This is a genomic window from Corynebacterium renale (assembly GCF_002563965.1).
In the GTDB taxonomy this organism is placed as follows: Bacteria; Actinomycetota; Actinomycetes; order Mycobacteriales; family Mycobacteriaceae; genus Corynebacterium; species Corynebacterium renale.
In genome coordinates this window covers 861,869-919,539 of the sequence record NZ_PDJF01000001.1, presented here as the reverse complement: position 1 = coordinate 919,539, position 57,671 = coordinate 861,869, and the positions used below count along the sequence as shown (strand labels likewise).

Here is a 57,671-nt window from a genome sequence, read left to right as displayed (position 1 = left end):
GGTGTATGCGGACTCAACGTTGCCGGTTGCTTCGAGGAGCTTCCCGGCCTGGCGGAGGGCATCTTCCCAGTCGGTTGCTGTGCCTGCGAGGTCTATCGATTCATCCGCAAGCAGACGGTTTAAAGCTGACATGTTTCTATCCTAAAACTGCGCCTCCCTCAACCAAAAGATGGTGTTCGAAAATCCACCACCTGAGATCCGAACACGTGTCTGGGGTATCTACTACAGTCCTAGGCATGTCGTCACCGATTCATGTCGTAGCTGCTGTTTTTACCCGGCTCGAACCCACCACGCAGGTCTTTGCCGCCCGGCGCGGACCTGGCCAGAGTATGGCTGGTTTGTGGGAATTTCCGGGTGGAAAAGTTGAGCCTGGGGAAACTGAGCCGCAGGCTTTGGTCCGGGAACTTACAGAAGAGCTTCTCATCACGGCGCGGGTGGGGTCGCATGTGGTGACTACTGAGCACGCCTATGACTTTGGGACGATACGCCTCTCTAGTTATTACTGCGCCATAGCGGAAGGTGCGCCCACTATGACGGAGCACGATGAAGTGCGGTGGGTGGACGTCGATAAGCTGCTCCAGCTGGAGTGGGCACCGGCTGATGTGCCGGCCGTGCGCGCGGTGATGGAGGAATTGGGGCGATGAGCATGGACGCTTCCCTGCCGTTCGGGGTGTATGAATCCGCGGTGACCCGCCGGTTGCGGGAGCGGATGGCGGCTACGAACGCACGGTTCGCCACAGTGTCCGGCGCGGAGGAACCCGCGCGCGACCGCTACATTGCGGCATTGTCGCGCACGATTGTGGAGCACCTGCGTACCGCGTTGGAGTCCACGAAGAATGAGGCCGACCGCCTGCACTTGATTAATGCGGTGGCCCACCTGATCGACCCTGACGACACGATCGAACAGGAATTACTCCTCCACGCGGTGTACGCGCCAACGCTAGGTGAAGAACCGCACCTGCCTCCAACGTCGCTCGCCGGCTCCGCCTTGCTGACGAATGCGGGCAGCGATCAGAATATGGCTTCGGAGATTCGCCGCGAGATTCACACTGCCGACCAGGTGGATCTGTTGTGTGCATTCGTGAAGAATTCGGGCATTTCCGTTATTCGCAACGAACTGGAATACCTGCGTGACAAGGGTGTTCCCCTGCGCGTCATCACGTCCACGTACTGCGGTGCATCGGACGCCACCGCGATCCGCAAACTCACCGAGGAATTCGGCGCGCAGGTGAAGGTGGGCTATGAGTCCACTACCACACGTCTACACGCAAAAGCGTGGCTTTTCCGCCGCAATTCCGGTTTTGATTCCGCCTATATTGGCAGTTCAAACCTGTCGCGTTCAGCGCTTATCGACGGCGTCGAGTGGAACATCCGCGCCACCCGAGCCAGCACGCCGGATATTGTGGACCGCTTCCAGAAGGTTTTTGATACGTACTGGAACAGCAAGCACTACACCACCTTCACGGCCGCGGACACGCTCCGCCTGCAAGCGGCGCTGAAGCAGGCGTCGCCGGAGTCTTCGTCCCGCAGTCTCACTCTGGCTGGCCTGCGAGTTGAGCCGTGGCCGTACCAGGAAGCAATGCTCGATGCTCTCACCGCCGAGCGGTCTGCGCACGGGCACCACCGGAACCTGCTGGTCGCAGCCACAGGTACCGGCAAAACTGTGGTCGCGGCCCTGGATTATCGAGGCCTGGCCGAAACCGCTGGCCGGCGGCCCACCCTCCTCTTCGTGGCGCACCGGACGCAATTGCTGCACCAGGCGCGTGCCGTATTCCGGGAAGTTCTCCAGGACCCCAGCTTCGGTGAAATCTTGGCCGGAAACCACACGGTCGAGGAAGGCCGGCACGTCTTCGCTACCATCCAGTCCGTGCATACCCGGCTGGACCGGTTCGCCCCCGACGCCTTCGACATGGTCATCGTCGACGAATTCCACCACGCCGAAGCCCGCACGTACCGCACTCTTCTCGACTACGTGCAGCCTCGCGAGCTTCTCGGTCTGACCGCAACTCCAGAGCGCGCCGACGGCACCAACGTGGCCGAATTCTTCGACCACCGCGTTGCCTATGAACTGCGCTTATGGGACGCGTTGGCGCTACAACTCGTCGCCCCTATGCATTATTACGGAATCTCCGACGGAACCGATCTCCGTGATGTGCGCTGGTCCCGAACGTCCTCGGCCTACGACGTCGAAGAACTCTCCGACTTTTATATCCGCATGGGCGACAAGCGCGTCCGCCTGATCCTCAGCGAGATCGAAAAACACATCTTCGACGTAGAAGATATGAAAGCCCTGGGCTTCTGCGTGTCCATCGCACACGCAGAATACATGGCGCATCGCTTCACCGCCCTGGGAGTCCCCGCACAAGCCGTGACCAGCGCTAACGATCCCGAATCCCGCGACCGGGCAATCAGCGCGCTCAAAGATGGCCGCCTCAAAGCCCTATTCACGGTGGACCTGTTCAACGAGGGCGTGGACATCCCCGAGGCGAACACCCTTCTCCTCCTGCGCCCCACAGCAAGCCCGACGGTATTCCTCCAGCAGTTGGGCCGTGGCCTGCGCCTCTACAAGGACAAGGTCTGTACCGTCCTAGATTTTATTGGACAGCAGCACGAAGAATTCGGGTTCGCACCCCGCTACGCAGCGCTCACCGGACGACGCGGAAAACGCCTCACCCAGGAGATTGAAAACGGCTTCCCGCACCTTCCCGGCGGCAGCAGCATCCACCTCGACGCCGTCACCCAAGCCCAGGTGCTGGGAAACATCAAGGCTGCCACCAAAAATTCACTACCGGCTCTGCGCCGCCTCGTAGCGGCCGAAGGCACCACCTCCCTAACCGCATTCCTGGCCAACACGCACCTAGAACTCGAGGACCTGTACCGCAGCAAAAATCACGACGGGTGGACCAGGTTACTGCGCTCTGCTTCGCTTATCGACGCCACCCCCACCCCACCCAACGAAGAGTTTTTCCTCAACCGCGTACGTGCATTCCTGCACGTCAATGATGCCGAACGTGCGGAAGCTTACCTACGCATCCTCGACCCAGCCGGCCTCTCTGTGTCGTCCATGAGCGACCAGGACCTACGGTTCCTACGCATGCTCGCGGTCAACGTGTGGGCATACCAGCCCGTCGCAACGCACCCGCAGGACTTAGACTCCGCGTTGCGTACTTTGCGTGAGCAGCACACTTTCCGGGACGAACTGGAACAAGTCTTTGCCTGGACTACCGCCCGCAGCCGGGTTGTTCCTGAGCAGATGGGCACCACTGTCCTGTCGATGCATGCCGACTATTCGCGAGCCGAATTAACGGCCGCTTTGCGCGAGGAATCCCTCAAGAATTTGCTCAACCTACCCCGAGAAGGCGTCTACTACCTGCAGGAACAGAACATTGATTTACTTTTCGTGACGCTTATTAAAAACGAGGACGACTTCTCCGAAACCACCCGCTACGAGGACGTCCCCCTTTCCCGCGAGCTCTTCCAGTGGGAATCACAATCCCAAACCACACTCGACTCCGCGACCGGCCAGCGTTACCTCCACCACCAAGAACTGGGCTCCCACGTGGTCTTGTGCGTGCGTGTGGAAAAATCCACCGCATTGGGCACAGCCGCGCCGTTTACTCTGCTCGGACCAGTGAACTACGTATCCCACAGAGGCGAAAAGCCCATCCGCATCGAATGGGCTTTGGAACGGCGTATGCCAGCCGAGATTTTCGAAGCCGGACGCGCCGCCGTCTAAGCCGGAAACTAGATACGGATCCCGAAACTACGGAGGACCTGCTTCAACGGACCCTGGAATGCAGCCAGCCCGACCAGGCCGAGCACGCTCACCAGCGCGGCAATGACACCCGCAATCACACCAGCGTTTGCCGAGCTTGTTGTGGCGCCATCCCCCTCAGGGGCCGGCTTCTTGCTCTCCGGCGCAGTCGTTGAGCCCGGTTTAGGGGCTGGCGTTACCACCGGTGGCTTCGGCGCAGGCTTCTTGCTCTCCGGCGCAGGGGAAGGCTTCGGCGCAGGTTTCTGAGGTTGAGCGTCCGGCCTCTTCCTCGGCGTTGGCTTCGGATTTTCCGGCTTCGGCTTCGTGCTCTCCGGGGTCGAAGGTTTCGGTGCAGGTTTCTGTGGTTGAACTTCCGGCTTCTTCCCCGGCTTGGGCTTTGGGCTTTCCGGCTTAGGTGCCGGCTTCGGAGCTGACGGCTTCACCACCGGTGGCTTCGGCGCATCATGGGTCGGCGAAGGCGCAGGTTTCTGGGGTTGCGCTTCCGGCTTCTTCTCCGGCTTGGGCTTCGGACTTTCCGGTTTCGGAGCTGACGGCTTCACCACCGGTGGCTTCGGCTTCGGCGCATCAGGTGCCGGCTTCTTTTCCGGCGAAGGCGCGGGTTTCGGAGCCGAAGGCTTCGTGCTCTCCGGCGAAGGCGCAGGTTTCGGCTCAGGTTTCTGTGGTTGCACTTCCGGCTTCTTCTCCGGTGCTGGCTTCGCTGCCGGCGGCTTCGGCGCAACTGGGGGCACCTCCGGTGCTGGGGGGACCTGCCTGCCGTAGTCAAGGCATTCGGTGAGCGTCAAATCCTCGAAGGACCCGTCAACATGCTCGGACACACGCCCGAAAAGCTTCTCGATCTTCTCAGCCTTCGCGTCTTCGTCGTCGGCGTTCCCCACGACAATCCGCACGATTAGGGACTTCAATTCCTGCAGCACCACGCCGTTGAGGTCAGCGACATCCTTGATCGACAATGCCGCCTTATCGCGCCCAGCGATGAGTTGTTCCACCTGCTCAGGGGTATGGAACGGCGATCCGTCCTTGTCCATGCCTCGCTCTACGCGGTAGAGCTTGGTCACCAGGTCGTAGGCTTCATCGCCGTAGCCGGCTGCGTCGAGCTTCTCGCGCGCAGCTTTCTCGCCGGCGCGCATCGCCTCCTCGCGTTCCTCGCCTGCCAGCCCCGGCAGGCTGGAGGCTTCGCCGTTGGCGCGGCCGAGTTCGAAGCGCAGGCCCTTGACGTCACCCTGGATTGCATACACCAGGCCGAATGCGGAACGCACAGCATCGGCTAGGAGCTCCCGGTCGTTTTCGTCGAAGGTGAAGTGGCAGCGGCCGTCTTTGAATTCGAAAGTAGCGGCGGTGGCGGCAGGGACGTTGAGAATACCGCCGGTCATCGCGGTAGCTAGTAGGGCGGCGACTAGAACTTTAGGGCGTCGCATAGCAATCTCCTCAGTTAGGGGAAAGAAATAACTTCGGAATACTATTCCGCGTCTAGTTTCTTCCAGAAATTGAGACGCCCTGTGGCGGGCCGAATGTGATGAAAACCATTCCCGATAACGGTTTTCGTCACACTCAGCCGTGTAAAACCCCTGGATAAAAGGTCTATTAGCGCTGTTTGCGCGCCTTCGCCGCCAACAGGAAGACCGCCACGATCACGATAATTCCACCGATAACCCACCAGAGCACCGGCGAGTTCTTGGACTCCTCGGAAGCGCGTGCGGAAGGCGCGCCCTCTTTCGCCATGGTGTCCGTGATCCACTCGCGGACCTCGCCGGTGGGCGCGAACAGGGCCTCCGGCGAGCTCGCGGCCTCCGGGTTGTCGGGGTTGAAGCTGGCGGTCAACACGCCGGCCACTTTTCCGTCGGCGAAGATCGGGCCGCCGGAGTCGCCGGCTTGAAACTCGGAGCCGTCGGTAAGGCGCACGTTCAGCGCATTCTTCCCCTCGAAGAGGGCGAAGTCGGTCACCTCCGCGACTTCCCCGCGCCCCACCGGCAGCTTCTCCGTCTTGCCGGAACCGTCCGGCGACCAGCCGTACGCCTCCACCGCGGTACCGGCCGCCAGGTCGCCGGCTACCTCCGGGTAGGAGCCCAGGCCAAGCGGTTCAGCCGTGCGGATCAGGGCGACGTCGCCGGCGGGCGCGGTGAACCACGTGTCGATCTTCACGCGGCTCTGGCCGTCACCCTGCCCGATGCGGATCGAACCGCCGGGGGTCGGGGCGTTCTCCACGCAGTGGCGCGCGGTGATCACCCAATAGTCGCCGATGGCAGTGCCTGTGCAATTGCCGTCGAGCGAACCGTCATCGCCGATCTGTTCAGCAACAACCGCGTCGCCGGCGCTGCCGGCCTCGGCGAAGTTGTCGGAGATCAGGGCGTGGGCGGGCGTCGATAAGCACAGTGCCGACGCCACGGCTAGAACTGGAACGAGCTTTTTCATAATTACACCTTTCGACAGATCGCGGACACCGCCGCCTCCAGCGGCCCACGGGCAAAGAATGAACGCCACAACGTCGCCCCAGCCAGGGCGGCAACGAGCGTGACGATCGTGAAAATCGGATACAACTGCTGCGTACTCGCTCCATTAAGCAACCCCACAGAAAGCACGTGAGCAGTATAAATAGTCAAAGTCATGGAACCCATCGCCTGCAACGGGAACAGCCACTCCCCCCGCTTCACGACGAGCACGCACACCCCAATCACCGCCAACGACCCAGCCATCGTGGCCACCAGGTCAATCAGCCCGCCCGAATGCGGCTTCGCGTCGACGAAACCCTGCACCACAATCCCCGCCTGATTCCGGGTGGCCACCGCGTACTGCGAATCGACCCACCCGCGCGCAGCGATACCCACCGCGGCGACCGGGAAACCCCACAACGCCATCTTCTGGCGCTGCGGATTGTGCAGCAGCAGACGCCCGGCGAGGACGCCGACCAGCATGTACGCCAACCACCCCGGCAAGGGGTACGGCTCCCGCAACATTGCCGGCAGCGTGGTCTGCAACGCGATCACCCGCGTGATCCCCGAGGCCACGACCAGGGCCACAAGCGTGATCGCCAGCGCCCGGTCCGACCAGCCGGTGACGCGCAGCAGCCCGAAGAGGATATAACCCACGCCAATCGCCGGCAGAACTACGGAGATCGGGCCGGCCCACGGCGCGATCGCCAGGCCGAGGACCGCGATAATCGCCCCGCGCAAGGCCACGCTCTGGCGGGAATGCTTGCGCATGAAATACAACGAAACACCCGAGAGCACCGCAAACAGCGCGGCCGGGAAGCCTTTGAAGAATTCACCCGCCAGCCCGGGAAACGGGTACAGGTGGGCGACGACCATTCCGATCAGCGCAATGGCGCGCGCAACGTCAATTGCGATGACGCGGTGGGATCCAGTTTTCTCTGACACAAGCACACACTGTAAATCCCACACAGTGGAATTGACAAAGATTTTCATGAAGCGGTGCGGGGAGTTTTCTGTCCATTACCTGAGCCGACTTCACCGCCGGCCCGCGCGCGCACGAAAAAACGGGCCCACGCGGGGGCCCGTTGATGCGAAAGTATCCTTGGTTTACGCTGCTGCGCCGAGGACGGATACCGAAAGTGGGTAGACGTCTGCGGAACCTACGGCAACCTCGCCGGCTGCCATGGATGCGAGCTGCTCGGTTGCGGCGCGCTCAATCAGAACCTTCTTGAAGAAGCTGGCGGCGCCTCCTTTGTCAGCGGCTGCGTCGTCAAGGACGGTGTCGACCGTCGCTGCGCCGAGAACGCCATCAAAGCGTTCGTGCAGGTCTTCGCGGATGCTCCAGAGTGTGTCAGTGTGCAGTGCGGTGCTCATCTTTTTCACCAATCCTTTCCTGTTCATCTTGGTGAACTGTTTGTTAACTTGCTGTTAACCATAACCGAATTAGTTGGTGGACGTCAAGTATTGGCGCGCGCCCACATCATATGCGCAGGCCACGGCCCCAGTTGTTTTATATTCACCAAAAATGTTACGCATGTGAATGCTGTTTATCTGGTCGGGTTAACGCAAAATTAACCCACGCGCCCCGGCGCGTGGCGTGGCACAATGAACCCATGAAAGCTTCGCAGTTAGCAGCCGTCGTTCTCGCCTCCCTGGCGGTGGGCGCAGGCACCGGCGCCGCCGCGTGGAATCTGAATGCGCCGCCGGAGCCTGCGGCGGTCGTCGTGGAGCAAGCGGCCACGTCGCCGCAGGTCACGGTGGATAACCCGCAGGGCGTGCTCAGTGCGGAGGACACGCAGCGGATCCAGGACAATACGCAGCGCATCCCCTTCGCGTCCAGCGTGCGCCACGTCTACTACGTGGTATTCGGGGAAAGTGACAGCAATGTGAACGACACCGTGGAGAACTTCTTCCGCGACAACCACCCGGAAGCTATCGGCGATAAGTACTTCGCCGACGGCGTCCTTATTATCGGCGCTGCCACGGACCAGCGCCAGGTTTTCGCCTTCGCCGGCGAGGACGTGGACGCGCAGGTAGACATCCGCGGCCGCGCCGACAGCATTATCGAGGCAATGCGCCCCGGCATGCGCGACGGCAACATCCCCGGCGCTTTCCACGCCGGCGCCACGGAAGCGGCGGACGCGCAGCGCCGAGAGGAACGCATCCTGGCGTCGGCGCAGAATGATCAAGCAGGCGTCACCGCCCTCGCAGGTGGTGGCGGGTTTGTGGCCACTGCCGCTGCGGGTAGTGCGCTGCTCTACCGGAGGAAGAAGCGTCGAGAAGCAATTGAGCAGGGCCGCCGCGACTACGCGCAGGTCACCGGCGAGTACGGGGAGCTGGCCGGCCGGCTGGACGGGCTGAACATCCGCGCGCACTCGCTGAGCAGCGGATTCGCCGACGCCACCTTGCGCAACCAGTGGTCTGAAGTGCAAGATCGCTTCCTCACACTGCACGACACCGTCTCCGGCGCAGGCGGCCTGAGCAGCATCGACATGAGTTCCGACGACGCCGTCTACGCCCACCGCGAGCAGCTGCGCAGCGCCGCCCTGACCGTTCAGCAGACCTCGAACGCGGAGTCCAACATCAACCGCCTCTTCGACCTGGAGCGCGGGGATGCGGCGGTGCGTCGTAAAGCGGTCGAGGACCTGCGCGCGGACGTGCTCGCCGCCGAGGCAGAGGTCAAGGACTCCTACCTGCGGGGACTGCTTCGCGACGTCCGTACCCGCCTCGAATCGCTGGCCACCGAACCCACGTCCGAGGATTTCCTCGACGGCTTCATCACCACGCTCGGCGACTACCGCACCGTGCTCGAGCAGGTACGCAAGGAGGAGATGAGCGACGTGAAAGAACGCGAAGAACTGCGCACCCCACGACTGTACGACGCCGACACCTGGTACCCCTCCTTCGTCCCGTACGTGGCGCTCAGTTCGTGGCACCAGTCGAACGTGCAGGCCGCGCAGGCGGCGCAGTCCTCGAGCACGAATTCCAGTTTCAGTTCCGGATTCTCCGGCGCGGGAGCCTCCGGCGGCTATTAAAACCGCAGGCCGGGCGCCAAAGTTGCACACTGTACCGTACGGTCTGTACAGTTTGGCGCTATGTCTAATACCGAAGTGTCTACCCCGGCCCAGAGATGGTCGTTTTTTGCCGTTATTTCCCTAGGTCTGCTCATGATCGGGCTCGACAACTCGATCCTGTACACCGCTCTCCCCGAGCTCAACGAGCAGCTCCACACCACCCCGACGCAGGGCCTGTGGATCATTAACGCATACCCGCTGGCACTCGCCGGCCTCCTCCTGGGCACCGGCACTTTGGGCGACAAGATCGGCCACCGCCTCATGTTCATCATCGGGCTGGTCCTCTTCGGCTTGGCGTCGCTGGCCGCCGCTTTCGCCCCCACGGCCTGGCTACTGGTTGGCGCGCGTGGCCTGCTGGGTGTGGGCGCGGCGTTCATGATGCCAGCCACCCTGGCACTTATCCGCCTGACCTTTAGCAATGAGCGCGAACGCAACACCGCGATCGGCATCTGGGGATCGGTGGCCGTCGTCGGCGCCGCGCTAGGCCCGGTGGTCGGCGGTGCGTTGCTGGAAGTCTTCTGGTGGGGATCCATCTTCCTGATCAACGTGCCGATCGTGATCATTGCGCTGGGTCTGACCCTGTGGCTCGCGCCGGAAAACATGCCGAACCCGCAGAAGCACTGGGACTTCATCTCCTCGATTTACGCCCTCTTCGCGCTATCCGGCCTGGTCATGGCAATCAAGGAAGCAGCGAACCCGAACTCCGGCTGGACGCTGTTCTCCGTCGCGGCGGCGCTGTGCGTCATCGGGGCAGTCCTGTTCGTGCGTCGCCAAAACAAGCTTGAGGACCCACTGCTCACCTTCGACATCTTCAAGTCCCGCATGTTTGCCGGCGGCGTCATCGCAGCCGGTGGCGGCATGTTCTTCATGGCCGGCTCGGAGATGATGACCACGCAAAAACTACAGCTTGTCGACGGCTTCACGCCCCTGCACGCCGGCGCAACAATCATCGCAATGGCGATCGCCGCCATCCCGGCGTCCACACTTGGTGGCGCGTACCTGCACAAGATTGGCTTCCTCCCGCTGATTGGCGGTGGCTTCCTGGGCGCGGTCGTGGGCGCGGGCCTGCTGATCTGGGGTTCCGAGGCCGGCAGCTACGGCATCGAAATCGTTGCCCTCGCGATCATGGGCTTCTCCGCCGGGTCGGTCATGAGCGTGTCCTCCATCGCAATCATCGGCGCTGCCCCACTCCACCGCTCCGGCATGGCCGCCGGTGTGGAGGAAGTGTCCTACGAATTCGGCACCCTGCTGACCGTCGCGATTACCGGCTCCCTCCTGCCGATGTGGCTGATCCAGCACCTGCCGGACAACCTCAAGGACCTGGGCCTGGACGCCGTCTACAACCCGGAGACCAACCCGATCGCCGCGCCTGCGTACGCGGACGCCTACCACCAGGTGCTCATGGTGCTCGCCGGCGCCGCCCTGCTGTTCGGTGTGGCAACGTGGTGGTGCTTCCGTGATAACCCCAAGTCAGGTGATATCCATGTCGCGCATGAGTAAGAAGGACCAGATCCTGGAGGCCTCGCTGGACATCATTGCTAGCGACGGCATCCCCGGCGTCACCTACGACCGGCTGGCAACCGTCACCGGGTTATCCAAATCCGGCCTGATTTACCACTTCCCATCCCGCCACGACCTCCTCGTGGGGCTCCACGAATTCACGGCCGCCCGGTGGGAGAAGAAAATCATCGACCACGCCGGCGGGAAAACGGCCGACGAGCTCACCGAACGGGAACGCTACCGGGCCATGCTCGTGACCATGAGCGAACACGAACCCGTCACCGAACTCCTGGTCACCCTCCACGCCCGCACCCACGAGGATTTCGCCCGGCCCTGGGTAGAGGTCGAAGACCGGTGGCTCCCCGACGTCCACACCCCCTCCACCGACAAGAACCTGGTCGCGGCCACGGTTCTAGCATCCGGGCTGTGGGCCCACGACCACATTTACGTCAAACCCCTGGCGCCGGAAAACCGGAAGGTGGTCGTCGAGAAGCTCTTAGAGCTACTCGAAATCTAGACGGAAGTGCTCCGGGCGCACCCACCCCAGGCGCGCAAACAGCCAGCTAAAGAACATGCCCAGCGCAATCGGAGCCACCACAAACAAGCCCACCACAATCGCAATATTGCCCGCTGACCAGCCCCAACCCTCATAGTTCAGGGCTGCCAGCGGGCCCACCAGGCCAGCGATACCAAAGCCCGCCGAAATTGGTGTACCCGCAATCCCAACCACGCCACCGAGCGCGCCCAGGACCGCCGCCGTGGACAAGACCGGCAAGAAATTCAGCGGACGACTCCACACCGTAGCCATATGCACCTTCGGCGACCCCAGCACCGGGAGCAACGACTTACCCGGCCCATTAACCTTCCACCCCGCAACACACAGGCTGAAGCTGGCGGCCACCACGCCCAAGTTCGCGGTACCGGACGCCACGCCCGTCATCATGATCGCCGTCGCGATACCCACCGTGGACACCGGCGACACAATCATCACCGCGAACAAGACCGCCAGCACAATACCCATCAGCACGGGCTGCAACGTCGTCGCACCGTTGACTAGGTCCCCGAGCCACACAGTAAAGATCTTCACAATCGGGAACGTGACCACCCATCCGATACCGCCGGCAATGACGACGGTGAGCGTCGATAAGAACAAAATAGTGTACGAACCCAACCTGTTCCCGATCAGCAACACCACGCCCACGGCAATCGCTGCCGTCAGCCCCGAGTTCAACACCAGGCCTGTGCCCTGCACGTGGAAACCGCCCTCAGCCTGCGCCGTTGCCACGCCCGAGCCCAGCACACTAGCCAAGCCTATCGACGCCGTCTGAATCGGCGTCATCTTAAACTGCAACCCCACCATCACACCGATGAGAATCGGCAGCATCGCCGAACTCAAACTCACCATGTGAATCAAGGTCTGCCCCTGCGGGAACACCGGCAGCAACGCCTTAAAGACCTCACCCAACAGCGCCTGCGGCACAAGCGCCACGATCACCGCGACAGAGATGCCATTCAACACCTTCGTGGTAAAAGACCCCGGCGTCAGTTTCTCCGGCGTCGCGGGCTCCGGGCCGGTGGGGCCGGTCGCGCGGATAGCTTCGGTGTCCTGTGCGTCTTTTTCAGAGGCTGCGTTTGTCATGGGGAAACCTTAGCGCGCGCTGTGCATTTTTATACAAAACCTGTCCCGCAGGGTGCCCCCGCGGTTTCGCGAGGTGGGATGGCTGGCGTCGGCGGGCGTTTCCGGCTGTGTTTACCAGCCAGGGTTAATATCGCAGGTCGGCGGTTAGCCGGCGGGGGCACGCGACCTGGGATATTAAGCCCAGCTGATAAATATGCGACTTCGCGCATGCGCTGCCCGCGTAGCCGGGACATCTTTAGCGTGAATATTTAGTGCGCATCTTGTATACGCCAGGTCGCGAAATCTTGAGCGTCGAGCGCGACCTGGCGTATCAGGTTTGTCAGTCAAGGATGCACACCAAGAGCGCGCACCAAAGATTCACTTGCATCTTTACAAGCGCCAGGCGCGCAAGCCGGACGGGAAAATCAGCCCGGCGCCCCTGCGCCGGTCCTTTCCTGCTCACGCCCACTCCGGAAAACACGCAAACCAGAACGTGGCGCGCAAGCGCGCCGCGGATTCTCCCATCCGGCTGGCACACCTGGAACTTCAGAGGCCGACCTTCCGGAACCGCCACCCCTGCAAACGCTAGCCTTATCAGCCAGGCTTAATATCCCAGGTCGGGCACGCCGGGCCGCGCGAGCCCGACCTGGGATATTAACGCTAGCTGATAAATATGCACGCCGCCGGCTACCGCAAACACCCCAGACCAGCGAAAACGCAGCCACGCCGCAACCCCGCCCCACGCACCCCCCCCGAAAACGCAACCCCAACCCCTACACCAGCCGGTACCCCACTCCGCGCACGGTTTCGATGCGTTCGGCGCCGATCTTTTTGCGCAGCGTGCGGACGTAGACGTCGACGACGTTGGAGTTGGGGTCGAAGTCCATGCCCCACACCATGCTCAGCAGTTGGACGCGTGAAAGTATTTGGCCGGGGTGGCGCAGGAATGCTTCGAGCAGGCCGACTTCGCGGCGCGATAGTTCTTTGGTTTTGTCGCCGGCTTCGACGCGGTGTGTGCGCAGGTCAAGGGCTAGGTCTTTGTGGCGGAGGAGGTATCCGCCGTCGACGATGACGTCGTGAGTTGGGGCCTTGTCCGCGAGGCGAAGGCGCACGCGGGCGAGGAGTTCGGCGAATTGGAAGGGTTTGGGCATGTAGTCGTCGGCGCCGCCTTCGAGGGCGCGGATGCGATCAGCGAGTTTGGTGCGCGCGGTGAGCACGATGATGGGCAGTTGCACGCGCAGGAGGCGTAGTTGTTCGAGGACTTCGGAGCCGTCGAGGTGCGGGAGCCCCAGGTCGAGGACCATGAGGTCGTAGTTTCCGGTGCGGGCTTCGGCAAACGCGACGGCCCCGGAGTCGACGACGTCGCAGGCGTAGCCGGCGGCGCGGAGTCCCCGTTGGATGAAGTCGGCGATGCCGCGGTCGTCTTCGGCAACTAAAATCCTGCTCATTGTTCCTCCTTGGTTGCGGCCGGCAACGCCAGCCCAAATGTTGACCCGAGCCCGGGGACGGATTCGACGTAGGCGCGCCCGCCGTGGGCCGTGGCGATGGCGTCGACGATGGATAAGCCCAGGCCAGCACCACCCCGGCGCGCAGTCCCGCCGCGGGAGAAGCGGCCGAACAAACTACTTTGCTTCTCGACGGCCACCCCCTGCCCCCGGTCGCGCACCCAGAAACGTAGCTCCCGGTCAGGGCCTGCGCCGGTGTACGTGCTGCCGATCTCGACGCGGTCGTCGCTGTAGCGCAGCGCGTTGTTGCACAGTTCTAGGACGGCTTCGGTGATGCGATGTTCGTCGAGAAGCATGGTGCCTTCGGCGACGTCCGTGAGTTCGATGCGTTCGCTTAGGGTGCGGGCCTTGTCTTCGATGTCGATGCTGAGTTCGGCGACGTCGACGGGTTGGGGGTCGACGAAATCACCGGAATCGGCGACGGCGAGCGTGAGTAGGTCGTTGACCATGCGTGCCATGCGGTCGAGTTCGGCGGTGGCCAGGGCGATGGAGCGGGCGCGGTCCTCGGCGGTTCCGGTTTCGAGCAGTTCCAGCTGGCCGCGGATCACGGTGATTGGGGTGCGAAGTTCGTGGCCGGCGTCGTCGACGAACTGGCGTTGCTGCACGTAGGCGTCCTCGACGCGGTCGAGCATCGCGTTGAACGTGCGGGCCAGTTGGGCGATTTCATCACTGCCGCGCACCGGCACGCGCTGCGTCAGATCCGAATTCGAAATCTGGGACGCCACCCGGCTGACTTGGCGCACCGGCGCGACGATTTGGCCGGCAATCAGCCAGGCGATCACTATCGACGCCACCAGGCCTCCAAGCGCAAGGATCACGATGGAACGCAACGTTTCCTTCGCGGCGGCAAGCGCGTCGCCGGTGAAGTAGGCGACCGCCAACTGCACCGGCCGTTCCCCCTCGATGAACACCTTTCCCCAGTACACGGGGCCGCGGGGATCGTTCTCGAATATTCCCGACACCTCGTCCTCGCCGAACATTTCCCGCACCACCGGCTCCGTGGCCGCCAGGGGTTCGGGGTACGTGCCGTCGAGGGCGGCCACGTTCATCTGGATGAGTTGGCCGCCGGCAGCCCCGAGGATCACCTCGGAGGCGTCAGGGATCTGCCGCGACAGGTAGACCTCAACCATGCGTTCTGCAGAGTCGAAAGGTTCGGCAGTGACGGGGTCGGTGGCGTCGGCGGCGAAGCGGCGGAACTCCTCAATCTCCTGCTCCACGGAGGCGTTCGCGGTGGCGGCGACCTCGTTGAAGAGGACGCTGCGGGTCATCAACACAACCCCGCCGAGAGCAAGCGCTACGACCAGGCTCATCCATACGACGATGCGCCAGCGCAGCGACGTGGTTTTAGTCGTCATCGTCTCCGTCGTCTGCGTCGTCCCAATCATCATCGTCGTCGTCATCGTCGTCATCGTCCCAGCCGTTGTACGTCTGGTAATTCAGGGGCGCCTGCGGGGCGGCCGGCTGGGCGGGCGCGACGGGCTGAGCCGGGGCGACCGGGGCCGCTGGTTCGGCAGGCTGAGCAGGCGCGGCCGGTGCTTCCGAGTACTCCGTCTCCTCCGGCGCGCTGGTCGCCGAAGTCGGCGTCGCGGTGCCACGGATTGTGGCGGTGACGCTCGACGGGTCGACTTGCGGCGGCCGGTCATTGTTCGCCAAAGCTCGGCCGGACAAGGCGACGAGGACTAAGAGGCCGAGGATCGCGACGAGCGGGGCGAAGCGACGCGCGGTCGAAGTGGTCTCCATGGGGTGTTCCTTTCCTGCGCCGGGACATTATCACGGCGCGGTTGCATGGGGGTGTCGTTAACGTTACGGGAGAATGAACTAGGCGATGTACCGGGCGCGGACGGCCTCGGCACGCCGCCCAGAGACCGCGGATCCTAAGAGCAGGAGGCGGATGGTGCGTTCGGCGGCGTCGGTAAGCAGGGCACGGCCGTCGCGGACAGCGTCCTCGAGTGCCATCGGGATCGTCATGATCGACGCAATCGCGCTGATGCCTACCTCGTGGACGCGCGGGGCGCCCTCGCCGAGGGAACCGGCCAACGCCAGGACTGGCGCGCCGGTGCGCTGCGCCCGGCGCGCGACCTCCGCCGGGACTTTACCGCGCGGGGTCTGGAAATCGATTGCGCCCTCGGCGGTAATTACCAGGTCAGCCTGCTCAATGAGCTCATCCAGGTCCTGCGGCGCCGGCAATTGTTCCAGGAGGACCTGGAACCGGTCGCGGGCCTGCGCGCCCACGGCCATCAGCCCGGCGCCCAGGCCACCGGAGGCGCCTGAGCCCGGCGCGTCGTGCAGGCCGGCCACGCCGAAGGTGCTGGTCAAAAGGTCCGCCCAGTGTTCCAGGCCGCGGGCAAGTTCCTCGACCTGCTCCGGGGTGGCGCCCTTCTGCGGGCCGAAGACGTGCGCCACGCCGCGCGGGCCGGTCAAAACGTTATGGATATTGCAGGCCAGGACGATATCCACCTCGGCGAGGCGGGGGTGCAGCCCGGAAACGTCGATGTGGGCGGCCTGGGTGAGGGAGGCGCCACCGTCGATAAGCTCCTGGCCGTTCGCGTCGAGAATCCGGGCGCCAAGTGCGCGCAGGGCGCCGGCCCCGCCGTCGGAGGTGCCGGAATCGCCGCAGCCGACGACAATCCGCTGCACCCCGTGGTCGAGAATCTCCGCGAGGAGCTGGCCCACACCATACGTGGTGGTGGCGGTCGGGTCGCGCAGCTCACGCGGCACCAAGCTCAGGCCCGCCGCGGACGCCATCTCCATGACGGCCACGCCCTGGTCCGGGAATTCCAGCCAAGTGGCCTGCACCTGCTGGCCGACGGGCCCGGTCACCTGCGCGGCGTGCGTGACGGCACCGGGGCGGTCCGCCAGAATCTCGACGGTCCCCTCCCCACCATCCGGGACCGGGTACAAGTCCACGCGCACGCCGGGGAGGACGCGGCGCACCCCGGCCGCGATAGATTCGGCGACCTCGACTGCAGACAGCGACTCCTTAAAACCAGACGGCGCAACAAGGATTCGAGCTGGAAGATACATAGTCATGGAAATACTCCTTTACATAAAGAGGGGAAGGCCAAGAACAGGCCAGATCAGAAAAGCGAATGCGGCGATGACCGCAACGTGCATCGGCGCCAAGAACGCGGCGATTTTCAGCAGGTCACGAGTGTTGTAGTTGGGGTCTTCCTCATCGCCGAGGAAGATTGCCAAAGGCTTCGCCGACGCCGGCAGCGTGTGACAGAACCCAGCCGCCGCCGTCGAAATGAACGCCGCCGCCACCGGGCTCACACCCGCGGCCGGGGCCATCGCCACAACCAGCGGCACCAGCACCGCCGAGCGCGCCGACCGCGACTGGATCACCAGATGCGCCGCCGTGGACACCACGATCACCAACAGCACGAACACCCAGCCCGGCACGCCCGCCGGGATCCACGCCGTGAGCAGGTTCGCCGCCCCCGACACGCTCAGCGCATGGGACAAAGCGATGGTGGCCGTCATGAACAGCAGCAACGACCACGGCACCTTCTTCACCGTCTTGCCCAAATCCTGAGTGCCCAGGTACGGGGAAGTGATCAGCAGGGCGCCCAACACCGCGACCATCGCAGGCGGGATGCCGTGCACCCCTTCGGTAAACCACAGCAGGACCGCCACCGCCAGCACGAAGACGGCGCGCGTCTCCTTCGGGCTGAGGCGGCCGGCTGCTGGGCCGGGGTTCGCGCCGCCCAGCGCCTCCCGCGTGATGCGCAGCGTTTCGCCGCGCTGGGCGCGAGTACTCAACACGCGGAGGATGATCTCCGCCGCCAAGTGCGAAGACACCAGCGCCAACGGCAAACCCAGCAGCATCCACTGCGTGAAGCTGAAACTGGCCAGGTCCGCGCCCTCCAGAATCTGGTTCGTAATCAGGTGCGCGCCCGCCCCAATGAGGCTGGCCACCGCCGAAAACAACACCACCGACGGCAACGCCAACGCCAGTACTCGCGACAGCCACGCCGGCACCACCGGCTGCAACGCCACGAACACCGGAAGGATCAAAGCCGCGCGCCCACTCGTCGCGGGTACCGCGAACGCCGTGCACACCGCAGCCAAAGTGAGCAGGTGCACGAGCACGCGCGGGCTGGTCACCCCGGCGGATAGGTACACCGCCACCCGGACCGCCAAACCTGACGACGTCACCGCCGCGGCAATGATGAACGCGCCGATAAGCAGCCAGACGGTGTCGTCGCCAAGCGGGGCAAAGAGCGCCTCCACATCAATGACCCCGATAAGCACCAGGGCGCTGGCGGCCAGGAGGGCCACGAACGTGTCCGAGATTTTCGAGAACACCCACAGCCACACCGCGACCGCGAACACGCCAAGCGTGGTGCGCGCATCGGCCGCCACGCCCTCCGGGTACGGCGCCAGCCACACGGCCGCCACCGCTACCGCGCCGAGGCCCCGCGCAATCAGACCAGGCAGGCTGCGCTGCGGTTCCTCAGGCGCGGGCGCGACCGTGGAGGTACGGTACGTTGTTCCAAGTTCCGTCACTGCTGGTCACCCACAACTTCCACGCCCGGCAAGTCGATGCCCACCGTCGTGCCCGCGCCCGGCGTCGACTCCGCCCAAGCAGTGCCACCGTGCGCGTCGGCGACGGGACGCAGGTCCTCGACCACCGCATCCACGGCCTTCGGCTCCGCCCCGACCGCCGACTCCTTCACCCACAACGCAACCCCCGCCCCACGAGCCTGCGCCCCAACCTGCACCGGAGCAGAAAGTTCAGCACAGAACTCCGCCGCCGCACCCAACGCGCGCGCCAACTCCGGCACATCGGCGCGCACGAGCACCGGCTCCGCAGCCGCCGCCTCGACAGGAAGGCCCAGCTCTTCACACTGCTTCACGACGCCACCAAGCACCACATCAGCGCCCACCACCGGAAGCTGCGCAGACCTTCGGCCCACCTGCGGCAAGATACGACGCACCAAAAACCAGGCCAGAAGGGTGCTCAACGCCAGGGCGACCACACTGATCGTCGTGATAGCACGCAGGTCATCCGCCACGCCGGCGCGCGCCGTATCCGTATAACGAGCCACCACCAAATGCCCGCCGGGGACGTCAACCCTGCCCCAGTGGACCGGGTCGCCGGAGTCGCCGTGCGCGATCCCGCTATGCTGCTCCCCCTTCAGGATCGCCTGCAGGTTCGGATTATCCGCCTTGAGCATCCGGGGACTGTTCTCCATCTGGACGAGCCGGTACCCCTCCGCGCGGCGGGGTTCCTCCAGCACGCCGACCAACGCCTCATCCTCGCCCGGGATCTGGCGGGACAAGTACACCGCAAGGAGGCGTTCCGCGCTCCCAAACGGCTGCGACGTTTCCGGGTCCACCCCCTGCTCAGCGAAGGTATGAAATTCTTCGGTCTCCTGGACGACATCATGATTCGCGTCATCCGCCACGCCCGCGAGCATGACCGTGCGCGTCGTCAGGATAACGGCCAGGAGCGTCAGGGCGGTGAGCCCGACGAACCAGCCGATGATGCGTTTACTATGTGCCATGCCTCCATGGTCGCGGGCCAATGTAAAACCACGATGAAACCACTATGAGAGTTCTTTCATGTGGGTGGCGGCTGAGCGCGTGGGCGTGGGCGGACGCGGGGCGTGCTTACGCGGGCCGGCTGGGGGCGCGATACAAAATCTACATTTTGCAGTGTTTACCTACATTACACCCGCTGGTCGCATTTTTCTGGAGACTGCAGAATGTCTTTTTCGTATCACGCGGGTGCCACCTATGCAGAAATATAGTGCCGTATCCGAAAAATCAGATACGGCACTATATTTCACAATATTAGGAACTAGGATCTTCAGTCCGGCGAATGTAATCCGCCATTCCAGGCACCGTAAACTGCACAAGTCCATGGTCAGGGGCAAAAATTAGCCCCTTTTCAATAAGGTGCTTCCGGTTGCTACTCAGCGAGCTAACACTTACCCCGAGATAGTCGGCGATTTCCTTCGTCGGCACAGGATCAGCCCCTACCTCTGCCATCGCCTGCAGGTAACGTTTTTCACCCGGCGTGGCTCGTTCCCAGCGGCTCGGAAAGAACCCAGAATCTAAAGCTTCAGTACCTTCGACGATCGCTAGCTGTGCATCATTTTCTGTAAAAGGCGAACTGGGTGCCAGGTTCCAAATTGCTTTTCCGTATTCCTGCAGGAAATAAGGGTAATTAAGGGCGGTACCTATCAGTTTTGTGAGCGCTGCATCGGTATAACCGACGCCTTCGCGTGCCGCTGGTTCCTCCAAAGCTGCAGCGGCAGCCATGTCATCTAACGCTCCGATTCGTCGGTACTCAAATAGGCGTTCGGAGTATGAATGCGATTCCGCCAACTTCTGTGGAAGCGTGGGAAGGCCCGCACCAAATACATAGAAGGGCAATCCCTTTTGGCCGGCTTGATGCTGCGCGGTGATGATTGCAGACATGAGCTCGGGGTCGAGGTCCTGCATCTCGTCAATGAAAAACGCGATTGCTTTCCCGTCTTTTTGCGCAGATTCTGCAACTCCCAAGACAAGTTCCTCTATATCCATACCGATGTCGCCGGAGTCCGAAATACCCTTTTGCGCAGGCGCCCCCAATGCCACATCCACGCCGCCGACATGTAAGGCAAACGATGTGATGACCGGAAGTGCTTCTTTAAAATGCTGCCATTTGCTGCGCAGTGAGACTTTCCTAGCGCTCAGCGCTAGTTCTTTAGCCAACCGCGCCCTAATCCTGTTCTTCCCCGCCTCGTCTGCCCGCGCTTCAAACTGAACTATGAGCCAATCGGCTTGCTCGGCGCGGGCGGACATCTCGTTAAGAAGAACCGTTTTCCCCACACCACGTAGACCACTAAGAATTACGCCACGATTGTGTAAGCCACGCCCCACACGCGCGATGATTGTATCTATGAGTTGTAGTTCAACTTCACGTCCCGTCAAAGCAGGCGGCCGCAGTCCGGCGCCAGGCGAGTAGGGATTAAGCGTTTGATCCATAGCCGACAGCATACCCCACCTATGCAGAAATATAGTGCCGTATCCGAAAAATCAGATACGGCACTATATTTCAGAATATTCCCCCTAACGGCGTGGCCCCGGCAGGTGCGCGCGCCACCCAAGTACCACGTTGACCAGGCAACATACGGCCAGGACAGTGCCCGCGAGGAAGAGGGCGGTGAATCCGACGTATGGCGCGAGTGCGCTGAACGCCATCGGAATGAAGAAGCCGGTGTAGGACACGGAGTAGAACACGGCTGTCAGGCCGGCGAGTTCTTCCTCACCGGCGATGCGCTGCACCTCAGACAGGCCAGCGACGAGTGCAAGTCCGTAGCCGGCACCCATCACAGCGGCGCTTGCGATACCGACCGGCAGCGATAAGGTGTGGGCGGCCACCGCCCCCAATGCCGTACCCACGGTGATGACGCCCATTGCTACAGCGGAGGCGCGGGCGGACCGGGAGGTGTCGATAAGCTTGCCCACCATCTGGATCGCCACACCGCAACCGAGCGTGATCACCGTCATGAGTCCAGAGAACGCGATGGGGACGCCGTGCGCGGAATCCGACAGCAACTGTGGCAGCAGGGCGTACGCCGCGCCCGCACAGCCGAAGACCCAGGGGGCGACCGGCACGACGATGCGCACGAAGCGACGGTGCGCCGCCGACGGGATGTGCAGCATCTCGAGCATGTCGCGAACGCGCAGTTCCAGGAACGTTTCCTTGACCGTACCCAGGCGCGGCGGGCGGGTCTCAGGCGTTTCCATGAGCCAGATCGCGGACCCGACGGTGAGCAGAATATGCAGGATGTATGCGGTGTGCGTGGGCCACGGACCCCACTGGGCAAGCACGGACGCTAGGGCCGCGCCGATGAGGAAGCCAATGGTCAGCGAGAGCGAAGCGCGTTGCGGCCCGGAAGCTGGGTCGCCGCCAGACTTGGTAATAAGTTCAGAGACCCACGTGGACCCGACGGCCATCACGATGCCCAGCGCCAACCCGCAGAGCACACGCCCCGCCGCGATGACTAGCGGCTCATTGGGGCCGATCGACAACAGGAACGAACCCAACAGCGACAGCGGCGCGGCCGGAAGCATGGTTGGCCTGCGGCCGATGTGGTCGGACAACGGGCCGGAGATCAGGAGTGCGGGAATGATTCCGAGCACGTACGCCGCCAACAGCCCATTGACGGTGACTTGCGAAAAGTGCGATTGTTCCCGGTACATCACCAGGAGCGGGGTGAACTCGTTGCCTCCCCAGGCGACGGCCACCATACTGCCAGCAACAGGAAACCACGAATGCTTGTGGATTGGTTTAGGCATGAATCTATAGTGCTCCTGTGTTTTAATCAGTCCAAATCTGCCCGTTTCCTGTGGGAATTTGCCCGGGTGAGCATGAATATAATCCCCGCTTTTATTGCTTCTCGACGTCCACCTCCCCCACCTTTCCCCGCACACCCGAAGCGTTCGTGGTGGTGGAAAGTCGTGATAAATCCGCAACGGGATGCTTGCAGAACCGCAACGGGTTGTTTGCAGAACCGCAACGGAGTGGTTGCAGAACCGCAGCATAAAAATACCCAAACGTCGACTACCAGGTATTTTGATTAAAATATGGGCACAGAGGCTAGAGACGGTAAATAGTAGGAAGCGGTGTTCATGACGAACACCGCTTCCTTCGTTAAATCGCGTCGGCTTTATGCCTTCCTGCGAGCCAGGAAGATACCGCCACCGATGATCAGCAAGCTGAGTGCAGCTTGCGTCCATACATCGATTCCACCAGTCTTGGGGAGTTCACACTTGCGGATGTTGGCCACAATGGCGTATTCACCAGCGTCCAGCTGTGCATTGCCTTTCAGCTTCCAGTTCGTAGGTTTTCTCGACGTTGCCGCGATTGCCCCAAGCACCTTTGGGCAATCCTATATTCAGCATCCCAGCGCAGAAGTAGCTTGAGACCACGCAATCACAGCCAGCGAACCACCCGCATTTCCCCAGGAAGTTGTTTCGAGCCCCATCTTCACACCCTAAAAACAACTCCGAAACAACTATTCAACAATTACCCCTCCAAAAAAACATCGTTTCTGCAGCTCACAATAGTTGTTTGGAGTTGTTCGGAGTTGTTTTTTATTTCGCGATCCACCTCGTACCAGGCCCCCGCGAAGGGCCACTAGGATCAATCTGGGCTTGACCTAAGGTACGCAGATGGCGGAGATAATCAGTTGCCTCTTTTCGGGCGATTCCGAGGCGTTCGCTTATCTCCGTAGACGATACAGATTCGCCACTGTCCAATTTTTCACGAATCCACTCCTGGGCAGACACAGCAGCTATCTCTCCATTGCCCAAAATCCCCATCACCTTCTGGGCTTTTCCGCTCAATACCCATTCCCTGCTCTGGCCCACCGCCTCAAGCAGGCCACATTCTTCTAGACCTGCCATGAGATCTTTACATTCCAGGGCACCGATCTGCGTCTGAGCACATACAGTTCGCTCCGTTATCATCGGCGAACTCCACAGGTGCCATAAAATGATGAGGACGTTGACGCTTTCTACAACTTCGGGGCCAAACACGCTGGACAAATCAGATAAAGCGCGCACAAATTCGAGGTCGGGTTCACCCGCAGCCAAGATAACTTCTACATGCGTTTCTGTTGCGTGGACTTCCGGCACGTCACGTCCGGTCCTAATCATCGACGCCCACATGCGGTCGAACCCGCGTGAGCTTTCCTCTGCTAACCCCAACATGCGCATCGTCGCCATGAGCCGTCCATTACGCGGGATAGAGCGGGTGGTCAGCAGGTTTTGTTCAGTCACTCCTATCGGGAGAGGCCCAGGCGACCATACTTTGAGCAAGCGAGCCGTTTGGTCGACGACCACCGCATCATTGATTCGCCAATCTCTATGCACTAGCGCATTGATGATTACTTCATCAATAGCCTGGGCAGGGAACCGAGGAATGGGAATTTCTTGCCCGTTCGCAAAACTCACACGGCCAATTTCGGTGTCAGCGTTTTCTTCCATCTTCCGTCGTAGGCGGGGAAGATCTACCAGTAGTGGGCCGGAGTATTCCTGTACTTGGGGGTCTGCTCCCGGGAAAGTTCTCCACAGATGCCGTACCGTAACCACTCCCGGGGGACGTTGGGCGAAAAGTATGTCGGCTGCGCGTTTAGGGGAACCGTTAGCGTCGAGGAGTCCAAGCTCACGCAAGAGGCCGGTGGTTGTTTCCGGAACATGGGCTGTTTCTCCAGGACCTTCTCGTCGTATGCGGAGAAGCCTTCGCGCTTCCGCGATGACATCTGGACTGTAATCTTCAACTGTGGAGGAACTTACCCGATTGGAAAAATCGGGATTCCTGCGCTCAAAAGCAAGCGCTTGACGTTCTTCATCACTAAGTGGCTCACACTTACTGCCAATTCTTTTACTTGCCGCGCCACTTTGGCGGCTGTACACGTCGAGCGCCTCTGGAACATACACCACAAGCACACGAACGTCGCCGAGCATCACCGGAGTAACATCAACACGCATATTTGGCTTAGTTCGATTAAAGATTTTTTTAGCCACGTCTTCTTCATCAAGATCAGTGCCTAAAAACGCCTCGGGCCCTGCCTTTTTATCCGCGATGCCAACGACGATGTAGCCACCAGACGCTGGCCCATTAGCCATACAAATTGATTCTTCGATGAGCTTCTCGATGATTTCTGCGCGCGCATTTCTGCCTCGCGACTTTTCATTCAACGCAGGATCCTCTTTAAATTCCAAGACCGTTGACTCTTGGCTATCGGCAGTTGCGCCTTCATAGATGCTGATGAGCGCATTGCGCACAAGATCCGGCAGGTGAGGGCTATCGAAGCTCAAATCCATAATGACAGCATACATTTCTGCAGGAAGTTGTTTTTGCACTCGATTCCGCACCGTAAAAACAACTCTGAAACAACTACCCAACAACTACCCGTCCGATAAACAGCGTTTCCACAGCTCACAATAGTTGTTTGGAGTTGTTTAGAGTTGTTTTTTATTACGCCATCCAACGCCTCCCAGGACTCGGACGCTCACCTCAAACCGCACCGACAAGCTCTGCATAATTACCGGATACCCTTAATATCCCAGGCCGCAAGCACGCCTCACTGCAATTCCGAACCTGGTAACTAAGTCTCACGTTGCCAGGATGTGGCGTTGGCCAGAAATTGGTGCCTGAACTCGCCGGAATCCCACCGGACGGGATAATCCGAGGCGCGCGTGCGCGCCTCGTTCCGGTTCACGTGTTCTCCGGAAGGGGCCTGGGCAGAAAAGGACCGGCGCAGGAGCGCCGGGCTGACTATTGCCATCCGGCTTGGTGGCGCCACGCTTGTAAAAGTGCAGGTCGCGTTCTTGAGTCGCATCCTTGACTGACATCCTTGACTCACGTCTTGTATACGCCAGGTCGCGCTCCACGGTCGAGCTTTCGTGACCTGGCGTATACAAGATGCACTACAAATATTCACACTAAAGACCCCGCTAACACCACCAGCCCCAAGGGTCACACACCAGCAACAACAGCAGCACCGCCAGCAACACAAAATGTGACCGCCAAGAAACATGCGTTCACCGGCCCAAACACGGCGCCAACCAAGTCAGCGAAGCATGCCTAGACCCGCATACTTACTAGCTGTGATTAATATCCCAGGTCGCACCCACCCGGAAACCCACCCGTGACCTGGGATATTAAGTCTGGCTGGTAAGGCCAGCCGGAAACGCCAGGAAAACGCCCAGCGCACCCACCAAAAAACCATCCCCATCCCCACACCGCACCCCCCTTTGCTATGCTCGCAGTCACGTGACACGGGGTGCCGCACACGTGGCTGAGATTACACCCGTCGAACCTGCTCTAGTTCGTACTAGCGAAGGGATAGTCCTTGCATACTTATACTTTTGTACCCAATTCCGGCCAGAATTCTGGTTCCATTCCGCGCGTTCTTTCCATCGCGGGCACTGACCCCACTGGGGGTGCGGGTATTCAGGCGGACATCAAGTCGATCACCGCGGCGGGCGGTTTCGCGTATAGCGTGACTACGGCGCTCGTCGCGCAGAACACTACGGGTGTGCAGGAGATTCATACTCCGCCCGTGGATTTCCTCAAAGCCCAGTTGCATTCGGTGGCTGATGATGTTGCCATCGACGCCGTCAAAATCGGCATGCTCGGCACCACCGAAATCACACAAGCGATCGCAGAGTTCATTGCCGCGATCCCGTGCCCGGTAGTCCTGGACCCTGTCATGATCGCGTCGTCTGGGGATAGGCTTCTCGACGCCCACGCCGAGGCAGCCGTCCTGGACCTAGCTAAGCATGCGGATCTGCTTACCCCGAACCTTCCTGAGCTGGCGGTTCTCGTGGGCGCGGAACCCGCAACCACCAAGAAGGATGGCATCGCGCAGGCCACGAAGCTGGCCCGGCAGTTGAATGCGCACGTCCTTATGAAGGGTGGCCATTTCACCGGTGAGGCCGCCGATAACGCCCTGGTTAGCCCGGATGGCGCGGTGACGGATGTGCCGGTCTACCGGGTGGATACGGAGAATACGCACGGTACGGGCTGTTCGCTGTCGTCGGCGATCGCTACGCGTTTGGCTGCGGGTCACACGCCGGCAGACGCGGTGCGGTGGGCGTCGCGGTGGCTGCATGAGGCCATTTTGCACGCCGATGACCTGCACATTGGTACCGGTCACGGTCCGGTTGATCACTCGCATACGGCGCGTCGGATGGTCAGGCAGGCGTCGCCAAGCACCTGGGCGCCGAGCACGTCCGCACCGACCGAGCCGATCCTGCCGGCGGCGGGCCCGTACACACAGCAACTGTGGGAACGCACCGCAGGTTACCTGACCGATACCCTGAACCTGCCGTTTATTCAGCAGTTGGGCGCGGGCACGTTGCGCACGGAGGATTTCCTGTTCTACCTGCACCAGGATTCCCTGTACCTGGGCAAATACGCTATCGCGTTGACGCAGCTGGGTGGCCAGTGGGCGCAGGACGCGAACAATGCGATTGCCGCTGAGCATGAGATGCAGGCAACCTGGCTGAAGGGTCGCCAGCCTGCGACGATGTCGCGCGTGACGCAGGGCTATACGGACTTCCTGCTGGCGTCGGTGTTTTCCCGGGAGGCCGCGGTGGGGCAGGCGGCGGTGCTGCCGTGTTACTGGCTGTATTACGAGGTCGGGGCGCATTTGGAGGCGCAGAACCACCCCGAGCACCCGTACCATAACTGGCTGGCCACGTACGGTGGCGAGGAGTTCAAGGCGTCCGTGACGGGTGCGATTGCGCGCGTCGAGGAAGCGATAGCAGCTTCTCCGGAACTCTTCGAGGACGCGCTGCACGCCTTTGACCTGGCATCGCGCTTCGAGGTGGAGTTCTTCGCCCAGGCTGACACGGCGTGGGTGGTGCGCTAATGCATGACCTGGATCTGCGCTGTTACTTCGTTACCGGACGCCTGCCGGACACTAGCGGCGAATTCGAACAGATCGCCCGCATCGCGGCGCAGGCGGCGGCCGGCGGGGCGGGCGTGGTACAAGTTCGCAGCAAACCGATCACGGTGCGCGAGCTCACTGACCTGGCTATTCGCGTCGCCGCCGCAGTCCACGAGGCAAACCCCGGCACCAGGGTGCTTATCGACGACCGCGTCGACCTCGCAGCCGCCCTCATGGGAGAACACCACATCCACGGGGTCCACATCGGCCAGGATGACCTGCGCCCTGACCTCGCCCGGAAAGTCCTAGAACCGGAAGCCATCATTGGCCTGACCACCGGCACCCTGGACCTGGTGCGCGGGGCGGCCGAATTCGCAGACTGCCTGGATTATGTGGGGGCCGGCCCCTTCCGGCCCACGCCAACGAAGGATTCCGGGCGCCCACCCATCGGCCTGGAGGGCTACCCCGAATTGGTAGCAGCATCTCCGGTTCCGGTTGTGGCGATCGGTGACGTGCACGCCGCCGACGCTTTAGACCTCGCGAAAACCGGCGTGGCCGGTGTAGCAATCGTGCGTGAATTCATGCACTCCCCCGATCCGCAAGCAATGGCAAGGAATATTGTCGCATGCTTTTAGAACGCAGCTTTCCACACGTGATCGTCGGCGCCGGGATCATCGGCCTGAGCACCGCCTTTGAGCTTTTCAGCCGGGGCGTACCGGCCACGGACATCGCCATCATAGACCCCGCCCCGCGCAGCGGCGCCACGTTTGCTGCCGGCGGTATGCTCGCCCCCTGCGCGGAGGTGCAGTACAAGCAGGAACCCCTCTACCCACTCATGGTGGAATCGGCGCGCCTCTACCCCGACCTAATCACCCGCCTGCAGGAATACACTGACCAAGACCTGGGGTATCGCACCGAATCCACGTTCGTGGTAGCAGCCGACCGCGCCGACGCCACACACCTCAAAGAACTAACCACGCACCAGCAAGGCCACCTCTTCGAGGTCGAACGCCTGACGCTACGCCAGGCGCGGGCAAAAGAACCGGCGCTGCACCCCCAGCTGGCGGGCGTTGTGGAAATCCCGGGCGACCACCAGATCAATCCGCGCATGTATTCGGCCGCCCTCCTCGCGGTTCTCCAAGAGCGGGGGGTGGCGTTCGTCGAGAAGCAAGCAACAGCACTGAACCGCGAGGACGGGCGCGTGACCAGCGTTGAGTGCGGGGATCTGCGCGTGGACGTCAGCGATACCGCCTACCTGTGCAACGGGCTGGGCGCGGCGCAGGTCACCGGCTGGTACCCCGGCGAGAAGAACCCGCTGCAGCTGCGTCCGGTGCGCGGCGACATGCTGCGCCTGCGCGTGCCGGAAGGCCAGGAGCCGCCGGTGGGGCGCGTGATTCGCGGTTTCGTGGAGGACCGCCCCATTTACATCATCCCGCGCACGGACGGCACCATCGCCGTGGGCGCAACCAGTCGCGAGGACGCGCGCCGCGGACCGGCAGTCGACGGGGTGTTCACGCTGCTTCGCGACGCCATCCGCATCGTCCCCGGCCTGGAAGACTGCGAATTTATCGAAGCAATTACCGGCGACCGCCCCGGCACCCCCGACGACATGCCCTACCTGGCGTTATGGGGCGAAAACCTGGTGATTTCTACCGGCTATTTCCGGCACGGAATCCTACTGTCCGCGCTCGGGGCGCACGTGGGCGCGGACCTGGGCTTGAACCGCACGACCGAATATACGGAGGCATTATGGACATCACAGTAAATGGGCAGGCGCGCAGCGTCGCTGAAGGCCTGAGCGTAGCTGAGCTCGTGGCGGACGTAACCGGCGCCGGGCAGCCGCAAGGCGTCGCGGTTGCCGTGGATGGCGCCGTGGTACCCGCCAGCAAGTGGGAGCAGGTGCTCTCAGATGGGGCGGTAGTTGATATTCTCACCGCGGTTCAAGGAGGCTAAAGTGCTCAGCATTGCAGGCAAAGAATTCGAATCCCACCTGGTCATGGGCACCGGCGGGGCCACCAGCTTCGATATCCTCGAGCAATCGCTCAAAGCCAGCGGCACGCAGCTGACCACGGTAGCGATGCGCCGCCACAGCGCCCACACCCAGGGCGGGGAATCCATTTTCCAGATGCTCACCCGCCTGGGCATCGACCTGCTGCCCAACACGGCCGGCTGCCGCACCGCCCGCGACGCCGTCCTCACCGCCCAACTCGCCCGCGAGGCCCTGGGCACAAACTGGGTAAAGGTCGAGGTCATCGCCGACGAGCACACCCTGCTCCCCGACACCACAGAGCTTCTCGACGCCTGCGAAACCCTCGTGGCCGAAGACTTTGTAGTCTTGGCGTACACGTCGGACGACCCGGTCGTCGCGAAGCGCCTGGAGCAGGTGGGCGTGGCTGCGGTCATGCCACTCGGCGCGCCGATCGGCACAGGCCTGGGCATTTTGAACCCGCACAACATCGAATTGATCTGCGCCCGGGCGGAGGTTCCCGTGCTTCTCGACGCCGGCATCGGCACCGCCTCCGACGCAGCCCTTGCCATGGAATTGGGGTGCAGTGGTGTGCTGCTAGCCAGCGCGATCAACCGCTGCCAGGATCCCGTCGCAATGGCCCACGCCATACGCCACGCTGTCGAAGCCGGGCGCCTGGCTCGTGCGGCGCAGCCGATCCCGAAGCGCACCCACGCCGAAGGGGCGCTGGCGTCCTCCTCCTTCGAAGGGCTGGCAAGCTGGGCGGACCAGGTCCTATGAGCCTCCCCGACAACGAACTACGCCGCGTCGCCCGCCAAACGCTCCTGCCCGGCTTCGGACTCCCACAACAGGAGGCCCTCCACAACGCGCACGTGCTCATCATCGGCGCAGGTGGCCTGGGGTGCCCGGTGGCGCAAGCCCTCGCCGCAACCGGAGTGGGAACTATCAGTATCATCGACGACGACACCGTCGACCTAACCAACATCCACCGCCAAATCCTGTTCACCGCCGCCGACGTCGGCCGCCCCAAAGTCGACGCCGCCGCCGAGCGCCTCCGCGGGCACCAACCCGGCATCACCGTCAACCCACTCCGCGAACGCCTCACCGCGGAGAATGCCGTCGAGAAAGTCGCCGGGGTCGACCTGCTTATCGACGGCTCCGATACCTTCGCAACCAAATACCTCGCAGCAGACGCTGCAGAACTGACCGGCACCCCACTGATCTGGGGTTCCGTGCTGCGCTTCCGCGGCGACGTCGCGCTGTGGTGGTCCGGCGGTCAGGCCGGCCGGGGCGTGGGCCTTCGCGACCTCTACCCCACCCAACCCGATCCCGCATCCGCGCCCGACTGCGCAACCGCCGGTGTGCTGGGCGTCACCACGAGTGTGGTCGGCGGACTCATGGCCACCGAGGCCGTGAAATTTCTCGCCGGCATGGACTCCGTGGTGCCGGGGCACTTGCTCATGTACGACGCCCTCAGCGCCAGCATCCGCCAGTTCCACGTTGCCGCCGACCCGGCGCGCGAGCTTGTGACCTCCTTGGATGCGCACTTCGGGGCTGGCCCGGCGTGTGGTGTGAGCTCCGGCGTGTTATCGCTTTTGGACAGCGGTGCCGCGTGTGTACTGGACGTCCGCGAACCCGCCGAGCGTCTCATCGACCCCATCCGTATTGATGCACCAGTCTTGGCGCTACCCACCTCTATCTGGGAGCGTGACCCCTTCGCCGTCGAATCACTGCTGGCCTCCGTGCCGAAGCACGACGTTGTAGTGGTGTGCGCCTCTGGAGTGCGGTCGCAGCGCTTCGTCGACGCGTTCGCCGACGACGCCACCGCGCGCGGCCTCCGCCTGTTCAGCCTGCCCGGCGGTGTACAGTGCCTGAAGTGAGGTTCACCCCGCGGCGGCCCTGCGGCGGCAACTGCGGCGGCCCTGCGGCGGCCCGGCAACTGTGGCCCTTTACACTTGGAAAACTGCTGGTCAGAAAAGTGTGAAATAGTGAAGTTTTCGCAGTGTGACTGCAACAGTCTTCAAAACTCCTGGCCGCCGGTTGGACTCTCACAATCCTCGAACGCACAAATCTACAAATTTTGTAACTTTAAAGCGTAAAACTAGAACTCTTCGACACATAACTTGTAAAACAGCTGGTCAGAAAATTGCACTGGTCCAACGTAACACTCAAATGCAGTATTAGACTCTGCGCTTTGACAAGATTTTTCTATCGGCACGCACCATACGAATGACGGGTTACTACCAAAGTTTCCTCGGATCCGCTTGCGCTACTCTGCGCACGTTTCTGCCGTAGCTAACCCAAGAAGGATACGCAGTATCGATTGCACTTAGAACGGAGATCACGTCGTTTAATCGGCTACGAACGTTGACGTCGAGGAGATTTTCTTGATGTGATACTCGGTTGCGCAATTGAGTTATCCGCTCAAACTTCTTACCAATGTTCTCACGTGACTGGTCGCTCGGTGCAACATTAGGAAAAGCATTGCACAGGCCTTTTTCCCACAAGTCCCTCGCGTTGTCACGTAAATCTGGATGCGCTTCACCCAAAAGGGTTGACCAATTGCCTAACGAGAACTGGGCAATGACATCATCATGCGTGATGGGCGCGCCTTTTCGATCATGGCCTCGAGGTCGGCGGATAGAGGCTTTACGCGCATGCCCTCTCGCAATCATCATCGGACGGTGAAAAATCGAGTATAGAAGGTCTCCAGATTGGTGCTCAAGTGCCCATTCGCTATGGCCACAGTCAGAGAGATTCCATTCTCGGAGTGCTCTATCCATAGAGTTACGTGTCAAAACCTCGAAGTCTGAGAGTACAACATAGAACGCGCCCCCTAAATTTGTATTCCATCTATAAAGGCAGGAAGCTCGATCCATGTCTCCACCAGCCTCTAAATAGTACCTCTCGAAACGCGCAGTCCCGAGCATGTTTTCTAGCTTTCCTTTGGCTTCCATCTGCTTTGACGCTATCCTTGCGTCGTGAGCGTCAATGTAGGTTGGCGCACCATACCCCACGACCCCGAGCCTATGCTCGGGGTCGTTGTTTATTCCCCTGCAGGGCCACTGGCTCGACTACTCATCTTTCAAAGCCGTGTCACTACGAGCTCCACCCGCCATGAGAGTAGTTCTAATTTCATCAACATCGAGGTGACCTCTGCTACCTCGCACACTTACCTCTCTCCAAATAGGTTTGAAGGTAGCCAGCATCCGGCGGTAAGTCGGCAGCATTTCGCAATGGGAATTCCCATCCGTTTTTTCCACGAAACCACGCTGCTCTTCCCAGCGACCCGAGGCAATAAGAAACCGCACATAGCTTCCCAATTTGGATTCTAGGTTGTTATTGCCGTCGAAGCCCCGAAATTTGCCATAATATTCGGCGTCAGCCAATCCCAGTCCCTGCCAGCCCGTATCGCCGAGTGATTCAACACTGCTCTCAAGCACTCGGAACATATCCAATATGTCCCACACAAGTTCACAATCAGCGACGCTCAGTTCCGCCTCAGCTTCGGGAAGGATACTGGAGTATTCGCCAGAAAATCCTTTATCAAGAACCTGAGCAGCCATCTTCAATCGTTCCTCATCATAGAACTCTGCTGGAAGCTTTCCATTTACAGCAAGGATCGTCTGTACTTGCAAGCGAAGCATCCCTCTTTCAAATGGGCTCAGTGATAATTCCGCTTCAGCCATAGTTCGATCGTTGGACGAACTTACCTGACCAATACTGCTTTCAATTATTTGGCGCAAAAAGTCGCTTTGTGTTGTACCCAGCGCTCTCGCCTCATCGATGATGACCTTCTTCAAATCGCTTGGGATGCGAATCGTTATAGAATCAAGCATTAAATACCTTCCTATATTACTGTCTTACATATATAGCATACGCGCTTACACTGACATCAATACTGAAATTTTTGGTTGGCGATTCACCGCATAAACAAGCCACCTGAGGCTACATAGATGAGTACTCCCCAAATGGAATCGAGACTCTGAAGTAGACTGTTTTGCTCGCACACGATTCGAGCAATCACAGCAAGGCATCCTCGAATCCTCGACAAAACAGAAGGTCTCCGGACCCCTTAACCCAAGCCAAGGCACCTGTCAGCCCAAACCGGCACGGTCGTGCCGAATAGCTACTTTTTGTTCGCGAAAAGTGTTAGTCTGCGGGAAACCGGCACGTTCGTGCCGAATATATATTTCAGTGGCCGGAAGGTAAGCGTGAAACAACATTCAGGCATCGGTGCACAAGCTCGCGAACAGCGGCGCGCCATGAACCTCACCCAGGAGGACGTCGCGGAGCTGGCGCTGGTATCCGAACGCTTCATTCGCGACTTCGAACAGGGGAAAACTACAGTCCGCATGGATAAAGTCGAGGCTGTGCTCAACGTGCTCGGCCTTGACCTTGCTGCCGTGCAGCACATCCCGGAGGCCCTGCGCCGATCGCCTTAGCGACTTGAACTTAACACCTAACTTCACACATGTGTTGAGTAAGTGGGAAGCTGAGTGGGAAGCTCGCCCTCGAAAATTACATTTTGCCAGCTAAACACACCCTTTCGAACTTAACACCCAACTTCACACATGTGTTGAGTAAGTGGGAAGCTGACGTCTCTCGAACCATACGGAAACGTCAAAATCATCACACCTGGCCGATAGGCCACTACGGCAAGACCTGTGCACTTATCTTTAGCCTCAGCCACTGCCGGTACAGAAACCATCGATGTCTAACGTTTAAACAACATAGCTGGTTATTTTGGCCATCAAAACAGCTGAATCGGTGACCGCGCCTATCAAAGATGCTAGTCAAACACTCATACTAAGAGCGACGTCCCAACGCTGTGGAAAGTGAATACGCGGTAGGAAAGTTCCGAGGGCCACACCCTAAAAAGGCAACCAGCTAGGGCGACGAGATTGGATACAAATTTAATAGTTTTTCGGCGATAACATGTCACTGGTATTTCTTTTACTACGTGCTGTAACAGCACGGAAAGCAGGCCTAAAAACCGGTGAAGAAAGTGCCCTTATACACGCCGTCTACGAGGTATGAGCCGTTATGAATACCGACGAACCCACCACCATTCTCAAGCCAGACAGGTCCGCCCGAATCGCCGGTGACCGACCACCGACCGCCGCTTTCTGTGGTACGGACGGTACGAACGAATGCGTCATCGTGAAGATGGCTGATCGTGCCACAGCGGGTCGCCTTAGCGACGCGCCCATACGTGCACACGCGCGTGCCAGGGGAAAGGTAGCTGTAGTCAACTATTGAATCACCGGAGTAGACGTTAGCGCCAGCGATAACATCATCGTCAAGGGCAATGGCTACAAGGTCCGACTCTTTAGCGGTGTAGGACAGATACGGGGTGCGCCCCTGATACTTCTGCGGGTGGACAGTCTCGCCGATACGACGCCCGTCCGACGTACGGATTTCTACACCGATGTAGTTGGTGTCTGTGGGATCGCCCTCCTGCGCACAATGGCGCGCAGTGTAAGCAACTTTTCGGGGCCCATCCACATATCCGATGGTACATTCGATATTCTTTTGCCAGAGAAAGCTCATTCCCTGGGGGCTGGTAATACCCATTCCTTGAGAGACAGTGACGGGTCCCGCAGCAGATGACGAAGAGCCTGTAACTGGCCCGCTAGAACCCTCTCCGGACCCAAAAACAATTCCCAGAACGGCTACGATGATGGAAATAAGGATTCCGATGATTGATGTCACGCCGTCAAGTTTCATATGTAAGGTGTCTTTCAGCCAAAGAAAATGAAAAGTAGGTCTTAGGATATATCAAATCATATGGTAAAGCAGCATTAGCTACGCCATACTATTGAATAACTTCGGTTGCCCAAAAGTGGACAAAAGGCCCTCTACGTGTCGAAATTCGACACATCCGATAATCAGAAACTCTCCAGTTAACACCAAACCGAAGCCTTCAACGACCCTCGCGATACGAAATCCGCCCCCACAACCGCATAACCAGCCGGCACACCACATACGCAACTACCGCGCCCAAGATCCAGCCGGCCACGACGTCGCTAAGCCAGTGCACGCCTACGTAGAGGCGTGTCCACCCGATCACCACCGCATGCACCACAGCGAGCGCGATCAGCCAGGGCCGGCGCGTGACCAGCGCGATCCCTACTAAAGCGCCGGCGGCGGTTGCGTGCCCGGAGGGGAAGGAGGCGTTCGTTTCGATAATCAGCGCTAACTCTTCGGGTGGCCGCTCGCGTCCGAAAACGCGCTTGAGCACAGTGCAGCTCAGCGAAGCGGCAGCCACCCCGACCAGCGCGCCGACTCGAAAGCCGCCGGGAGCCCGGCGCGCCAACCCGACGGCAACAAGTACCCACAGCAGGTTGAGCTCGGGGGAAAACAGGCCGGTCCATAATATGACGGCCTGGTCAAAGACGGGCACTTAGTGGCCACGCTCCTGGGAAAGCGCCACGCCGTCTTCGAAGTATGGGACCAGCTTGTTGTCGAACATGGTCAGTGCGGATGCGATGGCCATGTGCATGTCCAAGTACTGGTAGGTGCCTAGGCGTCCGCCGAAGAGTACCTTGTTGTCGGCTGCTTCGGTGGCGGCGAGGCGTCGATAAGCTTCTAGCTTGGCGCGGTCTTCTGGGGTGTTGATCGGGTAGTAGGGTTCGTCGCCCTGCTCAGCGAAGCGGGAGTATTCCTTCATGATGACGGTCTTGTCCTTGGGGTACTCGCTGCGCTCCGGGTGGAAGTGGCGGAACTCGTGGATGCGGGTGTAGGGGACGTCGGCGTCGTTGTAGTTCATGACCGGTGTGCCCTGGAAGTCGCCGGTGTTCAGAACTTCCTGTTCGAAGTCGAGGGTGCGCCAGCCCAGGTGGCCTTCGGTGTAGTCGAAGTAGCGGTCGAGAGGGCCGGTGTAGACCACGGGGGCGTCGGGGTTATCGGCGCGGATGGCGTCGCGGACCTCGAACCAGTCGGTGTCCAGGCGGACCTCGATGTTTTCGTGCGCGGCCATGTTTTCCAGCCACGCGGTGTAGCCCTCGACGGGGAGGCCTTCGTAAGTGTCGGTGAAGTAGCGGTTGTCGAAGGTGTAGCGCACCGGCAGGCGGGAGATGATGGAGGCGGGCAGGTCGGTGGGGTCGGTTTGCCACTGCTTGGCGGTGTAGTGCTTGATAAACGCCTCGTAGAGCGGCTTGCCGATCAGTGCGATGCCGCGTTCTTCCAGGTTAGTGGCGTCTTTCGGGTCCATGCCTGCGGTCTGTTCTTTGATCAGTTCGCGGGCTTCGTCGGGGCTGTAGTAGCGGCCGAAGAACTGGTTGATTAGGCCAAGCCCCATGGGGAATTGGTAGGCGGTGCCGTCATGCATCGCGAAGACGCGGTGCTGGTAGCCGGTGAAATCGGTGAACTTGTTCACGTATTCCCACACCCGCTCATTGGAGGTGTGGAAGAGGTGAGCGCCGTATTTGTGCACTTCGATGCCGGTTTCTGGTTCGGCTTCGGAGTAGGCGTTGCCGCCGATGTGGTTGCGGCGCTCCACGACGAGCACCTTCTTATCCAGTTGGCTAGCTGCGCGTTCTGCGACGGTCAGGCCAAAGAAGCCGGACCCTACGACGATCAAATCATATGAGCTCATGGCAGTAAGTGTAGCGGTCCACTTCCCATGACACACGGTGCCACTCTCCTACCATTAACCACACGAATGCACTACACTTGCCAGCGGTTAACTATTTTCACATTAGTCACACCTGCATCATGGACGGGGTGACAGATTCAGGAGTACGCACCGTGCAGCAGAAACGCCGCCTCACAGCAGCCCGGCCGAAGCCGGTCGCGGCCACCGTGCTTGCCGCAGCACTGGCCGTCACCGCAGCATTCGGGGGCAACAAAATCCTTAACACCGACGGCCCCGACGCCGGCAACATCGAAGTCCTCAACGAATCGGTCTCATTCGATTCCGGTAACAATGTGCTTGTCGACGACCCCGCCATCGCTACCCAAGGCGACGGCTCAGAAGGAACCGCCCGCACTGTCAAGGAATTCACCCGCGAGGAAGAGTTCAGCCAATTCGCCCTCACCTGGTACGGCGAGCGCGACATCGCAGCCTTCGTCCGCGCCGAAATGCCCGACGGCTCCTGGAGCCCCTGGTACGACATGGACCCCCAGGACTCCGGGTACATTAACCCGAATGGGATCAACGGCACCGAGCTGATTTACCACGAGCCCACCCACAAGGTGCAGGTCTCTACCGCCAACATCGACTATGCCGGCGCCGAAGAAGGAACCGACGTAGACCTGCCCGACACAGAGCAGCCAGCCGAGGAAGCTCCTGTTCCGGCCGAGGCCCCTGCTCCGGTGAACTACGACGACATCAAACCCGTCGCGGATTCCGACACCGGCATCAGTGCCGTATTCATCGACGGCAACGCCGAAGAAGGTGGCATCGCACCCGTCCAATACTCCGACGCCTACGGCATGCCCAAGGTGGTCTCCCGTTCCGGCTGGGGCGCAGGCGCAAAGAACTGCAGCGTCGATTACGCGGAACCAGTCAGCGCGATCACGATTCACCACACCGCCGGGTCCAATAACTACACGCCAGCTCAATCCGCTGCGCAGATGCGCGGCTACTGGAACTACCATGCGAACACTTTGGGCTGGTGCGATATTGGGTACCACGCGCTCGTCGATAAGTATGGAACCATCTACGAAGGCCGCGCCGGCGGCATGAACAAGGGCGTCATCGGCGCGCACGCAGGCGGCTTCAACTCGAATACCTGGGCAATCTCGATGATGGGCAACTACACCACCACGGCCCCATCCCAGGCGATGCTGAAGTCGGTGGGCGAACTCGCCGGCTGGCGCGCCTCGGTGGCCGGGTTCCACCCGCAAGGCAGTGGCACCCACTACTCCGAAGGCTCCAGCTACACCTTCGTACCTTATGGTCAGGCAAAGACGCTTCCGAACATCTTCGCGCACCGCGACGTCGGCTACACGACGTGCCCCGGCGACGCAGCGTACGCGCAGATGGGCACGATCCGCTCCATCGCAACGCAGAAGTACAACGCCATCAACGCTGGCACCGCCGGCACCACGACTACAACCGCAACGACGACGACCACCCCACCGGCCGTCTCCAACCAGGTCACGACGACGACCACCCCGCCGCCAGCCCCGAGTGGGACGCCGAACGTGGCGCAAAGCTCCGCGCCCGGTGGCCTGAGCCTGTCGGGCATCGTCAACGCCATCCAGAGTGGCGACGTCGCTGCCATCGCCGGCGTCGTGGGAACCATCGCTGTCGTCGCGTTGACCTGGGCCGTCAAGAACGGCCACCTGGACCTAAGCAAGCTTGGGCTCAACGGAAACACCGAAGTTCTGGGCGGGGTCTCGCTCAAGGACATCCCGCCGGTTGTGGATAAGGTGGCGGCGTTCTCCAGCGACTCGCAGCTCTCCCAACTGTGGTCCCACAACCGCGGCACGCTCGGTCACGTCCTCGGCGCAGCCCGCGGCCCCGTCGGAGAAACCAGCCAAGGCGTGGCCTACCAGGCTTTCGATAACGGCATCATGGTCGGCAACGAAGCAACCGGACCACGAGCACTCTGGGGAGCCATCGGCGACGCCTGGGCACAACAAGGCTTCGACCTCGGACCCCTTGGCCTTCCACTCAACGAAGAACACCAGTGGAACGGCCTGATCAAAGTGGACTTCCAAGGCGGCAACATCACCTGGAACCCCGAAACCAACGAGGTCAAAATTAACCGCTAGCTAACCCAGCACGGTGCAAGCCCCGGCGTGAACATTCACGCCGGGGCCTCCTGTTTCTAGAACCACCATTCCAAGACTTCGGCCACCCCGTTTTCATCATTCGTCGGGCCCACGAAATCCGCGACGGCCTTCACCTCCGGGTTCGCGTTGCCCATTGCCACGCCAAAGTTCACCCACTCCAGCATCTCAATATCGTTGGCCATGTCCCCGAACGCCACAGTGCGCTCACGCGGGACGTCATGTAATTCGCACAACGCACGCACGCCGAGCGCCTTATTCACGCCCGGCACCGCCACCTCCAAGAGGCCCTCATTCATCGAATACGTGACATGCGCCTGCGCCGGATCAATCCACGGCGCGATAATCCGGTGCATCTCCGGGGCCGTCATATCCGGATTGCGCAAAAGGAGCTTCACCGCAGGCTGCGACGTAATCTCTTCATCCGTCTCCACCGCAAAACCGCCGGCAGCCCACGTGTGCACGTACTCCTTGGTCACGGCGAAGCATTCCTCATCGGAGGCAAACGCATCCGCCCCGACCCTTTCCACCGCCAGGGCGAGGGAGCCGGAGGTGGCGTCGTATAGCGCCTTCCGAGCTTGCTTAACGACGTCCCGCATCGTCTGAGGGGCCAGCTCATGGCGCGTCACGATCTCCTCCGTCGCCGAATCGAACATGACCGCCCCATTCGCCGTGATGCACACGGGTCGGAACGGCAGCTGATCCAACACCGGGTACAACCACCGGTGCGGACGGCCCGTGACCAGCGCAATCTCAGCGCCCTCGCGACGCGCACGCATCACCACGTCCCGCAGCCGCGGAGTGACGCGGTCCGCCGACGTAATGAAAGTGCCGTCGATGTCCGAAGCGATGAGCAGCGGTTTCTCGGCGGGGCGCTGCGCAGGGGTCGGGGCCGTAACAGGTTCCATGCCCCCACCCTAGCGCTTTGGTTGCTCCGGCGGGCGCCACCAGTGCACACGCGATGGTTCGGGGGTTGGGGCGGCTCGCGTTTGCTGCATAATTATGAGCTGGCCTTAATATCCCAGGTCACGCTTGGGCAGCAGGATGCGTGCGACCTGGGATATTAAGCCTGGCTGCTAAGGCTAGCGTTTTTGGGGTGGCAGATGTGCGGAAGATCGGCCACTGAAGCAGCCGGCAGCTGACCGGATGGGATAATCCGTGGCGCGCGTGCGCGCCTCCTTCCGGTTCGCGTGCTTTTCGGGGGAGGCGTGGGCAGAAAAGGACCGGCGCACGGGCGCCGGGCTGACTGTTGTCTGGCGGCTGGGGGCGTTGCGTTTAAAAGTGCAGGTCGGGTTCTTGAGTCGCGTTCTTGACCGACATCCTTGACCCACGTCTTGTATACGCCAGGTCGCGCTCAACGCCCGAGCTTTCGCGACCTGGCGTATACAAGATGCGCTACAAATATTCACGTCAAAGATAAGTCCAGCCCCACCGGCAACACTAAATACGCTCTGTCCGCATGCGCAAATCCGCATATTTATGAGCTGGCCTTAATATCCCAGGTCACGCACTCCCGGCTAGCAGCCCGCGACCTGGCATATTAACTCTGGCCGATAAATATGCACGCGCACACCCCACGACGCTCTACAGCAAGTCAAAACCCCTGGTCACGAAGCCTCGCAACCAGGGGAAACGCACGCCAGCGCACAAACGCCAGCAAGCAAAAGCGCTAGCCCTTCCGCTGTTCCCGCGCGGCGGCGTCGATGGCTTTCGCTTCGTCGATAGTGGGCGCGCCGCCTCCCATGGCGGCGGGAACCCACCCAGCCAACTCTGGGTGCGGGCCGTATTCTTTCTCGTACTCTGCGCGCACGAGGCCGAGTTCGTAGTCCATCGCTTCTTTGAGCAGCGCGGTGTCTTCGGCGGGGTCGCCGCTGAGTGGGATCGGCGCGCCGACGCGGATCATGACTGGCTTAAAGGAGCGGCCCAGGTTTTTCTTCAGGCCTTTGGTCCAGATGCGCTGCGAACCCCAGATCACCACGGGTACTAGGGGTACGCCGGCTTCGTGGGCGATGCGGGCGGCGCCGGTCTTGAAGTCTTGTAGTTCGAAGGAGCGTGAGATCGTGCCCTCTGGGAAGATGCCCACGAGTTCGCCGCCGCGCAGGCGGGCGATAGCCTCCTCGACTGAGGATGCGCCGGCGGAGCGGTCGACGGGGAGGTGGCCCATCTTGCGCATCATCGCGCCGACCACGGGTACGTCGAAGATCGATTTCTTCGCCATGAAGCGTACTAGGCGCCGTCCGCGCAGGTAGGCGGGGATTCCGCCGAGGATGAAGTCGTAGTAGCCGGTGTGATTGACGGCCAAGAGGGCCCCACCTTCGGCGGGGATGAACTCGGCTCCGGTGACGGTGACTTCAATGTTTTGCGCGCGCATGAGGCGCTTGGCCAACGGCAGGATACGCCGGCCGTAGAACGGTTCGCGTGCTTCCGCGTGGTCGGCTATTTCCTTGTAGTAGGTGGGGGTGCGGAAGCCGTCGATAAGCTTGTAGTTCATCGCAGGACGTCCTTGCCCACGTAGGGGCGCAGAGCCTCGGGCACGACCACGGAACCGTCCTCTTGCTGGTGGTTTTCCAGGATGGCGACGAGCCAGCGGGTGGTTGCGAGCGTGCCGTTCAGGGTTGCGGCGACCTGCGTTTTGCCGTTTTCGTCGCGGTAGCGAGTGGACAGGCGGCGGGCCTGGAAGGTGGTGCAGTTGGAGGTGGAGGTCAGCTCGCGGTAGGTCTGCTGGGACGGGATCCAGGCCTCGGTGTCGAACTTGCGGGCGGCCGAGGAGCCGAGGTCGCCGCCGGCGGTGTCGATGACGCGGTATGGCACCTCGATCGCAGCGAGCATTTCCTTTTCCATAGCCAGGAGTTCCTGGTGGATGCGGGTGGCGTCCTCGGGCTTGGCGTAGACGAACATCTCCAGCTTGTCGAACTGGTGCACGCGCAGGATGCCGCGGGTGTCCTTGCCGTAGGAGCCCGCTTCTCGACGGAAGCAGCTCGACCAGCCTGCGTATTTAATGGGGCCGGCGCTCAAATCGATGATTTCATCGCGGTGGTAGCCAGCTAACGCCACCTCGGAGGTGCCTACCAGGTAGAGGTCGTCGCGCTCTAGGTAGTAGATCTCGTCGGAGTGCTCGCCGAGGAATCCGGTGCCGGCCATAATTTCAGGACGCACCAGTACTGGTGGGATCATGAGCTGGAAGCCGCGCTCGCGGGCGATTTTCGCAGCGTGCATGAGCATCCCGAGTTGCAGCATGGCGCCGTCGCCAGTCAAGTAGTAGAAGCGGGCGCCGGATACCTTGGTGCCGCGCTTCATGTCGATAAGCCCTAAGGATTCGCCCAGGTCCAGGTGGTCCTTGGGCTCGAAGTCGAACTCGCGTGGGGTTCCTACGTGTTCCAGGACAACGTAATCGTCCTCGCCGCCGGCGGGTGCGCCTTCGACGATGTTGGAGAGTTTGAACTGGATTTCGGTGACCTTGTCCTCGGCGCGCTTCTGCGCTTCCTCGGCGTCCTTCACGCGGGCCTTGAGCTTGTCCGCACCTTCGAGGAGGGCGGGGCGCTCTTCTGGGGCGGCCTGGCCAATCTTCTTGCCGAAGGCCTTCTGCTCACCGCGGAGCTCGTCGGCCACCTTGATTGCTTCGCGGCGGTCTTCGTCGGCGGCGAGCAGCAGGTCTACCAGTTCTGGGTCTTCACCGCGGGTGCGTTGGCTTTCGCGCACTACCTCGGGGTTGTCACGTAGGAACTTTAAATCAATCACGTCCCACAGCCTACCGCCTAGGCACGCACGTATGTGCACTAGATAGGCCTTAGTGGCAGACTGTATGTATTATGACAAGCCCTTCGGAAGGTCCAGCCGGCTTCGACGGCCCACTCAGCAACGAGCTCCCCGCACGCTCGACAACGTGGCGGAGTGCCCAAGGCGTGCGCGCCCTGTTTGTCGGCGCTGCTGTCGCGGCCGTGTTCGGTATTTCTTTCGGGGCGTTCAGTGGGGGCGAAACCACCACGGCTAGCTCGACGGAAACCACCACGACCACGCAGACTCTCGACGTCGCACCGTTCACCACCGCCGACCAGGGCGCCTGCCTGACCTGGGACATCACCGAGACCGGGGACGTGACCAATTTCCAGCAGGCCGCCTGCGAGCAGCCGCACCGCTTCGAAGTATCCACCCGCGAAAACTTGGGCACGTACCCTTCCTCCGAGTTCGGCGCCAATGCGCCCATGCCGGACGTGACGCGCCAGGCCCAGCTCCGCGAGGAACTCTGCCGCACCGCCACCATCAATTACCTGGATGGCCACTTCGACCCCGTGGGCAAGTACTCCATTGCGTCGATTCTGCCGCCGGCTGAGTGGTGGGCGCAGGGCGACCGCACCATGCTGTGCGGCGTGCAGTCCACGAACGATACGGGGAATCCGCAGCTTACCCGCGGGGAAGCCGGGAAGCAGGATCAGTCCCGGGTTGCCGAGGCCGGGCAATGCGTGGCCGTCGATAAGGCACAGGCGATGCACATCGTCGACTGCGGGCAGGACCACCAACTCGAAGTCACCGCCCTGGTCAACCTGGCGCCCGTCTTCCCCGACCACACCCCCAGCATCGAAGAGCAGGACAATCACCTGCGCGGCGTGTGCACCCAAGCCGCCATCGACTACCTCGGTTCCGAGGAAGCGCTCTACCGCTCCACCCTGCAACCCTTCTGGACCACGCAAGGCGCCGACTCCTGGGACGCCGGCTCCCGATCCGCCAACTGCGCCCTCGTCTTCGCAGGTCAAGGTGGGTTCGCAACGCTCACCGGGTCCGCCCCGCAGATGCTTATCGACGGCCAACCTCCGGCCCCACAACCCGACCGCCGACCTTTACGCGAAGGTTAGGTGACCGAGTTGGTGCAGGTCAGCCAGGAACGTTTCGAGGAGATGATCGACGATGCCCTCGACAACATCACCGACGAATTCGCCCAGCACATGCGCAACGTGGTCATCCTGGCCCACGACCGCAACCCCGACGACCCCACGCTCCTAGGCCTCTACGAAGGCGTCCCGCTGCCCGAGCGCACCTTCGACCACACCGGCTTCCTCCCCGACGCCATCTTCATATATAAGGAAGCCCTCGAAGACATCTGCACCTCCGAAGAACAACTGGCCCACGAAGTGTACGTGACCGTCATGCACGAAGTCGGCCACTTCTTCGGCCTCGACGAAGACGACCTGCACCGGTTGGGGTACGAGTAGGTTGGGGTTTTCCTGGTGGTGTTCGCGGAGTCAGCTGCCTGGCGTTTTCCTGGTGTTTCCGGCCAGCCTTACCAGCCAGACTTAATATCCCAGGTCACGCTTGGCTTGCCGGGTGGGTGCGACCTGGGATATTAAGGGCAGCCGGTAATTATGCGGATTGATGCATGCTTCGCGGACCTGGTTGGCGCCGTGTTTGGGCCGGTGAACGCTTGTTTCTTGACGGTCACAATTTATGTTGCTGATGGTGCTGATGTTGTTGCTGGTGTGTGACACCCGGTGCTGGCGGTGCTAGCGGGATCTTTAGTGTGAATATTTGTAGCACATCTTGTATACGCCAGGTCGCGAAAGCTCGGCCGTTGAGCGCGACCTGGCGTATACAAGACGTGAGTCAAGAATGTCAGTCAAGGATGCCGATCAAGGACGCGACCTGCACTTTTAAACGCAACGCCCCCTCCGGAGAACACGCGAACCGGAAGGAGGCGCGCACGCGCGCCACCGATCGTCCCATCCTGTGGGATTCCGGCTGTTTCAGAGACCGATCTCCCGCGCACCCGCCACTCCAAAAAACGCTAGCCTTAGCAGCCAGGCTTAATATGCACAGTCCGGCATACCTCGGACGCATCAGACCTGCACATTTGCACTGCCGCGCGCCCGCCAGCCCACGCCCCCGCAAAACCCTAAGCCCCACCCCGCGCGGCGTCGACCCAGGCGTCTGCTTCTTCGAACCCGGCGCGCACGGAGGTGTCGGCGGCGGGCCAGGAGCCAAGGAATTGGAGATGTTCGGTGCGGAGGTAGACGGCGCGTAGTGCTTCGGCGACCGGGGTGTCGTCGATGTGGCCGACAAGGTCGACGTAGAAGAGGTATTCGCCGAAGCGTTCGCGGGTGGGTCGGGATTCGATGCGCGAAAGGTCCACGCCACGCGCGGCGAATTCGCTGAGCGCGCCGACTAATGTGCCGGGTGCGTCGGGGAGCGTGAAGGTGACGGACGTGCGGTCGTGGCCGGTGCGGGCGGGTGGCGCGCACACCGGGGAGACGGCGACGAAGCGTGTGGTTGCGCCGGTGTGGTCGGCAACTCCGTCGGCGATGATGGAGAGCCCGTAGATGTCGGCGGCGCGTGCGGGGGCGGCGGCGGCGTCGATAAGCCCTTCAGAGACTTGGCGCGCTGCTTCCGCGTTAGAGCTGGCTGGGTGGAAGACGGCCTCGGGCATGTTGTCCGCGACCCACCCTTTGACCTGCTGGTATCCGACGGGGTGGGTGGCGAAGGTGCGCACGGGCCCGGTGAATCCGGGGCGGGTCATGATGGCGAATTCGATGGCGATGTCGTGTTCGCCGATGATCTGGACGCCGCCGCGGGCGAGGGCGTCGAAGGCGGGGGTGACGGCACCGTCGACGGAATTTTCGATGGCCAATACTGCGCGGTCGGCTTCGCCGGAGCGTACGGCTTCGACGGCCGCGAGTGGGCTGGAAACGGGTAATTGCTGGCAGTCGCCGAAGAAGTGGATGAGTGCGGCTTCGGTGAACGTGCCTTGTGGGCCCAGGTATGCGACGGTGCTCATGGGCTTTAAGCATAATGGTCGCATGGGAAGAGTGCGTCAGGAGCTGCTCATCGTATTGACGGTGACCTTTGGCATGAGCGGGGTCCGTGCCCTTTTGCGGCTTATCGACGCCCTCGCCTCCCCCACCGCCCTCAGCGAACAGACCGTGGCGCTCAACCCGACGCAGTCTGCATTCCCGTGGCTGGACCTAGCGTTGCAGCTGTGCTCGGCGGCCACGTTGTTCGCTTGGGGTGGCCTGGCTCTTTTCCTGCTCGCTGGCGACCGCATCCGCCTGCCGCGCAGTCCCCGTGATCTTGTGTGGGGCGCGGGCCTGGCGGCGCTGATTGGGATTCCGGGCCTGGGTTTTTATGTGGCGGCGGTGCAGCTGGGCCTGTCGAAGCAGGTGATTCCGGCGGCGCTGACGCACCCGAGTTGGGAGATCCCAATCCTTCTGGTGTGGTCGGCGGCGAATGCGTTCGGGGAGGAGATCGTGGTTGTCGCCTGGCTCATGACCCGCCTGCGTCAGCTTCGCTGGGGTCCGTGGGCGGCGATTGTGGCGTCGGCAGTGTTGCGCGGTTCGTACCACCTGTACCAGGGTGTTTCTGCCGGTGTGGGCAATATCATCATGGGTGTGATTTTCGGGTACGTCTTCCACCGGACGGGCCGGGTATGGCCGCTGATTCTGGGCCACTTCCTCATTGATGCGGTGGCGTTTGTGGGGTATGCCGCTGTGGGCGGGGACCTGTCATGGTTGGGGCTGTAGTTAAATAGGGGCATGACTTCCCAGGGCGATGTTCTGCGCGACCGCGACGGCAATCCCATCCTTGACAGGTACGGGCGCCCGATTAAGTTGCGCCGCCCTGGTCAGACCCCGGCCCCGGAGCGTCCTACCCGGTCTGAGCGCCCTGGCCAACCGGAACCGCGCCAGCAGTCGCGTCAGTACATCCCGCCGCGCCAGGACCGGCGTGAGCAGCAGCCCCGGCGCGTGCCGCCGCAGTCTGCGTATCAGCGTCCTCCGCGGCCTACTTATTCCCAGCACCCGCAGCGTCCACAGCGCCCGCCTCGCCGGCCGGCGCCCCAGGAGTTTGCTCCCCAGCCGCAGGCCCAGCCACGCCAACCCCGGTTCAGCGCGCCCCGGGTGCGCCGCCGCCCACCCCTGAAGAAGATTTTCGCCGCTGTCTTGGTGGCGCTGCTGGTTATCGTCGCTGGGCTGACGGTATGGACTGATGCGCGCCTCAACCGGGTGGAGGCGCTTCCTGAAACCCAGGTGAAGAACACTGCGGGCACAAATTGGTTGCTCGTGGGTTCCGATTCCCGCCTCGGCATGACGGAGGAGGACGCCCAGCGTTTGGGCACTGGCGGCGATATTGGTTCCGCGCGCGCCGACACCATGATGTTGCTGCATATCCCCCTCTTTGGCCAGGCAACGTTGGTGTCGCTGCCGCGGGACTCTTATGTGGCCGTGCCGGGCTACGGGATGGATAAGTTGAACGCCGCGTTCACGTATGGCGGCCCGCAGTTGCTGGTCCAGACGGTGGAGGGGGCGACGGGTCTGCGCGTGGACCACTACGCCGAGATCGGTATGGGTGGCCTGGCCGGGGTCGTGGATGCAGTAGGTGGCGTGGAGGTGTGCCCGCCGGAGCCCATCGAGGATCCCCTGGCGAACCTGTCGATCAGCGCCGGGTGTCAGGAGGTCGACGGCCCGACGGCGCTCGGATACGTGCGCACGCGTGCGACCCCGATGGGCGACCTCGACCGCGTGGCCCGTCAGCGCGAGTTTTTCGCCGCCTTGTTGTCGCAGATTACGTCGGCGTCTACGTTCTTGAACCCGTTCCGTGCACTGTCGCTGATTGGTTCGGTGAGTGCGGCGTTTACCGTCGATAAGGGCGATCACGTGTGGAATCTTGCTCGCGTGGCGCTGGCCATGCGCTCTGGCGTGACCACGGAGACGGTGCCGGTGGGTGGTTTCGCGGACTACGACGTGGGCAATGTGGTGCTGTGGGATGAGGCCGTCGCGACCGCGCTTTTCGACGAATTACGCTAAACCCCCTGCACGTGTGCGAAATCTAACACGTACCAGTACGCCCGTCCCGCTTTGGGTTTGCGCTGGTAATTGGCGCGCAATATAGCACGTCGGCGTGCCCTTTTTTAAATTTTCCTAATGCGGCCCTGAGCGCCGCATTAGACGAACATTCATTTAACTCACCAAAACTACAGCTCACATTCGATTTTCCCAGTTCAAACCCCTACAATAGTTATGTTCATTTGGCTTAGTCTCTGGTTTAAAGCCTGGTCCAACCAAGCCACATATCATCAGGAGTTTGACACAAGATGGTTAAAAAATTCCGGAAGCACTCACGTACCGGCGTGACCTTCATTTCCGCGATCGCGATCGCACTCGGCGGCACCGCCGTCGTATCCACGCCTGCTACAGCGCAGGATGCTAGCGGTGAAAACACCGAAAACGTCACCCTGGATTCGGGCATCGGCAAGAATAGTAAATACAACGGCACTGTCGGCCTGGTGAGCGAAGCGCAGAATAACCTGCCGGCGGGAAGCTGTTCTTTTAGTTACGGGGCCGGTGATGGCGATAATGGCATAGCGAATACCGCAGGTTTGCGGTACTGGACGACAAACCCATCTCCTACTAGCTCTGATAAGCGGACCTTCGGCATCGACTTACACTTCGATAACTCGCAAGGCCGCACCTTTGTGGAGTGGAGCGTTACTGACAGTGCGAAAAGCTTGCCCGCATCTAGGGCTAATCTTCCTGCTTTGGAGAAGGGCAGCAAGGCCGTCAAAGAAGGCACGTTTATTACCCACACTGCGGACGAAATAGCCAAGGTCAGTGGTAAACGACAAAATGAATTTGACGTTTCAAGCGAACTGACAGGCGAGAAAATCGCCGAGATGGCCTCCGATAAAGGTGTGACTATTGGTTGGCGTGGCCAATACTCTGAAGATCTTCCCAACGAAAAGTTTTTAAATGGGGAAAACTTCGGTGTCTACGGAACCGTGAACCCATGGCCGGGTGAGTACAACAACTGCTCCCCTATCAAGGTCACGTGGGAAAGCATCGAAAAGAAGGTTATTACTCCTGGTGAGCCACAGCGTATCGGCAAGGTCGATTTAGGTACGGACGGGGCCGAGTTAAAGAACCGCCTTGTGGTTGAAGCATACGACAGCCAAGGCAAGTTCCTGGGCACGTCTGATCCAGCCGAGTCAGGTGGGGAAAAACTCCTCGAAATCGGTGCTGACGGAACCATGACGCTGACCTGGCCGAAGTATGTGGGCACTGAGCTGAATGCGCAGCAGGGTATCCGTTTCGCTGTGTTCGCAAAACCACGCTCCGTGGACGAGCTCAAGGCAATCGCTGCTGCTGATGATGCCACGTACAACCCCGTCGTGGCTGACGAGTCCGTGAACACCCTAGAACGCTACAACAAGCCCAACCTGCTCAGCACGTGGCAAGGCAGCTTAGACGATACCCAGTTCCACGACCCGTTCTATGAGGAACCTCAGCGCACCATTATCTCCGGCGTGGAGAGCAAGAACGGGCCGGTAGCTACCGAACCCCAGAGGGTAACTTTCAAGCAGAACCCGAAGAAGCCGGAGTTCGACCTGCGGAAGCTGAAGGAAAATAACAACGCAACCATCGAGCTGGATACCGAGCACGTGTACTCCGGTTGGAAAGCTGAGATGGACCCGAATACCTACGAGGTTACGGTCACGGCTCCAAAGAACCCTCTTGTGGGTACGTTCGCAATGCCAAAGGTTATCGTGACGTACTCCAACGGCTCACAAGATATCCTGCCCCTGCTGGTTACAGTCGCGCCAAACGATACCCAGAAGACAGACCTAACATCTGGCGGGTTGGTCAAGGGCGCACCAGGCTCCACGATGACGTCGAACCTGACGCGCACGCCCGTCTACAATAAGCGGCCTGCAAGCACTCCGAAGGAATGGAAGGTTGAAGGCGTCCCAGAGGGTTGGACGGTCAAGGTAGAAAATGACACCGTTACCGCAGTTGCTCCTGCCGACGCACCCCACGGCACAAAGATCACTCCGACGGTCACGGCCGTCTACCCAGACGGCACGACTGACACCGTGACGGTTCAGTTCGCTGTTGAGCAAAACGTGAAGGTCCCACGCTACGCGTCGGAATCTGGCAAGCCTGGTGACCCTCTGACCCTTACCCCAACCCAGCCACCTACTGGACTGGGCGGCAACGAAGCTGACGAGGAACCAAACCGGTACACCTTCCCTGACGATTCGCTGGAATACACAGTCGGAGACTGGAAGGTCACCATCGATCCGAAAACTGGTGCGCTTACCACCACCGTTCCTGAAAGCGCTCTTCCTGGTGCATTCATCACGGTTCCTGTTAAGACGCACTACGCTTCCGGCTCGCCTGCACAGCAAACGTCGGGCACCTATGTGGTCATCGGTGATGGCACCGGCACGGACGTCGCCCACTACCCGCCGCGCGTGACCCGCGCGGGTCAGCCCGTTACCTCGAAGCTGAATACAAAGCTGGAGGACCCCGAAAGCGCGACCTACACGCTTCCTCCGAGGAGTGAATGGCCGGCTGGCTGGGAGTTCACGATTGATAAGGCCGGCAACGTTACTTCCACCCCGCCAGCTGATGCCGCGCCGAACACCCTTATAACCATCCCGGTCAAGGTCAACTACCCGGACGGATCCGAAGGCGAAGTCCCGGCAGAGGTCAAGGTTGTTGGAACTGACGCTGAGGTCAACGATCCTCAGTATCCTACCGAGCGTGGCAAGCCTGACGATGAGGTCACCAGCACCGTCGATACTTCACGCATGCACGAAGGCAAAGCAAAGAAGTACAGCATCATCACGGACCCGAAAGCTCCTGGCTACATCGCGCCACCAGCACGCCTAGGTTCTTGGGACGAAGTGAAGATTGACCCCAACACAGGTAAAATCACTACCAAAATCCCAGTCAACGCCCTGCCTGGATCCTCCGCTGATATTCCTGTGCTTGTCACGTACAAAGACGGTACGAAGGACATTACTAAAGCCACCGTCGTGGTCGAGAGCAAGCGCTCCCAGGTCTACTCACCTGAGTACAAGCAGCAGGTAACCAAGCCAGGTAAAGAGATCGGCTCGCCAGTTCTGGGCGGCGCAAAGAAGGAAGACCTGGCTGCGGAGAACCCGTACTCCGTACCTAAAAAGGTTGGTGAGTGGGAAGTTCGCGTCGATGAAAACGGGCAGGTTTTCGCAAAACCTCCTGCTGATGCAAAGTCTGGCGACAGCATCGACGTGCCTGTGAAGGTCACCTACGAGGACGGTTCCTCTAAGGAAGTCTTCGCAGCCTTCGTCGTGAAGACCCTGGATAAGGACGTTCACGAGCCGGTCTACCCGGTAGAGTCGACCACCCCTGGGAAACCAGTGAAGCGTAACGTCGCACCACCTGCGCTGCCCAAGGGAAGCACGTTCAAGATCAACCAGCCAAACAACGGCTGGAAGTACGAACTCAACCCACAGACCGGCGAGATCACCGTCACCCCACCAGCTGACGCGAAGCCGGGCGACAAGGACGTCCAGAACGTCACCGTCACCTACCCGGATGGTTCGACGGAAGAAATTCCGGTCACCACCGTGGTCAACCTCACGAACAACTACGAGGCCGAGCCTGTCTACCCTGCGGAAAATGTGTACCCCGGCGAGGATGCTAAGTCCCCGCTGAACGTCGAGAAGCCAGACGGCCTCGCGTTTGCTGCGGAAAACCCGTACGCGATTACTCCGCAAGGAGATGACGCGACGAACTGGAAACCAACCGGCAAAAACAATGAATTCGGCAACCCGATCTACGAGTTCATTACTAACAACGGTGTTTGGACCGTCAGCCTCGATAATCTCGGCAACGTCCTGTCCAAGGCACCGAAAGATGCGAAACCAGGCGATCAGATCAACGTGCCGGTGACCGTGACGTACTCCGATGGCTCCACGGACCTCGCGAACGCACCGATCGTTGTTGTCGACCGCCCCACCCGCAAGGTTCCATTCGACGTCGAGTACAAGTACGACAACACCGTTCCTGCCGGCGAATACAGGGTTGAAAAGGAAGGCAAGCCAGGCACCGAACACCAGCTCAAGGACGGCACCTGGAAACAAACCGAAGCACCGGTCAACGAGGTCGTCGTCGTCGGCACCAAGCACGCCGTGAATGAAGGCAAGGCCGAATGGACCGCGCCGGTCCCGTACGACACCATCCTGCGTGAAAACACAGAACTCAAGCCTGGCGAGGTCAAGGAAGTCCAGGCCGGTGAACTCGGTGAGAAGCGCTACACTGCCACCTTCAGGGGCCAAAACGGCAATACCACCGGTACCAACAAGGTAGAAACCGTTAAGCAGTCCAAGGCACGCATCATCGAATACGGCCCAGGTCTTGACCCGCAACAGCTGGTCACCACCACCAAGAAGCCAGTCCCGTTCGAGGTCAAGGTCATCGAAGATCCGAATCTGCCGGCAGGCGAGTTCAAGGTTGAGCAGAAGGGCGCAGCCGGCGAAGAGACCGAGACTTCAACGCAGATACTTGTCGACGGTAAACCATTCGGTGAGCCCGCCGTTAAGTCTGAGCAGACCAAGGCGCCAAAGGAAGAGATCATCCGTGTGGGCACCAAGCCTGCGGAATCCACCAAGAGCGAGTCTTGGAAGGAACCGGTACCGTTCGATACCGAGTTCAAGCCAAACCCTGCCCTGAAGCCAGGCGAAGTGAAGGTAACGGTGGACGGCACCCCTGGTGAAAAGACCGTGACGGTCAACACCAAGACCGTAGGCACCGAAACCACGATTGAGCGCACCCAGAACGTGGATACGCCTGCCGTCAATCGCGTCGTCGAATACGGCCCGACCCCGGCCGACACCGAGGTCACGGACACTGTCGAGCGCGACGTCCCATTTGAGACCGAAGTTGTGGAAGACCCAACCCTGCCAGCAGGCACCATCGTCCGCGAGGCCGAAGGCAAGCCGGGTAAGGAAACCGTCACTACGACGCAGAAGATCGTCGCAGGTAAGCCCGAGGGCAAGCCAACCCAGACGGTCAACCGTACCCAGGAGCCGGTCAACGGTAAGGTGCGCGTGGGCACCGGCGAGGTGAGCGCGGACTACGATCCACAAACCACCGAACCTGGCAGCACCGTCACTGTTGCAAACAAGAAGACGGACAACCCAGCCGGCACCACCTACAAGGTGCAAGACGGCTGGAAGGCACCTGCTGGCTGGACCGTCAACGTAGACGAAAAGACCGGCCACGTGACCGTCGAAGCGCCGAAGACTGCGCGCGCTGGTGACTCGATCACCGTGCCCGTCGTGACGCAAAACGGCAAGGTCACGTCCACCACGGATGCGACCGTCGTGGTCCGCGGCAAAGTCGTCACCGACGCGCCGTACAACATCAAGTACGAGACCGACCCCAACCTGGAGGCCGGCAAGTACGAAGTCGTCACCCCAGGCAAGCCCGGCAAGCAGGAGTACCAAAACGACGGCACCTGGAAGGTCACCGAGGCACCAACCGACGAGGTTGTAAAGATCGGCACCAAGCAGCCGACCGGTGCCAAGGACGTTACCTGGACCGTGCCAACCATGTTTGAGACCGAACTGCGCCCGAACCCTGAGCTCGCCGCCGGTGAAATCAATGAAGTACAGCCAGGCATCGAGGGTGAAACCACCCACACCGCCAAGTTCGCATTCGACGGCACCCAGGCCACCGTCACCGAATCCACGGAGACCAAGGCACCGCAGAAGCGCATCGTCGAATATGGCCCAAGCCTCGGCGAGAACACGCTGGTGACCACCACGAAGAAGCCAGTCCCGTTCGAGGTTGAGGTCATCGAAGACCCGAACCTGCCAGCGGGCACCGTCCAGACTGAACAGAACGGCGAAGCCGGCGAAGAGACCGAGACGTCCACTCAGAAGCTTGTCGACGGCAAGCCGTCCGGTGATGCCGTCGTGAAGTCTGAGCGCACGAAGGAACCTGTCAAGCACATCATCCGTGTGGGCACCAAGCCAGCAGAAACCCCGGCGCCGAAGACCTTGACCGAAAAGGTCCCATTCGAGACGGAATTCCGCATCAACCGCGACCTCGAACCAGGCACCACCCGAGTACTCACCCAGGGCGTCCCAGGTGAGAAGACCATCACGGTCACCACGACCAATGTGAACGGCAAGATCGAGGTGAAGACGGAAGAAAACGTCACCACCGCACCTGTCACCCACGTCGTCGAATACAACCCGGACGCAACGACCGGCGAAGTAACCAACACCGTCGAACGTGACATCCCATTCCAGACCGAGGTCATCGAAGACCCAACCCTGGAAGCCGGCAAGGTCATCCGCGAAAAGGAAGGCGTCCTCGGCAAGGAAAAGGTCACCACGACGCAGAAGGTTGAAGGCTCCCAGCCTGTCGGCGACCCGGTCGTGACCACCGAAACAATCACGCCAGCCGTTGACGCTGTAATCCGTGTGGGCACCAAGCCTGCTGACCCAAGCGTCACCCCAGGCGACGACAATCCGGGCACCAAGCCGGGCGAGCAGCCTGGTGGCAAACCGGGTGGACAGCCTGGTGGAGAACCAGGTACGAAGCCTGGTGGCGAACCAGGTACCAAGCCGGGTGAGAAACCAGGTACCAAGCCTGGTGAGCAGCCGGGCGATAAGCCAGGTACCAAGCCAGGCGACAAGCCAGGCGATAACCCAGACGATAAGCCTGCTGATCCGAATAAGAGCAGCAACACCTGGGACCGTTGCGTAGCCAACTTCTCCTCGGCAAACAACCCGCTGCTGTGGCTGATCCCAATCGGCATCATGGCCGCAATCGGCGTGCCCGTGGCACGTCACCTGCAGCCACAGATTAACCAGGCGATCGGCAACATCAACGCCCAGTTCAACGCTCTCACCGAGCAGCACCGTCGCAACCAGCCAAACTTCGGCAACGGCGGCCACGGCATCGAGCAGCCCGAGTGGATGCGCCAGGCCCAAGCAGAACTGCAAGGCCACATCAACCGTGCCAACGAAGCATTCGCGCCGTACCAGAAGTACGCCGAACCAGTAGGCATCGGACTGGGCATCGTGGCCGCAGGCCTCGTAGCCCTCGGACTGATGTACCAGGCATGTACCCCAGAAGGCTTCAATAACTGGGGCTCCAGCAACACCGGCGACGCTGACAACTCCGGTTCCAGCGCAACCGACGGCGGTTCCAGCGAAGCTGGCGCAGCCGGCAGCGAATCGTCCAACGGCGGCTCCAGCACCAAGTAAAACTGGTACCCGCTAACTAAAAGGAGGGCTTCCCCACCACGGGGAAGCCCTCCTTTTACGTGTCCGTGTCGCAAAGCCTCCATTCTGCACAGCCTGCTCCGACAAACCCGCAGGCCAGTTTTTTAGACAACGCGCAGTATGGAGGGTAAGCGACACCCACCTACCTCGGGCAGCAAAAATCCCGCGGCCCAACACCGCGGGATACTAGCAAGCTGGAGTTAGATAGTCACCTGGCGGGACTTAATGTTCTGCAGCTGCTTGCGCTCGTCGGCGGTCAACTGGGCGTCGTTGCCCAGCTCAGCGTCGATCTTCGCAGCCAGTTCCTCCAGGTCCGCGGCGTAGGACGCGACCTCGCGGGCCGGGTCCAAGTCCCACACGGGAACGACTACGCCGTGGGTGCGGAAAGCGCCGGCAAACTTCGAGCCTTCACCCAGCACTAGTTCACCGCGTGCCGCGATGCGCGCGAGGGCGTTGAGAAGCTGGTTCTCGTTATCGTCGGTGCGGACCCAACGGATGTGCGCCTTGCCGTTACCAGGGTTGACCCACCATGCCACGCCCGGGATATTCGCCTCGACAGGGTAGGACGGGATGATGCGTTCGTTGGCCTCGCGGATAGCTTGCGCGTACATGGGGCTGACGGTTTCGCCTTCGCCGACCCACCAGGTGAATTCGTCGCGGGCGGTGACGATGAGGGGCGCGGAGGCGTCGATAAGCTCAGTGAGCGCCGGCTGGGTGCCATCAGCGGCGGCGGAAGCCAAGCTCTCGCCGGCGGCCGCATCTTTTGCCCAGTTCAGCGCGTACGCGAGGTCGCGGCCTGGGTTCTGGGAGTGGGACTGCGTCTGCAGCGCAACGAGGGCTTCGTCCTCGCGGGCCACAGCTGCGACGGCGCCCGGCAGGACGGTCACGATCTTGATGGGGCGGGTTGCGCCCTTGACGTCGACGGTCGCCTCCGCGGCTGGCACAAATTCCTGCAACGCGATCAGGTCGGCCTCGGCGACGAGGCCGCCGAATGGGCGGGGGTCCTTCTCCAGGGCGGCGCGTTCAGCGGCTCGAGCGGCGAGCTTCGCTTGACGACGGCTCATACCCTCCGGCAGATTTTCGTTCTTTTTCTTCTTAGCCATGCGCACTAGCGTACGGCATCAAGGGCAAGGTCGGGGCGGTTGGTAGCCAAAATGTCTGCCCCATGTTCCTGCACCCACACCATGTCCTCCGGATTGTCCACAGTCCACAGGTACGTGGGCAACTTGCGCACGCCAATAAGCTTCGGGTGCAGGCGCGCACGCAGCAAAGATAGGCCCATTCCCGTCGGTTTCCCCCACCGCGGGTCGGCGAACAAGAAGCGGTACCAGTCGCGCCGCAACGCAAACCGGTCGATGCCGGGCAAAAGTTTACGGATGCGCGCCACCGACAACAGTGAGAAAGAAATGACGTGGACCCAGTCCGCGTTCTCCAAGCCGTGGTAGCGCAAACGCAAAGCCACCTGTTCATCGAGGATACGTCCCCGCGAACCGGGGTGCTTCGTTTCGATGTACAGGTGCTTTCCGGTGCCTTCGACGAGGTCCAGCAGGTCGTCGAGAAGCATGATCTCTTCCCGCTTGGTGCTGGTGCCGAAGTTGAGTTCCTTCAGTTGTGCCAACGTCAAATCCTTGACGCGACCGTGACCGTCAGAGGTGCGGTCCACGGTGAGGTCGTGGTGGCACACGACGTGCCCATCGCGGGTTAAACGCACATCGCATTCGACGCCATGGATTGGCAGTTCGAGTGCCCGCTCGAAAGCGGTGCGCGTCATCTCCGGGTAGAGTCCGGCGAACCCGCGATGGGCAACAATCTTCAATTTAGAAGAACTCCTTCTGAATCTCCTTCAGCGTCTCGACGGACTGATCAAAACGCTCCTGCTCGTGAGCAGAGATTTCCAGCTCAACTACGCGCTGGATACCGCCACGGTTAATAACCGCTGGAGTACCAATATAGATGTCCTCGTGGCCGTATTCACCATGCAGCAGGGCAGACACTGGCAGTGCAACGTCCTGGTTCTGGAAAATAGCCTTGGTGATGCGGGCCAGGCCCATGCCGATGCCGTAGGAAGTGGAGCCCTTGGCGTCGATGATGTGGTACGCGGCGTCGCGGGTGTCCTCGAAGATCTTCTCCAGGCGGCCCTCAAGCTCTGGGTCCTTTTCCAGCATCTTGCGCATGGACACACCAGCGATGGTTGCCGACGACAGCACCGGAAGCTCCGTGTCGCCGTGCTCACCGATGATGTACGCGTGTACCGAGCTTGGGGAGGTGTTGTACAGCTCGCCGAGCATGTAACGGAAACGAGCCGAGTCCAGGACGGTGCCGGAACCGATGACGCGCTGCCATGGCAGGCCGGAAACCTTCCAGGTGGTGTAGGTCAGGATGTCCACCGGGTTAGCTGCGACGAGGAAGATGCCATCGAAGCCATGATCCATGACGTCCTTGACGATGCCCGACGTGATCTTGACATTCTTATCGACGAGCTGCAGACGGGATTCGCCCGGCTTCTGAGCTGCACCTGCACACAGGACAACCAGGGAAGCGTCGCGGCAGTCCTCGTAGGTACCAACGGTGACGCGAGTCTGCGAGGAAGCCCACACGGTGCCATGGTTCAGGTCCATGAC

The 57,671-nt window shown here is 61.2% G+C and carries 46 protein-coding genes and 1 riboswitch (2 of these 47 running past the window's edge); of the genes, 18 read left to right on the top strand and 28 right to left on the bottom strand.

Annotated elements, in window-relative coordinates; all coding sequences use genetic code 11:
- Positions 1 to 132, bottom strand: partial view of a PTS sugar transporter subunit IIAB gene (locus ATK06_RS04350; RefSeq protein ID WP_048381213.1) — the 5' portion only. 630 nt of this gene lie to the left of the window's left edge; only the first 132 of its 762 coding nucleotides appear in the window; the start codon lies at positions 130 to 132; its stop codon lies beyond the left edge, outside the window.
- Between the two features lie 104 nt (positions 133 to 236).
- Between ATK06_RS04350 and ATK06_RS04345 the strand changes: the two genes are divergently transcribed.
- Both ATK06_RS04345 and ATK06_RS04340 read left to right on the top strand, forming a co-directional pair.
- Positions 237 to 644, top strand: coding sequence for a (deoxy)nucleoside triphosphate pyrophosphohydrolase (locus ATK06_RS04345; RefSeq protein WP_048381211.1), 408 nt, complete (start codon positions 237 to 239; stop codon positions 642 to 644).
- Positions 641 to 3,736, top strand: coding sequence for a DUF3427 domain-containing protein (locus ATK06_RS04340; RefSeq protein ID WP_098388902.1), 3,096 nt, complete (start codon positions 641 to 643; stop codon positions 3,734 to 3,736). The genes ATK06_RS04345 and ATK06_RS04340 overlap by 4 nt, the downstream gene beginning before the upstream one ends.
- Positions 3,737 to 3,744: 8 nt before the next feature.
- Here ATK06_RS04340 and ATK06_RS04335 read toward each other — a convergent pair whose 3' ends face one another.
- The 4 genes from ATK06_RS04335 to ATK06_RS04320 all read right to left on the bottom strand — a co-directional run bounded on the left by ATK06_RS04335 (position 3,745) and on the right by ATK06_RS04320 (position 7,575).
- Positions 3,745 to 5,190: a hypothetical protein gene (locus ATK06_RS04335; RefSeq protein WP_098388901.1), complete on the bottom strand. Its 1,446-nt coding sequence runs from the start codon at positions 5,188 to 5,190 to the stop codon at positions 3,745 to 3,747.
- A 166-nt stretch (positions 5,191 to 5,356) separates the two neighbouring features.
- Positions 5,357 to 6,184, bottom strand: coding sequence for a S1 family peptidase (locus ATK06_RS04330; protein ID WP_048381207.1), 828 nt, complete (start codon positions 6,182 to 6,184; stop codon positions 5,357 to 5,359).
- A gap of 2 nt (positions 6,185 to 6,186) precedes the next feature.
- On the bottom strand, positions 6,187 to 7,146 hold the full coding sequence (locus ATK06_RS04325) for an acyltransferase family protein (RefSeq protein WP_161796011.1): 960 nt from the start codon (positions 7,144 to 7,146) through the stop codon (positions 6,187 to 6,189).
- Between the two features lie 162 nt (positions 7,147 to 7,308).
- Positions 7,309 to 7,575, bottom strand: a complete 267-nt coding sequence (locus ATK06_RS04320) for a three-helix bundle dimerization domain-containing protein (protein WP_083986158.1) — start codon at positions 7,573 to 7,575, stop codon at positions 7,309 to 7,311.
- Positions 7,576 to 7,814: 239 nt separating this feature from the next.
- On the opposite strand from ATK06_RS04320, the gene ATK06_RS04315 reads away from it, so the two are divergent.
- From ATK06_RS04315 to ATK06_RS04305, 3 genes are read left to right on the top strand one after another with little or no spacing between them, the layout of a single operon-like run.
- Positions 7,815 to 9,236, top strand: a complete 1,422-nt coding sequence (locus ATK06_RS04315; protein WP_048381201.1) for a DUF5129 domain-containing protein — start codon at positions 7,815 to 7,817, stop codon at positions 9,234 to 9,236.
- 60 nt (positions 9,237 to 9,296) lie between these two features.
- Positions 9,297 to 10,775 carry an MFS transporter gene (locus tag ATK06_RS04310; RefSeq protein WP_048381199.1) on the top strand — a complete coding sequence of 493 codons (1,479 nt, stop codon included), beginning with the start codon at positions 9,297 to 9,299 and terminating at the stop codon, positions 10,773 to 10,775.
- Positions 10,768 to 11,292 (top strand): TetR/AcrR family transcriptional regulator, encoded by a 525-nt coding sequence (locus ATK06_RS04305; protein ID WP_169916247.1) that lies wholly within the window; start codon positions 10,768 to 10,770, stop codon positions 11,290 to 11,292. The genes ATK06_RS04310 and ATK06_RS04305 overlap by 8 nt, the downstream gene beginning before the upstream one ends.
- Here ATK06_RS04305 and ATK06_RS04300 read toward each other — a convergent pair.
- From ATK06_RS04300 to ATK06_RS04245, 11 genes are all read right to left on the bottom strand, one after another.
- A complete protein-coding gene (locus tag ATK06_RS04300) occupies positions 11,278 to 12,414 on the bottom strand; it encodes a PTS sugar transporter subunit IIC (RefSeq protein WP_083986156.1) in 1,137 nt (378 codons plus the stop codon). The genes ATK06_RS04305 and ATK06_RS04300 overlap by 15 nt on opposite strands.
- Positions 12,415 to 13,166: 752 nt before the next feature.
- A complete protein-coding gene (locus tag ATK06_RS04290; protein WP_098388897.1) occupies positions 13,167 to 13,841 on the bottom strand; it encodes a response regulator transcription factor in 675 nt (224 codons plus the stop codon).
- Positions 13,838 to 15,298 (bottom strand): sensor histidine kinase, encoded by a 1,461-nt coding sequence (locus tag ATK06_RS04285; RefSeq protein WP_231913557.1) that lies wholly within the window; start codon positions 15,296 to 15,298, stop codon positions 13,838 to 13,840. The genes ATK06_RS04290 and ATK06_RS04285 overlap by 4 nt, the downstream gene beginning before the upstream one ends.
- Positions 15,243 to 15,638 (bottom strand): hypothetical protein, encoded by a 396-nt coding sequence (locus ATK06_RS04280; RefSeq protein ID WP_048381192.1) that lies wholly within the window; start codon positions 15,636 to 15,638, stop codon positions 15,243 to 15,245. The genes ATK06_RS04285 and ATK06_RS04280 overlap by 56 nt, the downstream gene beginning before the upstream one ends.
- A 78-nt stretch (positions 15,639 to 15,716) precedes the next feature.
- Positions 15,717 to 16,928 carry a glycerate kinase family protein gene (locus ATK06_RS04275; protein ID WP_098388896.1) on the bottom strand — a complete coding sequence of 404 codons (1,212 nt, stop codon included), beginning with the start codon at positions 16,926 to 16,928 and terminating at the stop codon, positions 15,717 to 15,719.
- Between the two features lie 12 nt (positions 16,929 to 16,940).
- Positions 16,941 to 18,407 (bottom strand): SLC13 family permease, encoded by a 1,467-nt coding sequence (locus ATK06_RS04270; protein ID WP_098388895.1) that lies wholly within the window; start codon positions 18,405 to 18,407, stop codon positions 16,941 to 16,943.
- Positions 18,404 to 19,408: a phytochrome family protein gene (locus ATK06_RS04265; protein WP_053072873.1), complete on the bottom strand. Its 1,005-nt coding sequence runs from the start codon at positions 19,406 to 19,408 to the stop codon at positions 18,404 to 18,406. The genes ATK06_RS04270 and ATK06_RS04265 overlap by 4 nt, the downstream gene beginning before the upstream one ends.
- Before the next feature lie 289 nt (positions 19,409 to 19,697).
- Positions 19,698 to 20,876 carry an ATP-binding protein gene (locus ATK06_RS04260; protein WP_098389393.1) on the bottom strand — a complete coding sequence of 393 codons (1,179 nt, stop codon included), beginning with the start codon at positions 20,874 to 20,876 and terminating at the stop codon, positions 19,698 to 19,700.
- 84 nt (positions 20,877 to 20,960) lie between these two features.
- On the bottom strand, positions 20,961 to 22,193 hold the full coding sequence (locus ATK06_RS04255; RefSeq protein WP_048381190.1) for an MFS transporter: 1,233 nt from the start codon (positions 22,191 to 22,193) through the stop codon (positions 20,961 to 20,963).
- A 371-nt stretch (positions 22,194 to 22,564) separates the two neighbouring features.
- Positions 22,565 to 22,774 (bottom strand): LPXTG cell wall anchor domain-containing protein, encoded by a 210-nt coding sequence (locus tag ATK06_RS04250; RefSeq protein WP_098388894.1) that lies wholly within the window; start codon positions 22,772 to 22,774, stop codon positions 22,565 to 22,567.
- Positions 22,775 to 22,991: 217 nt separating this feature from the next.
- Entirely contained in the window at positions 22,992 to 24,725 is a 1,734-nt protein-coding gene (locus ATK06_RS04245; protein WP_231913558.1) for an RNA-binding domain-containing protein, read from the bottom strand.
- 948 nt (positions 24,726 to 25,673) lie between these two features.
- A riboswitch (TPP riboswitch) is annotated at positions 25,674 to 25,768 on the top strand.
- On the opposite strand from ATK06_RS04245, the gene ATK06_RS04240 reads away from it, so the two are divergent.
- The 6 genes from ATK06_RS04240 to ATK06_RS04215 all read left to right on the top strand — a co-directional run bounded on the left by ATK06_RS04240 (position 25,757) and on the right by ATK06_RS04215 (position 31,144).
- Positions 25,757 to 27,280 carry a bifunctional hydroxymethylpyrimidine kinase/phosphomethylpyrimidine kinase gene (locus tag ATK06_RS04240; protein WP_169916245.1) on the top strand — a complete coding sequence of 508 codons (1,524 nt, stop codon included), beginning with the start codon at positions 25,757 to 25,759 and terminating at the stop codon, positions 27,278 to 27,280. It overlaps the preceding riboswitch by 12 nt.
- A complete protein-coding gene (locus tag ATK06_RS04235; RefSeq protein ID WP_048381276.1) occupies positions 27,280 to 27,933 on the top strand; it encodes a thiamine phosphate synthase in 654 nt (217 codons plus the stop codon). Before ATK06_RS04240 ends, ATK06_RS04235 begins: the two co-directional genes overlap by 1 nt.
- Positions 27,924 to 29,063, top strand: a complete 1,140-nt coding sequence (gene thiO, locus ATK06_RS04230; protein WP_048381186.1) for a glycine oxidase ThiO — start codon at positions 27,924 to 27,926, stop codon at positions 29,061 to 29,063. Before ATK06_RS04235 ends, thiO begins: the two co-directional genes overlap by 10 nt.
- Complete coding sequence (thiS, locus tag ATK06_RS04225; protein ID WP_048381183.1) at positions 29,048 to 29,251, top strand: sulfur carrier protein ThiS; 204 nt, start codon at positions 29,048 to 29,050, stop codon at positions 29,249 to 29,251. The genes thiO and thiS overlap by 16 nt, the downstream gene beginning before the upstream one ends.
- A 1-nt stretch (position 29,252) precedes the next feature.
- A complete protein-coding gene (locus ATK06_RS04220; protein WP_048381182.1) occupies positions 29,253 to 30,044 on the top strand; it encodes a thiazole synthase in 792 nt (263 codons plus the stop codon).
- On the top strand, positions 30,041 to 31,144 hold the full coding sequence (locus ATK06_RS04215) for a ThiF family adenylyltransferase (RefSeq protein ID WP_098388892.1): 1,104 nt from the start codon (positions 30,041 to 30,043) through the stop codon (positions 31,142 to 31,144). Before ATK06_RS04220 ends, ATK06_RS04215 begins: the two co-directional genes overlap by 4 nt.
- Before the next feature lie 360 nt (positions 31,145 to 31,504).
- On the opposite strand, the gene ATK06_RS11310 is transcribed toward ATK06_RS04215, so the two are convergent.
- The gene (locus tag ATK06_RS11310) at positions 31,505 to 32,221 is read right to left on the bottom strand and encodes a hypothetical protein (RefSeq protein WP_197712611.1); all 717 of its coding nucleotides are present in this window, start codon (positions 32,219 to 32,221) and stop codon (positions 31,505 to 31,507) included.
- Between the two features lie 117 nt (positions 32,222 to 32,338).
- Positions 32,339 to 33,103, bottom strand: coding sequence for a YfbU family protein (locus tag ATK06_RS04205; protein ID WP_048381180.1), 765 nt, complete (start codon positions 33,101 to 33,103; stop codon positions 32,339 to 32,341).
- A 375-nt stretch (positions 33,104 to 33,478) separates the two neighbouring features.
- Between ATK06_RS04205 and ATK06_RS04200 the strand changes: the two genes are divergently transcribed.
- Positions 33,479 to 33,709, top strand: a complete 231-nt coding sequence (locus ATK06_RS04200) for a helix-turn-helix domain-containing protein (protein WP_231913559.1) — start codon at positions 33,479 to 33,481, stop codon at positions 33,707 to 33,709.
- A 544-nt stretch (positions 33,710 to 34,253) separates the two neighbouring features.
- Here ATK06_RS04200 and ATK06_RS04195 read toward each other — a convergent pair.
- The 3 genes from ATK06_RS04195 to glf all read right to left on the bottom strand — a co-directional run bounded on the left by ATK06_RS04195 (position 34,254) and on the right by glf (position 36,864).
- A complete protein-coding gene (locus ATK06_RS04195; protein ID WP_111704121.1) occupies positions 34,254 to 34,994 on the bottom strand; it encodes a trypsin-like serine protease in 741 nt (246 codons plus the stop codon).
- 196 nt (positions 34,995 to 35,190) lie between these two features.
- A complete protein-coding gene (locus ATK06_RS04190; RefSeq protein WP_048381175.1) occupies positions 35,191 to 35,670 on the bottom strand; it encodes a phosphatase PAP2 family protein in 480 nt (159 codons plus the stop codon).
- Entirely contained in the window at positions 35,671 to 36,864 is a 1,194-nt protein-coding gene (glf, locus tag ATK06_RS04185) for a UDP-galactopyranose mutase (RefSeq protein WP_098388890.1), read from the bottom strand.
- Positions 36,865 to 36,992: 128 nt separating this feature from the next.
- Between glf and ATK06_RS04180 the strand changes: the two genes are divergently transcribed.
- Complete coding sequence (locus ATK06_RS04180) at positions 36,993 to 38,990, top strand: N-acetylmuramoyl-L-alanine amidase (RefSeq protein ID WP_231913560.1); 1,998 nt, start codon at positions 36,993 to 36,995, stop codon at positions 38,988 to 38,990.
- 56 nt (positions 38,991 to 39,046) lie between these two features.
- Here ATK06_RS04180 and ATK06_RS04175 read toward each other — a convergent pair whose 3' ends face one another.
- The 3 genes from ATK06_RS04175 to serS form a co-directional block, all read right to left on the bottom strand.
- Positions 39,047 to 39,916, bottom strand: a complete 870-nt coding sequence (locus tag ATK06_RS04175) for a Cof-type HAD-IIB family hydrolase (protein ID WP_048381173.1) — start codon at positions 39,914 to 39,916, stop codon at positions 39,047 to 39,049.
- 761 nt (positions 39,917 to 40,677) lie between these two features.
- Positions 40,678 to 41,499, bottom strand: coding sequence for a lysophospholipid acyltransferase family protein (locus ATK06_RS04170; RefSeq protein ID WP_048381171.1), 822 nt, complete (start codon positions 41,497 to 41,499; stop codon positions 40,678 to 40,680).
- Positions 41,496 to 42,746, bottom strand: a complete 1,251-nt coding sequence (serS, locus tag ATK06_RS04165; RefSeq protein WP_048381168.1) for a serine--tRNA ligase — start codon at positions 42,744 to 42,746, stop codon at positions 41,496 to 41,498. The genes ATK06_RS04170 and serS overlap by 4 nt, the downstream gene beginning before the upstream one ends.
- 71 nt (positions 42,747 to 42,817) lie before the next feature.
- Between serS and ATK06_RS04160 the strand changes: the two genes are divergently transcribed.
- Both ATK06_RS04160 and ATK06_RS04155 read left to right on the top strand, forming a co-directional pair.
- The gene (locus ATK06_RS04160) at positions 42,818 to 43,858 is read left to right on the top strand and encodes a septum formation family protein (RefSeq protein WP_083986142.1); all 1,041 of its coding nucleotides are present in this window, start codon (positions 42,818 to 42,820) and stop codon (positions 43,856 to 43,858) included.
- Positions 43,859 to 43,867: 9 nt separating this feature from the next.
- Positions 43,868 to 44,215 carry a metallopeptidase family protein gene (locus ATK06_RS04155; protein ID WP_048381270.1) on the top strand — a complete coding sequence of 116 codons (348 nt, stop codon included), beginning with the start codon at positions 43,868 to 43,870 and terminating at the stop codon, positions 44,213 to 44,215.
- Positions 44,216 to 44,892: 677 nt separating this feature from the next.
- Here ATK06_RS04155 and pheA read toward each other — a convergent pair.
- A complete protein-coding gene (gene pheA, locus ATK06_RS04150) occupies positions 44,893 to 45,771 on the bottom strand; it encodes a prephenate dehydratase (RefSeq protein WP_098388888.1) in 879 nt (292 codons plus the stop codon).
- 22 nt (positions 45,772 to 45,793) lie between these two features.
- Between pheA and ATK06_RS04145 the strand changes: the two genes are divergently transcribed.
- From ATK06_RS04145 to ATK06_RS04135, 3 genes are all read left to right on the top strand, one after another.
- Positions 45,794 to 46,513, top strand: coding sequence for a CPBP family intramembrane glutamic endopeptidase (locus ATK06_RS04145; protein WP_048381166.1), 720 nt, complete (start codon positions 45,794 to 45,796; stop codon positions 46,511 to 46,513).
- A gap of 12 nt (positions 46,514 to 46,525) precedes the next feature.
- Positions 46,526 to 47,794: an LCP family protein gene (locus ATK06_RS04140; RefSeq protein ID WP_048381163.1), complete on the top strand. Its 1,269-nt coding sequence runs from the start codon at positions 46,526 to 46,528 to the stop codon at positions 47,792 to 47,794.
- A 287-nt stretch (positions 47,795 to 48,081) separates the two neighbouring features.
- A complete protein-coding gene (locus ATK06_RS04135; protein ID WP_098388887.1) occupies positions 48,082 to 55,032 on the top strand; it encodes a YPDG domain-containing protein in 6,951 nt (2,316 codons plus the stop codon).
- A 218-nt stretch (positions 55,033 to 55,250) separates the two neighbouring features.
- On the opposite strand, the gene ATK06_RS04130 is transcribed toward ATK06_RS04135, so the two are convergent.
- The 3 genes in view from ATK06_RS04130 to ATK06_RS04120 are tightly spaced (at most 5 nt apart) and all read right to left on the bottom strand, a layout consistent with a single transcriptional unit that may run on beyond the window.
- Positions 55,251 to 56,153, bottom strand: coding sequence for a DUF5926 family protein (locus tag ATK06_RS04130; RefSeq protein ID WP_197712612.1), 903 nt, complete (start codon positions 56,151 to 56,153; stop codon positions 55,251 to 55,253).
- A gap of 5 nt (positions 56,154 to 56,158) precedes the next feature.
- Positions 56,159 to 56,866 carry a glycerophosphodiester phosphodiesterase gene (locus ATK06_RS04125; RefSeq protein ID WP_048381155.1) on the bottom strand — a complete coding sequence of 236 codons (708 nt, stop codon included), beginning with the start codon at positions 56,864 to 56,866 and terminating at the stop codon, positions 56,159 to 56,161.
- A 1-nt stretch (position 56,867) separates the two neighbouring features.
- Positions 56,868 to 57,671 carry the 3' portion of an L-lactate dehydrogenase gene (locus tag ATK06_RS04120; RefSeq protein WP_048381154.1) on the bottom strand. Its footprint extends 141 nt past the window's final position, so 804 of the gene's 945 nt are visible here — the last part of the coding sequence; the start codon falls outside the window, past its right edge; it ends in the stop codon at positions 56,868 to 56,870.

What these genes read in the sequence shown, in the direction of transcription:
- ATK06_RS04300 (WP_083986156.1), bottom strand. Translation starts at nt 12,414, where the DNA reads ATGACAAACGCAGCCTCTGAAAAAGACGCACAGGACACCGAAGCTATC.
- ATK06_RS04265 (WP_053072873.1), bottom strand. Translation starts at nt 19,408, where the DNA reads ATGGCACATAGTAAACGCATCATCGGCTGGTTCGTCGGGCTCACCGCC.
- ATK06_RS11310 (WP_197712611.1), bottom strand. Translation starts at nt 32,221, where the DNA reads ATGGAAGCCAAAGGAAAGCTAGAAAACATGCTCGGGACTGCGCGTTTC.
- ATK06_RS04275 (WP_098388896.1), bottom strand. Translation starts at nt 16,928, where the DNA reads ATGACTATGTATCTTCCAGCTCGAATCCTTGTTGCGCCGTCTGGTTTT.
- glf (WP_098388890.1), bottom strand. Translation starts at nt 36,864, where the DNA reads ATGAGCTCATATGATTTGATCGTCGTAGGGTCCGGCTTCTTTGGCCTG.
- ATK06_RS04245 (WP_231913558.1), bottom strand. Translation starts at nt 24,725, where the DNA reads ATGGATTTGAGCTTCGATAGCCCTCACCTGCCGGATCTTGTGCGCAAT.
- ATK06_RS04135 (WP_098388887.1), top strand. Translation starts at nt 48,082, where the DNA reads ATGGTTAAAAAATTCCGGAAGCACTCACGTACCGGCGTGACCTTCATT.
- ATK06_RS04280 (WP_048381192.1), bottom strand. Translation starts at nt 15,638, where the DNA reads ATGGAGACCACTTCGACCGCGCGTCGCTTCGCCCCGCTCGTCGCGATC.
- ATK06_RS04320 (WP_083986158.1), bottom strand. Translation starts at nt 7,575, where the DNA reads ATGAGCACCGCACTGCACACTGACACACTCTGGAGCATCCGCGAAGAC.
- ATK06_RS04305 (WP_169916247.1), top strand. Translation starts at nt 10,768, where the DNA reads ATGAGTAAGAAGGACCAGATCCTGGAGGCCTCGCTGGACATCATTGCT.
- ATK06_RS04330 (WP_048381207.1), bottom strand. Translation starts at nt 6,184, where the DNA reads ATGAAAAAGCTCGTTCCAGTTCTAGCCGTGGCGTCGGCACTGTGCTTA.
- ATK06_RS04340 (WP_098388902.1), top strand. Translation starts at nt 641, where the DNA reads ATGAGCATGGACGCTTCCCTGCCGTTCGGGGTGTATGAATCCGCGGTG.
- ATK06_RS04335 (WP_098388901.1), bottom strand. Translation starts at nt 5,190, where the DNA reads ATGCGACGCCCTAAAGTTCTAGTCGCCGCCCTACTAGCTACCGCGATG.
- thiO (WP_048381186.1), top strand. Translation starts at nt 27,924, where the DNA reads ATGCTTTTAGAACGCAGCTTTCCACACGTGATCGTCGGCGCCGGGATC.
- ATK06_RS04290 (WP_098388897.1), bottom strand. Translation starts at nt 13,841, where the DNA reads ATGAGCAGGATTTTAGTTGCCGAAGACGACCGCGGCATCGCCGACTTC.
- ATK06_RS04235 (WP_048381276.1), top strand. Translation starts at nt 27,280, where the DNA reads ATGCATGACCTGGATCTGCGCTGTTACTTCGTTACCGGACGCCTGCCG.
- ATK06_RS04145 (WP_048381166.1), top strand. Translation starts at nt 45,794, where the DNA reads ATGGGAAGAGTGCGTCAGGAGCTGCTCATCGTATTGACGGTGACCTTT.
- ATK06_RS04315 (WP_048381201.1), top strand. Translation starts at nt 7,815, where the DNA reads ATGAAAGCTTCGCAGTTAGCAGCCGTCGTTCTCGCCTCCCTGGCGGTG.
- pheA (WP_098388888.1), bottom strand. Translation starts at nt 45,771, where the DNA reads ATGAGCACCGTCGCATACCTGGGCCCACAAGGCACGTTCACCGAAGCC.
- ATK06_RS04130 (WP_197712612.1), bottom strand. Translation starts at nt 56,153, where the DNA reads ATGGCTAAGAAGAAAAAGAACGAAAATCTGCCGGAGGGTATGAGCCGT.
- ATK06_RS04160 (WP_083986142.1), top strand. Translation starts at nt 42,818, where the DNA reads ATGACAAGCCCTTCGGAAGGTCCAGCCGGCTTCGACGGCCCACTCAGC.
- ATK06_RS04260 (WP_098389393.1), bottom strand. Translation starts at nt 20,876, where the DNA reads ATGGATCAAACGCTTAATCCCTACTCGCCTGGCGCCGGACTGCGGCCG.
- thiS (WP_048381183.1), top strand. Translation starts at nt 29,048, where the DNA reads ATGGACATCACAGTAAATGGGCAGGCGCGCAGCGTCGCTGAAGGCCTG.
- ATK06_RS04195 (WP_111704121.1), bottom strand. Translation starts at nt 34,994, where the DNA reads ATGAAACTTGACGGCGTGACATCAATCATCGGAATCCTTATTTCCATC.
- ATK06_RS04255 (WP_048381190.1), bottom strand. Translation starts at nt 22,193, where the DNA reads ATGCCTAAACCAATCCACAAGCATTCGTGGTTTCCTGTTGCTGGCAGT.
- ATK06_RS04285 (WP_231913557.1), bottom strand. Translation starts at nt 15,298, where the DNA reads ATGACGACGACGATGATGATTGGGACGACGCAGACGACGGAGACGATG.
- ATK06_RS04205 (WP_048381180.1), bottom strand. Translation starts at nt 33,103, where the DNA reads ATGCTTGATTCTATAACGATTCGCATCCCAAGCGATTTGAAGAAGGTC.
- ATK06_RS04310 (WP_048381199.1), top strand. Translation starts at nt 9,297, where the DNA reads ATGTCTAATACCGAAGTGTCTACCCCGGCCCAGAGATGGTCGTTTTTT.
- ATK06_RS04345 (WP_048381211.1), top strand. Translation starts at nt 237, where the DNA reads ATGTCGTCACCGATTCATGTCGTAGCTGCTGTTTTTACCCGGCTCGAA.
- ATK06_RS04170 (WP_048381171.1), bottom strand. Translation starts at nt 41,499, where the DNA reads ATGAACTACAAGCTTATCGACGGCTTCCGCACCCCCACCTACTACAAG.
- ATK06_RS04140 (WP_048381163.1), top strand. Translation starts at nt 46,526, where the DNA reads ATGACTTCCCAGGGCGATGTTCTGCGCGACCGCGACGGCAATCCCATC.
- ATK06_RS04175 (WP_048381173.1), bottom strand. Translation starts at nt 39,916, where the DNA reads ATGGAACCTGTTACGGCCCCGACCCCTGCGCAGCGCCCCGCCGAGAAA.
- ATK06_RS04215 (WP_098388892.1), top strand. Translation starts at nt 30,041, where the DNA reads ATGAGCCTCCCCGACAACGAACTACGCCGCGTCGCCCGCCAAACGCTC.